We start from the raw sequence: 57671 nt of genomic DNA, 5'->3' as shown, positions 1-57671 counted from the left end.
AACGATGCAAAATTATGCCCGCTCATTAGCGACCTTAACTGGCGGTTCGGGCGCGGTGGCGGTGTTATTAACCGATGGCAGCATCCCCTTAAAAGGCGAGCGTCAGCACCAACTGCTGGGCGCAAGTCATCTGTCGGCACCCGAGCATCACAATTTGTGTCAGTGGGGCTTGCAAGAAGCGGGCACGCAACTGTACCGCGAATTTATGCGCACCGATGGTGTGGCCCTATTGAAAGAGGGGGTCGAGTTGGCACGACATACTTGGAGCCATTTCCTTGAGCAGCGTAACTGGCTGGTGGAGCAGGTCGACAAGGTGATTTGTCACCAAGTGGGCGCCTCTAACCGTAAACAGGTACTCAGTGCGCTTAATATTCCGCAAGAGAAAGAGTTTCCCACCTACCAATTTTTGGGCAACATGGGCACTGTCTCGTTGCCGGTCACCGCTGCCATGGCGCATGATCAAGGCTTTTTGCGTAAAGGCGATCAGGTGAGTTTTCTTGGCATAGGCAGTGGTCTAAATTGCATGATGCTTGGGCTTAAGTGGTAATTGACCACTGATTGTCCCCATAGTGTTGTCTCAATCAAACAGATTATCTCGATAGCGGCGCATCGGTCGTTATCGAGGACAAAAATGGTATATAGGAAAGATCATGCTCGATACGCTATTTCCCTTTAAGCGCAACTATTTCGATATCAATGGTAACAAGCTGCATTACGTCAACGAGGGCCAAGGCGAGCCGGTGGTGATGGTGCACGGTAACCCAAGCTGGTCATTCTATTATCGTAACTTGGTATCGGCCTTAAGCGATAACCATCAGTGTATTGTGCCGGATCATATTGGCTGTGGTTTGTCAGATAAGCCAGACGATAGCGCATACGATTACACCCTTGAGCAGCGTATCGATGATTTAGCAGCCTTATTAGATCACCTCAACGTTAAGCAAAATATTACCCTTATCGTGCACGATTGGGGCGGTATGATCGGCATGGGCTTTGCGGCGCGTCATCCTGAGCGGATTAAAAAATTAGTCATCCTCAACACTGGCGCGTTTCATCTGCCAGAGGCAAAACCCTTTCCGTGGGCCTTATCTATCTGCCGCAACACGCTGCTAGGCACGGTATTGGTGCGCGGTTTTAATGCTTTTTCATCGATTGCATCTTATGTTGGCGTTAAACGTCAGCCTATGCCAAAAGCGGTTCGCCAAGCATATGTTGCGCCGTTTAACTCTTGGGCCAATCGCATCTCGACGCTGCGTTTTGTGCAAGATATTCCGCTTAAGCCTGGTGATAGAAACTATCAGTTGGTGTCGGATATTGCCGCCGCCTTGCCACAGTTTGCCACACTGCCTGTGATGATCTGTTGGGGTCTGCAAGACTTTGTGTTCGATAAGCACTTCTTAGATGAGTGGCAACGGGTGTTTCCGGGTGCTCAAGTGCATGAATTTGCCGATTGTGGTCACTACATTTTAGAAGATGCCAGTGATGAGGTTGTCGCTCATGTTCGCCAGTTTATGGCGCACTAATGACACCGCCCGTTTGCAGTAGCCCAGCCGACAGCTTATCTGGTAGCTCATCTGTTAGCCCATTGCTGGCAAATGTCGTTGATAAACCACAATTAAATGCCGATGGTGCCAATCTGTGTCGCCATCTGCACAGCGCCGCCCAGCAAACCCCAACGCAACTGGCGGTGGCGGTGCAGCAGGCCCACGGCGGTTTGTTGACTAAAAAATTCAGCTATCAAGAGCTTAGCTTCGATGAACTCGATAAGCTCAGCTCGCGTATGGCATTTGCCCTCGAGCAATATGGCATCACTCGCGGCATGAAAGCCGTGTTAATGGTCACCCCCAGTATCGAATTTTTCACGCTCACCTTTGCCTTGTTTAAGGCGGGGATCATTCCTATTTTGGTTGATCCTGGCATGGGAGTAAAAAACCTTAAGCAGTGTTTTGCAGAATCTCAGCCCGATGCTTTTATTGGTATTCCTAAAGCGCACCTCGCTAGGCGCTTGTTTGGCTGGGGTAAACACAGCATAAAAAAACTCATCACCGTTGGCGGCAAGGGCTGGTGGGGCGGGGTGTCCTTGCCTCAACTCTTAAGCCAGGCGCCAGTGGATAAGCCTTATCCAATGGCGCAGCTGAGTCATGATGAGATGTGTGCCATCTTATTTACCAGTGGTAGCACTGGTACGCCAAAAGGGGTGGTCTATTCCCATCGCATGTTTGAGGCGCAAATTAGCGCGCTTAAACACGATTATCAGATAAGCCATGGCGAGCGTGATTTAGCCACTTTTCCGCTGTTTTCCCTCTTTGGCCCTGCGCTGGGCATGGCTTCTATTGTGCCCGATATGGATGCCAGTAAACCTATTACGGCCAATCCTAGCCATATCTTTGCCGCGCTCGAACGCTATCAATGCACTAACATGTTTGTTAATCCGGCGCTGATTGAACGTTTAGGTGAGGCGGGCACAGATAACCACGCGGTAACACTGCCTAGCCTAAGACGAGTGATCTCCGCCGGTGCACCTGCCACCATCGCTTCTATAAAACGCTTTAGTCAGCTACTCAATGATGATGTTGAGGTGCTTAACTCCTATGGCGCGACAGAATCCTTACCCATCAGTAAAATGGGCAGTCAGGCCCTATTTGCCACTACAGATATCACAGATAACGGCGGTGGGATCTGCGTAGGTGACGCCATAGAGGGAGTCGATATTGCCATCATTGGGATCGATAACGCGCCCATTGCTCAATGGGATGACAATTTGCGCTTACCTGCGGGTGAGATTGGTGAAATTGTGGTGTCAGGGCCTATGGTCAGTCGATGCTATTATCAGCGTGACAGCGCGACACTGCTGGCCAAAATAGCAGGCAATGACGATGTTATTTATCATCGTATGGGGGATTTGGGTTATCTCGATGCTGACGGGAAATTATGGATGTGCGGGCGCAAAGCGCACCGGGTCGAGGCGTTAGCGCCTGACAATGAGGGCAGCATCAAACGCTATTTCTCTATTCCCTGTGAGCGTATTTTTAATACGCATCCGAGCGTTAAACGCTCCGCCTTAGTGGGTATCGATATCGATGGTAACACCACGCCCCTGATCTGTTTAGAGCTGAAGCAAGGTTTAAGCTGCAGTTGCTCGGCGCAGCTGTATCACGAATTACGTGAGTTAGCCCAAACCCATGAGCAAACAAAAGGGATAACACGGTTTGCCATTCATGGGGGGTTCCCAGTCGATATTCGTCATAACGCTAAGATTTTTAGAGAAAAATTAGCACTATGGGCCCAAGCCACTTATAAAGAATAAGCAAAAATTGCCCCATTGATCTCGCCGCAAGGTAAAAGATAAATGAGTCTGACTGAGCAATGGCCGATAATTGACTGAAAAATGATGATGGCTACGGATAGCATGACAGCAGAGAGTATAACAGCAGGTAGCATGACAGCAGAGCACACCACAGCGCCAAGCCTGGCGCAGTTTCACCCACAAGAGCAAGCCGCCTTACAGCAATTAGCGCAGCATTCGCCGCGGGTGTTAGTCACTGGCGCTGGCGGTTTTTTAGGTAAGGCGATTTGTGAGCGGCTTGTCGCTGCTGGCATCAAGGTCAGTGGTTTGGCCCGTGGCACTTATCCAGAGCTAACCGCCATGGGCGTCAATATGCTCAAGGGTGACATTATTGATGCCAAACAGGTTTCTGATGCGCTGCAAGGTTGCGATTTGGTGTTTCATGTGGCCTCCAAAGCGGGCGTGTGGGGCGATAAATCCAGCTATTATCTGCCTAATGTGGTGGGCACCAACAACATTATTAACGCCTGCTTGGCGCATAATATTCCGCGCTTGGTGTATACCAGCACCCCCAGCGTCACTTTTGCCGGAGTCGATGAAGCATTTATCGATGAAACGCAGCCCTATGCCGCCAGTTACCTTAACTATTATGCTGAGTCCAAAGCCCGCGCCGAACAACAGGTGGTGGCGGCCAATGGCCAAGTGTTGGCCGATGGTAAGCTGTTAAAGACGGTATCGCTCAGGCCGCACCTTATTTGGGGGCCTGAAGATCCCCATTTAGTGCCACGCGTGATTGCGCGTGCTCGGGCCAAACGACTGAAATTGGTTGGCCGAGACGATAAACTTGTCGATACCATTTACATCGCCAATGCCGCCTATGGTCATCTATTGGCGGCGCTGGCCTTATATGACGACGCGCCATCTTGTGCGGGGCAATGTTATTTTTTAAGTAACGATGAGCCCATCACCATGGCGGCCATGTTAAATAAGATCTTAGCTTGTGCACACTTGCCTGCGGTTACCCAACGCGTGCCAGCTAATCTTGCCTATGGGGTGGGGGCACTGCTCGAAGGTGTCTATTGGCTGCTGGGTAAACAGCAAGAACCCATCATGACCCGTTTTGTCGCTAAGCAGTTGTCGACCAGCCACTATTTTGATATTGCGGCGGCCAAAAAGGATCTGGGTTATCAACCGCTGATCTCTATCGATGACGGTATGGTGTTATTAGCCTCTTGGTTGCAGCAACAAAAGTGACTTTAACTATCTGTCTAACGCCTTAATTTATACGCGCTAACTTATCCTCCCATATACGCACTAACAATGAGTACTTAATATAAGTAGTTAATATAAGTAGTTAATATAAGTAGTTAATATGAGATTCATTAATAGTGTTTGAGTTGTTGCGACTCACTCATCATGACTTAGCATGTGTGCACACAGCATCCTGCACACAGTATCCTGCACCGTTATCTATCTCCTACAAACCCCATCAACGCCCATGATGCCTACGCCAGAGTTTCACTGAATGGGTTTAGCCGAATAAAAAAGGGTTAATGCTGACAAAGCCAATATCGGTAAAGCAAATATAGGCCAGCTAGACTGACTCAAGTTAGCCTAGGTGAGGCGAACTTGAGTCAAATTTGGCAATGCCTTGAATAATCTAATACTTATCTACTAATACTCTTCTTATGTTTAATTGACTTCACCTTAGACTGCGCATAAAGTTGTAGCCAAAAAAATGTCGCCGCCAACATTTTGTTAACGCGGCCAATACGTTTAGGGTATCTCTTTTACATGGATGAGCAGATTTTTTATTTTGGTGATTGGCAGGTTATTCCCTCGGCCAACACCCTTCGCTGCGGTTCAGTGGTTAAACAACTTGAGCCTAAAGCCATGGACGTATTGCAGCTGCTCTGTCGCCATCAGGGGGAGGTGCTCAGTAGTGATGATATCGTGGCACAATGTTGGCCATCGGCCGATATCGGCGACAATCCGCTACACAAAATTATCAATCAACTGCGCCGCGCCTTAGGCGACAGTGCCACCCAGCCCACTTACATTGAAACCATACGTAAGCGCGGTTATCGCACGCTTGCCGAGGTGAGTTATCCTGTCGGCAGTGAGCAAGCAGCCAAAACCCAAGTCTGGCAAGGCGACTCTCCCTATCCCGGCCTCAAAGCCTTTGGGCCTGAACACGCTGGAGTGTTTTTTGGCCGCAGCGAGCAGGTCGCCACCTTGTTAGATCGCATTGCTCAGCAGATCCAGTATGGTCGTGGGTTCTGTTTAGTGCTTGGCCCCAGTGGCAGTGGTAAATCCTCTTTGATCAGCGCCGGTGTGATGCCCAACTTAATGAGCGAGCACGGTTATAACGGCCTTAACGTTAAGTCTTTTAGTCACTTAGATCTTGCTGATGTTACCAGTGGGCAATTGCTGATGGATTTAGCCAGTGTGATGCTCGATTGGGAGATCAACGATGTGCCGGTATTTGACGGCTCAAGCGCCCAAGCGTTAGCCCAGTTGCTGCAGACCGAGCCCAAAGCCGTGATTGAGCATTGTAACACTGCACTTCGAACCCATGCCGATCATCTGTCGATGCTGGCGCTGTTTATTGACCGCTTAGAAGTACTGCTCTCATCGCCACTGTTTAGTGATACAGAGAGACATCAATTTGTTGATTTAATCGAGCAACTTGCTAGCTCCGGTAGTGTATTAGTCGTCAGCGCCTGTCGTAACGATTTTTACCCCTTGTTGGTTGAGTACCCTAGTTTAATGGCGGGTAAATCTCGCGGCGCCCATTTTGATCTTGCGCCGCCGAGTCGCCAAGAGCTGTTACAGATGATCCGTCTGCCAGCGATTGCGGCCAATTTAACCTGGGAGTTTGATGAGCGCAGTGCCATGCCGCTCGATGAGCTTATCTGCTCCGATGCCGCTGGTAACCCTGACACCTTGCCTATGCTGCAATTTGTGTTGCAGTCGCTGTATTTGCAACGCAGCGAAGATAATCAATTAAGCGCCAGTGTCTACCGCCAACTTGGCGGTATCGATGGCGCGATTGGCAAACAAGCCGAAGAGACCATTTGCCAGTTAAGTGCGGCGCAGCAAGGCTGTTTACCCCGAGTCTTATCACTGCTAGTGACCTTAAAGGAAGATGAAAACAGCATTACCAGCCGCACTGCGCGCTGGTCACAGTTAAACAGTCAGGATGAACAGCAGCTAGTACAAGCGATGGTGGATAGCCGCTTGTTTGTCTCCCATCTGCAAAACGGTGAGCCCTGTTTTAGTGTTGCGCACGAGGCCTTGCTCAGGCGATGGCCTAGGATCACCGCATGGATAGAGGCGCACCATCATAGCTTAAGCATTAAAAGCCGCCTGTTTCATCTGTCGCAGCGCTGGCTGAGCGAAAACAAACAAAATGCCTACTTGCTCGCGGCGGGTAAACCGCTCAATGAGGCAGAGCAGCTTTGTGATAACCCGTTTTTTACCTTAGATAAACCAGAGCTGGCGTTTATTGCCGCCTCACGGCGGCGGGCCCAAGTTAGGCGCTGGACGGGGCGCGCGACGGTCGCACTCTTATGTCTGCTCACGTTTATCTCTATCTTAATGAGTGTTAAAAGTCACGATGCCGAGCAACAAGCCCAGCAAAAGCGCTTGGCTGCAGAAAACTTACTCGGGTTTATGGTGGGGGATTTTGCTGACAAGCTGCGCGGCATTGGCCGAATGGACCTGCTCGATGGGATCAGTAATAAAGCGCTGGAATATTTCAGTGACTTTTCGGTGGATGATGATGAGAAACACCTCAGTTTCGATGCCCGTTTTCAGCATGGTCAAACCTTAGAGGCGATGGGTGAGGTGGCTTATTCGCGTAATAAAGTCGATGAAGCCCGCAGCGCGCTGTTAGCGGCTCAAAACAAAATGGCGCCGCTGTTAAACTTGCAGCCCAATCATTTAGATTTACTCAAAGCCTTGGGGGCCAATGCCTTTTGGCTAGGGCAACTGCACTACGATAACAGCGATTGGCGTGCCACACAGCCTTGGTTTGAACAGTATCTCAATTATAGTCAGCGGATGTATCGAGTGGCGCCTGATAATGTAGACGCCATGATGGAGCTCTCCTACGCTCATAACTCGCTGGGCTCTGTGTATATGAAGCGAAAGGATTTTAGCCGCGCTACCGCCGCCTTTGAGCAATCACTGCAACTGAAGCTACAAGCGCTTGCGAGAGACCCAGATAGCAGCCAAATGATTGCCGATATTGCCGATACGCGCTCTTGGCTCGCCAGTGCGATGGTATCGGCGGGTGAGATTAGCCGCGCGATCGAGATCCATCAGCAGATCCAGCAAGAGCTCGAACAGCTCAACTTTGAAAATCAACCTTACTTATTAGATCGATTAACAGGGAGTTACAATAGGGCTGCGCGACTGCTTTTTTATCAAGGTTGGGTTCACGATGCGGTTAACAAGTCATCGTTAGCATTGAATACAATTGACAGTGCGTTAATTCAAGACCCCGATAATCATGTATGGAAAATCACGCGATATTTTTCTTTATTTCAACTGCTGGATTTGAGCGATCAATATTTTGACAGCGATAATGCCTTCAATATTGAGAGATTAGCGGTTTTGTTAACGGCTGATGAACAACTGGCTAGTTCACCCAGAAATAGGGAGGTGTGGGCCGCGTTTCAATACGCTGCGGCGCGGCACTTGTTTAATGTTGGCAAGCATGAACAAAGCCAGCGCTATATCGAGCCCGCTATTGCGTCCTATCAAGCGTTAACCAAAGAGTTTAGCCAAAATTCTGGCTATACCCTGAGATTGGCAGAAAGCCAGTTATTACAGGCGCAGCTATTACAAAAAAAGTTATCACAAAAAACACCTGTTAACCCAACACAGCACAGCGCAGAGATCACCGCACTGTGCGCTAAGGCCCACAGCCTGCTTAGCCCGATAGTGTTACTGGATAAAGATCCCCGTTACGGGATCCCGCTGGCTAAAGCGCTCGACTGCTTGGGCGAGTTAGACAACAGCAGCGAGCTAGTGCAGCGCCTCAGCAGCGCAGGCGTTGGCGGTATAACGTTTTAGTGCTTGGCTTTATTTATTCTGTCGTCAGCCAGTAGTTAACCTGTTGTTCAACCATTATTCGCTAATAGCACTGCTAACATAAGCGATTTAAATTGTTAATCAAGTTGTAAGCATTAGCTGTACGGGTAAAAATTGTAACAAAAGACAGTTAATTTATAGGTAGTGATGTCAATCATCATTTTTGTTCTAGTGCTTAGTTTCTAGTGCTTAGTTTCTAGTTTCTGGCGTAATATTAAAAGGAAATCAAATGTCTAAAGCAGCCGGTCAGGCCCATTATGTGAAAGTGAATGTCGATTTAGAAAACGGTGAACCCGTATTCAGTTATCGCCATTTTAACGGCGAGCCTTGTGAAGGCGATGTTACAGTGACTGAAGCGGGTACTATAACCTACCAGCTCAATGATAATACCGGCAAAGGCCTTAAATTCACCGGCGTGGGCTTTATTACGCCATTTGACGGTATTGTCGATGCGGTAACGATTAGCAGTGATGGCACCTTAATTCAAATGGTGGACCTAGATAACACCCCAGGCACCACCAAATTCCAGTTTGTGTTATCTAATGCCGCCAATACATTGCTAGTGTTAAGTCCAGATCCACAAGTTATAAACCATATTTAATATTACAGTGAGTCGCGCTGCATTGAGTTGCAGCGCTTTTTGAGCTTTCGCTCCCTCCCTTAATTTTCTTCATTGAAACCCTTGTTTTATTAATGTCTCGTTATGCGCGTGCATAGATTAAATGGCTTCACTGACTCGGTTTACATGAGGTCGGTTAACGTTGGGGCGAACAAATACATAATTAGCGACTCTTCATCTGTGTTGTCTATCGCTTATCTGAGTCGTTTATCTGAGTCGCTTATCTGAGTCGTTTATATTGGTTGTGCATATTGCTTATGTATATGTTGCTGCAGGTTGTTTGTATGGGTTATTTATCTGCATTGTTTATCTTGTTGAGCCAATAATCAGCCTCAATGAGGTACTTTTCTCGCTTGAGTTAATCTTCCGTCACCATTTAATATCAATCAAACCAATGGTTTGCGTGGGAAGAGTACCGAAAGGTTAATTTCACTTCGCTGCGGTAGTCTTTATCCCATAAGGTGAAAGCCGTGACTGCCTGCCAAGGTCGAGGGATAAGATATGCAAGCTGATAAATGCGTAAACATGATTGAGCAATACCGAGGTGATAGCTTGGAGGCACTCAAGAAACTGGATGATAGATGGGCTGCCTACCATGGCGATGCTGATGCTACAGCAGATAGTTCTTTATTAACTCACCGTGGGTGTGTTGATACCGATAGTGCGGCCATACTGGACTCACCTTTCAACGCAAATGTAGCCACGCTTAACTTACCCTCTACTAAGGTGCAGCCCGGACTGTTAACCACACTGGCCAGTGTTATTAACCATGTTAATGAAGCCATTTTTATCATTAATGAGCAAGGCGTGTTACAGATGCTCAATCCGATGGCTGCGACCTTATTTGGCGCATCAATAGAGGACTTAACGGAGCAACCTTGGAGTGATTTTTTGCAACCTGAGGTGAAAGAGCGCTATTTATCTCTACTAGCACAAGGGGCTAACGGCCAAGAAGCACTGGCGAATATGGGCACTAAGGAGATAGTGCTGCAGCGCGCCGATAGCTTGAGCTTAGATGTCGACTTATCCCTGTCTTATTTACCCGCTTCGCCAACGGGGCAGGGAGCACTGTACATGGGCGTGATGCACAATTTAACTCGCCATAAGGCGCAATACCAAGCCTTAAGGCTGCAGGCGCGCACCGATAAGTTAACTGGATTAGCCAATCGCCATGCGTTTGATGAAGAGATAGAGCGTTGCTGGGTCGATTGTAATAATGACCATCAGCCACTGAGCTTAGTGGTGATCGATGTTGATTATTTTAAGCTGTTTAATGACAGGTATGGTCATGTCAATGGTGATGCCTGCCTGAAGAAGATAGCGGCGGTGATTGATAGCGCATTACCCACCAGTCAATGCATGGCTGCGCGCTACGGTGGGGAGGAGTTTGCGCTTATTTTACCTAACTGTGATGCTACCGCTGCGCAGCTTTGCGCCCAACGCGTACAAACTGCCATTAATCATTTGTCATTTACCGACTTGGGGTTACATGGTTCGGTGCGTGTCAGTGTCAGTCAGGGGATTGCCGTGGAAACCTTAGGCCAATACCGCACCTCTAAAGCCCTGTTGTGCGCCGCCGATACCGCTCTGTACCGGGCCAAATCTGATGGTCGAAACCGTATTAATATCAGAGTCTGACGGCTCTCGATTACGCTGGCAAACTGGCAGGCTCAGCACTTAGCACTTAGTTTGAGCTTTTAGCCATTAGCCGTGACTGATAAATTGTGGCTGTACTTGCCCGTTAGCGCTTTGCTCACCCACCATTTTTGCCACCGATGTCATTGCATTGGTCAGCTGAGTGAGTTGCTGCTGATCAATGCAGTAAGGCGGCATAATGTAGATTAAGCGCCCAAAAGGGCGGATCCAGACACCTAAGTCAACAAACGCCTGCTGTAACTGGGCGGTATTCAATGGTTGTTGCATCTCTATCACCCCCACGGCCCCCAGCACTCTCACCGCGGCCACGCCAGGCAATGTGCTTGCCGGCGCTAATTCTGTCTGCATTTGCGCCTCAATTTGCGCCACCTGCTCAATCCACTCATTGCGGGCGATGAGATCTAAACTGGCACTGGCCGCAGCGCAGGCCAGTGGATTACCCATAAAGGTTGGCCCATGCATAAAGACCCCCGAGGGCGAGTCACTGATCCCTTGGGCAACATCGTCACTACAGAGCGTGGCAGCAAGGGAGATATAACCGCCTGTTAGGGCCTTACCCACACATAGGATATCGGCTTCAATAGCGGCATGCTCATAGGCAAACAACTTACCGGTGCGGCCAAAACCTGTGGCAATTTCATCTAAAATCAGCAGCACTTGGTATTCATCACACAGGGCTCTTAAGCCTTTGAGGTAATCGCTCGAATAAAAACGCATGCCGCCAGCCCCTTGCATGATGGGTTCGATAATCACCGCCGCAATGCTCTGGTGGTGTTCATCGAGTGCATCGCGCATCGAGCTCAGATCATCGTGTTGTAATGGCTCACCAAATGGGGTTTGCGGTGCATTAACAAACAGCTGTTGGGTGACCGCATTACCAAACATGGTGTGCATGCCGCCTTCGGGATCGCACACGCTCATGGCGGCAAACGTGTCACCGTGATAGCCATTTTTTACCGTTAAGATACGTTGCTTATTGGGCAGCTGCTGGCCTTGCCAATATTGCAGTGCCATTTTCATGGCAACTTCAACGGCAATCGAGCCAGAGTCGGCTAAAAACACCTTGGTTAAGTTATCACTGGTCAAATTGAGCAGCTTTTTACACACGTCGATGGCGCTGTGATGGGTGATCCCGCCAAACATAACATGGCTTAAGGTGTGCAGCTGCGCTTGCATCGCCTCAAGAATATAAGGGTGACTATAACCGTGGACACAGGCCCACCATGAGCTGGTGCCGTCGATCAGTTGCTGTCCATTGTCGAGGGTGAGTTCACAACCATCGGCTGACACTACGCCAAAGGTAGGCTGGGCGTGGGTCATAGAGGTATAAGGATGCCAGATGTGTTGTTTGTCAAAATCATAATCGATAGGGGGTGTCGCGGTCATAGCGTCTCCGTGGTTAATTGTTGACCATTAGTCAACTTGGCGCACTGGTTGGCGTTGACAGATTAAGACCTAAAGGTATGCTAAGCAACATAAATGTCGATGAATGGTATGACTTCATCGCGATCATATTCAGAGTAAGGGCCGCTATCCATGTCACAAATACCACTACGTCATGACTGGCAACGTGATGAAATAGAATCACTTTTTGCATTGCCGATGAACGACTTATTGTTTAAGGCCCACAGTATTCATCGTCAAGTGTACGATCCTAACGAAGTGCAGATCAGTCGTCTACTGTCAATTAAGACGGGGGCTTGCCCAGAAGACTGCAAATATTGTCCTCAGAGCGCCCGTTATGACACCGGACTTGAAAAAGAGCGGCTGATTGAAATTGATAAAGTCCTTACCGAGGCTCGCGCCGCGAAAGCCGCCGGTGCATCGCGTTTTTGTATGGGCGCTGCGTGGCGTAATCCCCATGAGCGCGATATGCCGTACCTTAAAGATATGGTGGCGGAAGTCAAAGCCATGGGTATGGAAACCTGCATGACGCTGGGGATGTTGTCGCCCTCGCAAGCGGAAGAACTGGCTGGGGCTGGGCTTGACTACTACAACCACAACTTAGACACCTCGCCAGAATATTATGGCGATATCATCACTACGCGTACCTATCAAGACAGATTAGACACCTTATCGAATGTGCGCGCCGCGGGCATGAAAGTGTGTTCTGGCGGTATTGTCGGCATGGGTGAGCAGGCGAGCGATCGCGCTGGCTTATTGCAGCAGTTGGCGAACATGGAGCAGCACCCTGACTCTGTCCCTATCAATATGTTAGTGAAAGTGGCGGGCACGCCATTTGAGAATTTGGACGATCTTGATCCGCTAGAGTTTGTGCGCACCATTGCCGTTGCGCGTATTATGATGCCTCACTCACGTGTGCGTCTGTCGGCTGGACGCGAGAGCATGAGCGATGAGCTACAAGCCATGTGTTTCTTTGCCGGCGCCAACTCGATTTTTTACGGTTGCAAATTACTCACCACCAGCAACCCTGAAGAAAACGACGATATGGCGCTATTTAAACGTTTAGGCTTGCACCCAGAACAGGGTAAAGCGGCAACCATTGAAGAAGAAAAAGCGGTATTTGCCAAGGCCGAAGCCATCAAAGCCAAGCAGACACAGCCTTTTTATGATGCGGCGGCGCTTTAATTTAATGTTGAACGTGTTAAGTGCCTTGTTGCTGATGTTGGCCATATGAGTGCAGCCACACCTAAGGTGAGTCGACTGAGCCAAAAAATCGATACCCAGATGGCGCGCGCCCGTCACGCAGGGTTACTGCGTCAGCGCCGCGCCTTGGCAATCGCTAAGGCGGGCGATAACACGCCAAATGAGTTTATGCTCGAGGGTGTCAGCTTTATTAATTTCAGCAGTAACGACTATTTAGGCCTGAGCCAAGCTTCTGTGCTGGTGGAGGCCATGAGCCAAGGTAGTCAATTATATGGCGTGGGAAGCGGTGCATCTCCTTTAGTCACAGGCTACAGTGAGGCGCATCGTCAACTTGAACAGGCCTTGTGTGAGGCCAGCGGACATGAAGCTGCCTTGCTATTTTGCTCGGGCTTTAGCGCCAATACTGCATTGATGAAAACCTTGTTTGACCGCCATGATACCGTGGTGGCCGATAAGTTGATCCATGCCTCACTTATCGATGGCTTACGCGATAGCGGTGCACATTTAAAGCGCTTTGCCCATAACGATATTGATGCGGCGGTTAAGCTTATTGCCACTCATCAGCCGCAAGCGGTGATCACCGAAAGTGTCTTTAGCATGGATGGTGACTGTGCGCCGTTGGGGGCGCTGTATCAAGCATGCCAACAGGCACAAAGTTGGCTTATCGTTGACGATGCCCACGGTTTTGGGGTGTTACCTGTGGCAAAGCAGCCGCGGGCGAGCGTTAGCAACTGCGACGTGCAGGTGGTCACTTTTGGCAAGGCGCTGGGGTGTCAGGGCGCGGCGATTTTAGGCTCGCAAGCGTGTATCGATTTTATGGTGGCCAATGCCCGCCATTACATCTATTCGACGGCGCTGTCTCCTGCTAATGCCTATGTTGCCTATCGCGCGGTCAAATGGCTTGGTGAGTCAACCAAGATCGCAGACACCTTGCACGGCATCATCGATGCCTTTAGGCGGCAATGTCAGCAAGCGGGGATCACGCTGAGCGACTCGGTTACGCCAATTCAACCCATAGTGATAGGCGAGCTTGAGCGCTTACAAGCGGTAACCGATGGGCTTAAAGCGCGAGGCATTTGGGTCGGGTCGATACGGCCGCCAACGGTGCCTAAAGGCAGTGCCCGCCTAAGAATTACCCTTAATGTGAATCACACTCAGGCGCAGCTTGACCACCTGATAGCCAGCTTGGTTGAAGTGCTATAACGCGCTAGCCAAACAATACTGCGCATGCGGTAATGCTAAGGTCTGTGTGGGTCAATCACCTTAATCCGAAATTTATAGCGCCTAAATTAAAAGCTTAAATATTTAACGCCTCAGTCATTAATAAAGTGGTACAACAAACATGCTTATCTCCTCTCTCTCTGCTGCCCATAACCTAGCAAGCATAATGGCTCAGCGCTGCCCTCTGGCGATGATGTTATGACACTGAATGTGAGTGCCGTCGATAAGATTGCCCAGCAGTTCTCCCACGCCGCGCAGCAATATCAGCAACATGATGTGCTGCAACGTATTACCGCCCAGGTACTGCAAGAGGCCATGCGCTCAACGTCGCGGCTGTTAGATATTGGCTGCGGCCCAGGCACCGATTTTTCATTTTTGGGGCCAATCAAGCAAGTGCTGGCTGTCGATATTGCACCAGGCATGTTGCAGCAGATGCGTACGCGCTACCCTGAGTATCTCAGTGTTTGCGGTGATGCTCAGTGTTTGCCTTTGCAAGATAACAGTGTTGATGCCATTTATTCGAATCTGGCGTTGCAATGGTGCGCCACATTCAATAGTGCAGTGCAAGAGATGGCCCGCGTGCTATCACCTAAGGGGGAGTGTTATTTGGCGATTGTTGTCGATGGCAGCTTGCAGCAACTTAAGCAGCTGGGGTTGAGGGTTAACCGTTTCCGGTCGGCAAAGGAGATCTTGGCCAGCTTTAACCATGAGCAGTGGCAGCTGCGGGAGCAACAGGTGATGCCTATCACGGTGCATTTTGATCACCTTAAACCTTTGCTCTATTCAATCAAAGGGGTTGGAGCGTCAGTGCGAGGCGAGGGCGATACTGGCCAAGCGCAGCCGCTTTTGCGCGGACGCCAAGATTGGCTGGCGCTCAATAGCCAAGCAGAGCAGATGCGCCAGAAAGCGGGATTACCGCTCACCTATCAAATTTTGTTTATTCGCGCCAAATTAAAGGGGTAATTTATGCAGTATTTTGTCGCAGGGACCGATACCGATTGTGGTAAAACATTGATCGCCTCAGCCTTGCTGTATCGGGCCAAGCAAACCGGTACGACTTTAGGGGTGAAACCTGTGGCGTCAGGATGTGAGTTAACCCCCGATGGGCTGCGTAACAGCGATGCATTGAGCTTAATGGCACAATCGACACTTAAGTTGGCGTACTCGCAGGTGAATCCATTTGCTTTTGCCCCTGCCATCGCGCCCCATATTGCGGCGTTGCAGTGTGGACAAAACCTTACTGCGACGGCCATTATCGACCACTTGGCGACGCTACCGTTCACCGATGTCGATTTTGCCATTGTCGAAGGCGCAGGAGGTTGGCGCTTACCCTTAAATCAAGAGGAGTTTTTATCTCAGGTGGTACAGCGTTTATCTTTGCCTGTGATTTTAGTGGTGGGGGTGAAGCTGGGCTGTTTAAACCATGCCTTACTCACACAGGAGGCGATGCTTGCCGATGGCGTGCAGATTGCCGGTTGGGTGGCTAATATGGTGGATCCGGCGATGAGCGTCGCGCAGCAGAATCTCGACAGCTTGCATCATCTTATGTCGAGCCCTTGCTTGGGTGTGGTGCCGTATTTCTCAGCACTCGATGAGCAAGCCAAAGTGAGTGAGGCGGCGCGCCATCTTTCGCTCGACATGCTTAATCAATAGGCTGCTGATAATCGCTATGCTTTCGAGCCAAGTTGTTGTTTCGCTTATTTGTTAATATTAATTAAGATTAATGCCTCATCTAATTATAAAGTGGGGTAATATTAATTTTGGCTTAATACTCTCACCCTAGACTGCGGCGACGGCAGTTGCGAGTGGTTGATGCTCGATAACACGCCGGAAATTATTTTTTTTACGTTTACCCCTTGATATCTGCTCTTTCGGACATATTATGTCAACAAGAGAATTAAAGATGGCACCAAGGGTGTCTTACCGGAGCAGGAGATTAAAATGAAGCGTATTTTCCTATTGATTGCAACAAACATGGCAATATTGCTGGTTGCATCAATTGTTATGTCCCTTTTAGGGGTGAATACCTCAACCATGGGCGGTTTGTTGGTCTTTGCCGCGATATTTGGTTTTGGTGGTGCGTTTATCAGCCTAGCTATCTCAAAATGGATGGCGAAGAAAACCATGGGCTGTGAAGTGATCACCACCCCAAGAGATCATACCGAACGTTGGTTGCTCGAAACCGTCGCGCGCCAAGCAAAGCAAGCGGGCATTAAGATGCCTGAAGTGGCGATTTATCAATCTCCAGAGTTGAATGCGTTTGCGACAGGTCCGAGCAAAGATAACGCGCTGGTTGCGGTCAGTAGTGGCTTGCTTTACGGCATGACACAAGATGAAATTGAGGGGGTGTTAGCCCACGAAGTGAGCCATGTGGCTAACGGCGATATGGTGACACTGACTTTAATCCAAGGTGTGGTGAATACCTTCGTTATTTTTGCTGCCCGTGTTGTAGCTGGCATTATCGATACTTTTGTGTCGAGCAACGATGAAGAGGGTGAAGGCCTAGGTATGTTCGCCTATATGGCGGTAGTGTTTGTACTCGATATGCTATTTGGTATTTTAGCGTCGATCATTGTGGCGTACTTCTCTCGTGTGCGTGAGTTTAAAGCCGACGAAGGCGGCGCACGCTTAGCCGGTAAGCATAAGATGATCGCGGCGTTAGATAGATTACGTCGTGGACCAGAAACCGGTGCGATGCCTGCGCAAATGGCCGCATTTGGTATCAATGGTAAAAAATCGATGGCTGAATTACTTATGAGCCATCCACCGCTTGAAAAACGTATCGCTGCTTTACAAGCGAAATAATGACTTACGTCATAGCATGCAATAACACTGCGTAGATATAACGGGAGCCTAAGGCTCCCGTTTTTTATGGGCTAATGTTGTAAATTGGCGAATACCACTATACTGGTTAAGGATTGTTCGCTTGTTGATGCCAAGTCGATTCCATTTTGCATAGGCTGGGTGTGACAAGTGTCACTTTTGTCGGCTCGTAGGGTGTTTGGGCTATAGATATTTGATTGAGTGCACATTTTTAGTCATAAGCTGTTGTTACTATCGCCGCCACATAAAGCGTTGCTAATTTGTAAAGTCTCGGCTAGCTTAGGCTTTGTCAAGTACAGACAAATTAGGACACAGGCAAGATGGGCCGTGATTAACAACAAATACCCACTATGCCAACCATAAAGAGGATATGATTGTGAGCAATAAAATATTAAGCGCATTATTTGGTGCAGGCTTAGCGGCATTGGCATTATCGCCAGCGGCAATGGCTGAACCACAAGAATTAGCAGAAATGCATGCTGAAATGGATGGCTGTGAAGCATGCCATGCAGACGGCGAGCCATCTGCTGATGGTGCATATGAGTTTGAGCAATGCCAAAGCTGCCATGGCACTTTAGCCGAAATGGACGCTGTGCATAAGCCACATGATGGTAATTTGGTGTGCGCTGACTGTCACGCGCCTCATTCATCGAATGTGGGTGACAAGCCAGGTTGTGATAGCTGCCACGATGATGGTCGCACCGCAGAATCAGCGTTGAAACAGTAATGTCATAACGCCTCAGTTTCGTTAAAAACACCAGCAATATAGCTGGTGTTTTTTTATCTATTTTTAACCTAGAAAATTGGTGTTACCGAGTGCATTAATTAAGAGGAGGGCACAGTTAGTCAAGGAAGAAGTCGTGACGAGATGATAGTTCACCCAGAGGTTTGCATAATGAGGCCGCGTTAGCCTAAAACAGACGATGACATGGGCCTTGATTAATTGGAATAATTGTTCAGCATTGTTGAGTTATTAGTTAGATTGGGTAAAATAAACGCAATTAAAGTCTCAAGTCCATTCCGATGTGGTCACAATGAGTTTTTTAACCCAATAATCAACTAATCCAATGCAACTGATTTCACTTTATGCGTAAAAGCTGGTCTAATCTTGCACATGTTCTATTATTACCCTTACTATTTACAAGCTTTAATGTGTAATAAGAGCAGGTCGGAACAATTAGGAAGTTATTATTTTGCGTTAAAGTTGTTATCATAAATATTGGTTGAATGGAATACGCCATTGGTTGGCGACATGGAGTGTACAGGATGTTCAAAGTAATCAAGTGGGTAGTGGTTTCACGTTCGCAATTGTTGAATGATTTACTTGAAACGCGTTGGCCACAACAATTTTTAGTCAAACTCGCTAAAGTGGCGCCAGAAAGTCTAGAGGCGACCATGAATGAAAGTAGTTATTCACTGGTGGTGATTGATTTAGCCACTGTGGATGTTCAGCGAGCCTACCAACTACAGAAACAGATAAAAAAGCGTCATTCGGCACGAGTTGTTTTTTTGCATTATCCTGAGCAGATTGATGCACGCTTTTTGATCTCTCCCATCACGGCGGCGGTATTCTTTCGTCATGCGAGTCTTGAACAGGTCGGCCAATCCTTAATCGATGTATTGAGGGGGCAGCGGATTATCCCTGCACAATTACTCTTGGCTGAGAATGATGCCGCGCTCGATGATGGGAGCGATAATTTAACCATCCGCGAGCGAGAAGTGCTGCAGGCATTGTTAAGCGGTAGCACCAATATCGATATTGCCAATCAGCTTTTTGTCAGTGAAAGTACTATTAAAACCCATCTTTATCGGGTGTTTCGTAAAATAGGCGTATCGAGTCGGGGGCAGGCTATCGCGTGGGCCCAGACTCACTTGCACGAAGTGCAGCAATAATATAACAGATACTTCTCTGGCCATCATTGCTGAGCGGCCAGAGCGTTTTTTGCCATTCCCCATTTCTTTTTACCTAAGTGTAATTACCATTTTCTGTGGCGATAGCGACTAATCTCTCTGTCTGCGCTGCTTACTCGATTTGTACCATCTTACTTGCTAGGATTTTAGCGTTAGAGTTAGCTATAATCAGTCGCATAAATAATAAGTGGTTGTTATAGATGCCGATCGCAAATCACTGATTTGTGGGTATACTGACAGACCCTAATAGAGAGAGGACGCGAAGATGGCCGAAGAAACAATTTTTAGTAAAATCATTCGACGAGAAATTGCTGCTGACATTTTATATCAAGATGAGCTAGTCACAGCATTTCGTGATATTCAACCTAAAGCCCCAACGCATATTTTAATCATCCCTAATCACCTGATTCCGACGATTAACGATGTAAAATCTTCCGATGAGAAAGCCCTAGGTCGGATGATAACCGTCGCCGCCAAACTCGCCACAGAAGCGGGTATTGCCGAAGATGGCTATCGATTAGTGATCAATTGTAATAAGCATGGTGGCCAAGAGGTTTTCCATATTCATATGCACCTGCTAGGTGGCCAATATTTAGGGCCATTAGTCACGCAACCGCTAAGCTAATGCCTGATTGAGCATCTCATGAAAACGAATCCAGAGTTTTTTCCCTTAACGGATTTAGCCAGCCGCTTTGTGGATCAATTAGTACAATGTCGTCGGCTAAAATTAGGTGTGTTAGAGGCCAGCGAACATCATGTACTAATTGAGTTGCCTTATAACAAAGCGTTAATCGGTTATCCCGAAACGGGCGTCATTCATGGTGGGGTGATCACCACACTCATGGATACCGCCAGTGGCACCGCTGTGGTGTGCAGTATTTTCGATAAATACAAATCATTAGAGCTGTCGCCGACCTTAGACTTGCGAGTGGATTATATGAAACCCGCCGAGCCCAATAAGAGTGTATATGGTTTTGCTGAGTGCTATAAACTCTCGTCTAGTGTGGCGTTTACTCGTGCAATAGCTTATCAAGACTCCATTGATGATCCGATTGCCCATGCGGTGGGATCATTCATGCGGATTAGTCCCGATATGGTTGGCGAACCCTTTAGGCGGGCGCTAATGGGAGAGGAATCATGAGCGAAACAGGGATCCCAAGCGGCCAATTAAATGTTAAAGATCTTGTCAAAAAGGCTAACGAGCTAAATGACTTTAGTCACTTACTCGAACATGTGCCTTATGCTCAGTTTATCGGCATGCAGGTGTCGCGCTTTGGCGATGAGTTGGTATTTCAACTGCCCGCTAAAGATGACAATATCGGTAATCCGACCTTGCCTGCATTGCATGGTGGTGTGATAGCTGGGTTTATGGAAATGTCGGCAATTTTGCAATTAATGGTATTTATGCAGGCGACCAAGGTGCCAAAGGTAGTTGATTTTTCAATTGATTACCTAAGAGCGGGTCATCTCAAAGACAGTTTTGCCGAATGTAAAATAACCCGTCAAGGCAGACGGGTTGCCAATGTGAGTATTAACTGTTGGCAAACCAATCGAAAAGCCCTTATTGCCACTGCAAGGGCGCATTTTCTGATTGAGTAATCATTAGGCTGAGTTAAGCATACGCCGAGGTCAATAGATCCTAAATTAAGCGAGGCGAGTATGAAAAAACGAATATTATTTACCGCGTTATTGATGTTAACGGCTTGCGCAAACCATACCGCAGGGGTGATGGCCAGCTCAACCGGCGAGGTGAGGGTCGACAACAACGCCTTTCATCGTCAAGTGACTGTCGATAATGTGCAGACGCGTTATGAGGGGGCGCAACTGACGGCTTCAGGCACCCTTACAAGCCAAGTGGCGACCGATGTTCGAGTACAATATAAATTCACTTGGTTTGATATTAATGGCTTCGCTATTGAAGATGAAGGCAGTAGTTGGAAGCCAGTCAAATTGCATGGCAAGCAGCAGTTACAGGTTCGTGCGGTCGCACCCAATAATATGGCAGTGCGCTGCCAGTTGTATGTGCGTGAGGCTTTTTCTAACTAAGATGTGCGTACGACGCTGCTCATCTAAGGTTAAGTTTGAGCATCGTTGTCGCTTGAGGCATGGATGCGATAAGAGTTATGGCTCACAGGTCTGATGACACGTCATTATCATTAAAAATGGCCTAAATTAACGTTAGAGATGTCAAAGACTTGTATTGTTGATGTATAATGTTCGGCGCCAAGGGGTGTTAGCAACTTACGATCGGTTTTGATATTGATCCCATAGTTGACTCACTGAGATGTCTATCGACAAACCCTTAGAACCTGATCCGGCTAATACCGGCGTAGGAATGGGCCACACTAACTGCATTATATGATCCATCTGATTTTATAATCTCACTGTGCTTTCTTTCTCGCTTATTTAACTGCCGGATCTCAAAAGTTTATTTGAGGTCCTATGTTTACAATTAAATCTTTATCTCCAATAGCGTTAGCGATCACTGCGGCGTTAACTCATTCAAGCCTTGCGGCAAACACGACTCCAATTGAAACCGATGAGATGGAAGTCATTGTCGTCACATCCGATTTTCGTCAATCAGCCCTAGATAAAATGCCGTCGAGCATCAGCGTCATCGATCAGCAACAGATCGAAGATGAAGGCGCGCAGCATTTTGAAGATCTGCTCAACTCTATTGCCAACTTTAATTGGTCTGGTGGTAGCTCACGGGCAAAATATTTTCAGATCCGCGGCGTGGGTGAGCAAGAAGAGTATCAAGGCGCGCCCAATTCATCAGTCGGTTATATCATCGATGATATCGATATGTCGGGCTTAGGCATGGTCGCCAGCATGTATGATCTGCAGCAGGTAGAAGTGCTCCGCGGCCCACAGGGCACACGCTATGGCGCCAATGCCTTAGCGGGCTTAATCTACCTTAAAAGCAACGATCCCACGGCGATGTTTGAACATGGCGCCGAAGTATCCTTAGGTGACGATCAGCTGCGTACTTTTAGTGGCTTTAGCTCGGGGCCTTTGACCGATTCTGGCACCTTGTTGTATCGGGTCTCGGTGCAGCAACATCAGCAAAACGGTTATCGCGATAATCTTTACACTGGTCATGATGACAGCAACAGCCGTGATGAGCTAAACACCCGCCTTAAGCTGCGCTGGTACGCCAGTGACTCTCTCACGGTTGATTTTAACCTGATGCACGCCAATTTTGATAACGGCTACGATGCTTGGACGTTAGACAGCAACGGTTTCGATACATTGACCGATGCTCCCGGTGTCGATAAACAGCGGACCACGGGCAGCTCACTTAAAATCACCTATTCGGGTTATGACACGTTTGAATTGGTGTCGTTAACATCAATGGCACAGACCGATACTCATCATGGGTACGATGGCGATTGGGCCAATCCCGATTATTGGCACGCAAGAGTGTGTGACGCGGCCCCGTGTGAGTATGATTATACTTGGGATAAAGTGGGCGATCGTCAAACGGTGTCACAAGAGTTTCGTCTCAGTTCGACCGATGCGGGAAAGCTGTTTAATGGCAGCACCGATTGGTTATTGGGCGTGTATGGTATGAAACTCGATGAAGATAATCACACCACAGAAGTGTACAACGGCTGGCCAGAAGCACTGGTTGCCGATTATAACGCCACTAATATGGCATTATTTGGTCAGCTTGATAGTGATTTGGGTGATGATTATGCCCTCTCAGTAGGGTTACGAGTCGAGCGCAGAGAAAGCGATTATCAAGACAGTGCAGGGGATGGTTTTGATCCTTCTGAGACCATGTGGGGCGGGCATCTTGCCTTGAGTAAGGCGCTGAGTGATGATCATCAAACTTATATCCGTATCGCTCGAGGCTATAAAGCCGGTGGCTTTAATATGTCTTTGCCTGCAGAGCTCAGTGATAAAAAAGAGTATCAGGCCGAAACCCTGTACAACTATGAGCTTGGATTAAAATCGACCTGGCTTGAGGGGGATGTCAGTACCAATGTCAGCGTGTTTTATATGGATCGCAGGGATCAACAGGTTGCAGCATCGCAACAAAATCCTGCAGAACCGCAAAAATTTATTCTGTATACCGAAAATGCCAGCAACTCCTATAACTATGGTGCGGAGTTTGAGGGACGTTGGTACACCAGCGATAACTTAACGCTCTACGCCACCTTAGGTTGGCTAGAGACGGCTTATGGCGATTACCAATATCAAAATAAGTATGGTGAACTTGTGGACTTAAGCGATCGTGAATTAGCCCACTCGCCAAACTTCACCCACAGCTTAGGTGCCACGTATCGTAGCGATAATGGTTGGTTTGCCAACCTGACGAGCAGCGGTAAGAGCGAGTTTTATTACTCGGACAGTAATGAATCTAAATCTGAGCCTTATACCATTTTTAACGCGCGTATCGGTTATGAAACCGAGGTATGGTCCGCCTATTTATGGGGTCGTAATCTGTTTGATGAGCAGTATGGTGTACGCGGTTTCTATTTTGGTAATGAACCCGATTTAGGCTGGGCCGATAAGCAGTACATTCGCTATGGCGATCCACGTCAGCTAGGCTTAACCCTTAAGGTCAAATTGATGTAATGCCCATCGCATCAAGGGGGAGGCTGCTGGCGATTCGGTGGCCTCAAACTCAAATTTATCAATAGGCTACAGTTTTTAACTAAGCCTGCTCAATGAGGATGAAGTAAAATGCAATCAACCACGATGAAATTAACCGCTGAAATCAGCATGTATCCGTTCAAAGAAAATTATATCGAACCTATACAGTGGTTTATCGATCGTCTCGACAGCTATGAGCATATTGAGCGTAAGACCAATGCCATGGCAACGCAAATTTGTGGCGATTATGCCGTAGTGATGAATATGTTGGCGATTGAGATGCAAGCGGCCCATGAAAAATGGGGCAAGGCGGTTTTTGTGGTGAAATTTATTGGTGGTGAACTGGACTTGTCTCACACCCAATGATCTTGCTTAAGGATCTGTATCAGTTCACGATAAGAGTATGATATTACAATGATTGACCTTTGGAACGACTTGCTGTCGACCGTTACTGACGCACTGGCGCAAGCCCATCAACTGACAGGGTGGGAGGGCGTTGCTGTCGTGCTAGCCATGGCGTATTTGATGCTGGCGATGCGTGGCAATATTTGGTGCTGGGCGGCGGCCTTTGTCAGTACCGCTATTTATACTGTACTGTTTTGGGAAGTCTCTTTGCTGATGGAGTCACTGCTCAATATCTACTATATGGCGATGGCGGGTTATGGCTATTGGTTGTGGACAAGGGGACGCGGTGGCGATAAAGGGGTCGATATTGTCAGTTGGTCCGTGTCTCGTCATTTACTCTTGATTGGCCTAACCGGTACCACTTCCTTACTGGTAGGCCACTTTATGGCGACACAGACTCAGGCGTCTTATCCTTATCTTGATGCCGCGACCACCTGTTTTGCTGTGATGACCACCTATTTAGTGGCTAAAAAAGTGCTGGAAAATTGGCTCTACTGGGTGGTTATTGATCTGGTATCCATTTATCTATACCTCAACAAGGGACTGCTACTGACCAGCATCTTATTTATCTTGTATGTTGGCATGGCGATCGGCGGTTATTTTATTTGGCGAGCTAGCATGCGCGAGCAATCGGAAGATCAGGCAAACCATTATGCGTATGAGTCTTAACTTGTGACCATGGCATCGCGCTTAGTGCATCCTTTGTTGCAACAATTGCCTGCTGAGCTCCATGCTGCACTGGTCGCCAAAGGCTGTAACCTTGCTCAGGCTGTGCATATTGAGCGCTTGTCTCACGGACTAAGCAATCAAAATTACCGTATTGCCACAAGAGAGCGTGAATTTGCACTGCGCATCAATAGCGATGCCAGTAATACACTTTGCAGCCGTCACAGTGAAGTGCAACTTTGGCGCAGCGCAGCCCAAGCATCGATTGCACCACAATTATATTATGTCTCTGATGATTATCGATATTATCTCAGTGAATTTATTTTAAACACTGTAGATTGGGGCCAGTTAATGAGCATCAATCATTGCGAGCCACAGCCTGTTAACCCAGTGTGTCAGACGGCCCATCAAAGCTTATTGTCCTTACTGCAGGGGTTAAAGGCATTGCCCGTGCCCGATAATGCTATCTCGGTCGCCCAGCAATGGCATGAGTATTTCGACAAGCTAAGCTTGCTCAGTGGGCAGATCGAGGGCTCACTTGGCCAGCGTCCAGCTTGGCTGACTCGCTTTGAGCTGCTAAAGCGTCATGAGCCACGAGTGCAGCAGTTACTCGATATCCTGGCAGGTTGCATGGTAGCGCCGCAATTTAGTCATCGTGATCTCAATCCATATAATTTGCTGCTTAGCGGCGACAGACTTTGGTGTATTGATTATGAATATGCCTGCAGCTCACACCCCTTGGTTGATTTGGCTAGCGTATTGGCGACCCATAAGTTGTCCGGCTGGCAGCGTCAATGGTTAATAGCTCATTATTTGCAAGACCATAGCAAACTCAATGGCGCAGCGTTTAATGCTGTGCCTGCTGCGATTGAGCTCTACTGGTATTTTGCGCTCTGTTGGGCGCTATTAATGCAGGGTGAGAGCCTAGTGAATGAGGTGAAAGTCGCTTTCACTGCAGATGTTAAGGTGCCTAACCTAACCGCCGACTACCTTGAATATTTTGACCAATTCCTGCAGTGCATCGCGGCTAAAGGCTGTTAGGGTGGGTGCTCAGTTTTAATCAGCTGCAGACGGTTGGCTCTATTTTATCGGACGGCGAAAGATAATCAGCTGGCTAAGGGTCTCTTTTATCAATGATGATAAAGGGGGGGGGGGGTTATGCAGGTTATTCGATTATACCAACAAGGGCTCAAAGGCATACAGCAGCTCGATGGATTAGTAGCGTTAGGGCTTCGTCTCTATTTGACCCCCGTATTGATGCAGGCTGGGTACAATAAGTTAACTCACTTTAGCGATACCGCGGCTTGGTTTGGCGACCCTAACTGGGGCTTAGGCTTGCCTATGCCCGAGCTGATGGTGGCGCTTGCGGCGGGAACCGAGTTTTTTGGCGCCATCTTGTTACTCTTTGGATTGGCTACCCGTCTGGTGACCATTCCACTGAGTATTACCATGCTAGTGGCTGCATTGAGTGTGCATTGGCAAAACGGTTGGTTGGCGATAGCCGATCCCAACTCTTGGTTAGCCAATGAGCAGGTGATCGCCTCTGGCGAGAAGTTACAAGCGGCTCAAGCGTTACTGCAACAATATGGTCATTATGAATGGTTAATATCATCAGGTAAATTGGTGGTGCTCAATAATGGAATTGAATTTGCCATCACCTATTTATTAATGTTGTTGGCGTTAATGGTGATAGGGGGCGGACGTTATACGAGTCTCGACCACCTGATAGCCAAACGCTACCAACGAATTTAATTGTCGCAGGGCAAGAGATAAGTCCTACTGTTTTGGTAGGATTTTTAGTGCAAATTTGCTACCCTCTGCTCGTTGATTTGCTCTATTACAGGATTATTTTGTGGACGCTCTCGAACTGTTATTAACACGTCAATCTTCACCTCGGTTAGTGGCTCCGGCTCCTGACGAATCTCAACTAAACACCATTTTAAGTGCCGCAGTGCGCGCCCCAGATCATGCGGGATTAAATCCTTGGGAGTTCATCATTGCCAGTGGTGAGGGGCTCGATCGGTTAGGTGCGCTGTTTGTTGATGCAACCGAAGCCGATGGCGGCGATGCAACCACAATGGATAAAGTGCGCAATATGCCACAACGTGCGCCAATGGTGATAACTGTGGTCGCTAAAGTGGTCGAGCATGCCAAAGTGCCCGCTTTAGAGCAGCACCTTGCGGTGGGCTGCGCCTGTATGGCGATGCAGCAAGCGGCATTTGCCTTAGGCTTAGGCGGTATTTGGCGTACTGGTGGATTGGCATTTAATCGTCATTTACATCAAGCGTTAGCACTGGATGATGAGGCACAAATTATCGGTTTCTTGTACCTGGGCACCCCAGCGGTAAAGGCCCCAATAAAACCGGCTAAATCGGCGCAAGATTTTGTGCGCTACTTGTAGCTGCCAGTTACTTATGCTGTTGTTCGACTTTGGTCGGGTTTACACCCAAGATGAAACTGGCACAGTGGGGGATGCCTGCCTCATACCCATGTACAGGTTTTCACCCTAAGTGATTATATTTGTGATTGTATTGCCCGCTAAATGATAGCGGGCATTTTTTTTGTTCGATACTGGGTTGTGCAGCGTAAGCATGGCTCACTGAGGTTGTACGTTGCCACTTTACGTTAATCATCTTCTAAATGGTGAGGCTCAGTCGCGGCAGATAAAGTGCTATCGACCCTCGGATATCCAGTAATGAACTTCGCTGCTTAATCGCCCTCATTGGCTTAGTCCATATATTGATGCTTGTTCAAACAAGGCGATTGTTGTTAACTTAACTGCTTATATTATGAAAGCGCAGGCAGTTTATGTTAAAGCTGATACGTTGGTGCAGTAAGAGAGCGGGTCATTAATAGATCATATTAAATGGATATTATGCTGGAGCTATTATGAAGCAAGGTGTGCGTGTAGGCTGGTTACAAGGTGAGCGGGTAGTATTAGAACCCATGACGCAGGCGCATGTTGCAGCGTTATCACTTGCTGTAAGCGATGGGGAATTATGGACATTATGGTATGCCAATGTACCGCATCCCGATGAGATGAACGCCTATGTAACACAGGCGATGGCAGACGAGCAACGCGGCGAAGCGTTAGCCTTTGCGGTGCGTGATACCCTGTCGGGTCACATCGTTGGTGCAACTCGCATCATGAACTGGGAGCAAGCCCATCGCCGGCTAGAGATAGGTCATACTTGGTATAGCAAAAGTGCACAGCGCAGTGGTATCAACACCGAAGCTAAATACTTGTTGCTTAAATATGCCTTTGAAACCTTAGCTGTTATGGCGGTGGAGTTTCGCACCCACTGGCATAATCAAGCCTCACGCGAGGCGATAGCGCGCCTAGGCGCTAAGCAAGATGGGGTGTTACGTAACCATCGCCTGCTTAAAGATGGTACGGTCAGAGACACCGTGGTCTATTCGATTATTGACAGTGAGTGGCCAGGGGTGCAGCGGCAGTTACGCCAACGCATGGCTCAAGCCTCATAATCATCAAGCACAAGCCTAGGATGGGTCACTTGGGTTTGTACCAGAACAAGATTTTTTAAGTTATAGTCTTGATATTGAGTGATATCTAAAGTAGAAATGACGCAATATATAAGCTTAATGCAAAGGAATCCCCATATGCGCTTTTACACTCCACTTTCTGCCGCGCTGCTTACTGTTTTTAGTTTGTCGGCCTCGGCAACCCAAGCTCCGGCCTCTGAAGCCGAAATCGCGTTTAATCAAGAGGTGCTGCAATGCGCTGCTTATTATCATATTGCATCCGATGCCATCAGCAATATGGATGCCCCACAAATGAAGCCAGTGGGCGAGCGGCTTAAACAGTCGGGGGAGGCGGCGTTGACACTGGCAAAACAGTATCAAAGTGAAGCGCAGGTCGAGCAATTATTGCAACAAGCCATTGCCAAGCAGCAGGCGAGTCTGCCCAACAATAAAAGTTTAGGTGGCCTGATGGGCCGTTATAAGACCCCTTGTCAAAACCTGCTGGCTAATCCGCAGCAGCGCCTCGATTATTGGATAATGGCCACCATGTGATCACTATTGCTATGAGCTATGGCTTTAATTTGTGAATTTTGAGCCAGCACCTATCAGCTTCTATAGGTGTAATTAGGATAAAAAGTAAACCAAAAGAGTGCAATAGCACTCTTTTTTGTTTGGTGTTGAAACTTCATTCGTACTGATACGGTCTAGTTAGCTATCGTCTATTTAGAATAGATCCTGTGGGTTGCTCGCGAATGCGGCCAACAGTGTTGTCGGAGAAGCTATGAATATCTACCTTTTGGTTGCAGCAGTATTGGCCTCAATTACCTGTGTTGGCCATTTTGTGATAGCCAAGCCGCAATTGTTATGTTCTAAGCTGCAAGCCGATTTTGATCCCACGACGATAACCCTGATGCACTGCGTATTTCACTATGTGTCGATATTTTTGGTGCTATCGACACTGGTGTTATTTGCCTGTGGTTTGCAATGGGTGCCAAGGATGCAAACCTATGCCTTAGCGTTGTTTATCAGCCTTAACTTTATGTTGTTTGCCATTTGGCAAATTTACATTGGATATTTTGCCGAAGCTAAGAGTGTACGCCGCGTTCAGTTTCACTGGGTATTTTTTATTATCATTAGTGTATTTACCCTGCTAGGTGTGTTTACTGGGTAAGCGCTAACCGCAAAAGGTGGCTGCTATTGAGCTGAATAACGTCAGAGTCTCTGCACAAATGTGTCTAAGTGTAATTGAGTGTAATATTATCTAAATTCAATTGCATAGTGCTGCGCTATTAAGGCACAGTGAACTATTAGCAATTTAGTCGACGGAACGGCTGCTGCGCTGTAAGCCTTAAGAGTGTGAGACTCACTAAATGATAAATGTGAAACAATTAGTTAAATCCTACCAAATGGGAGAGTTGCCGGTATTGGCATTACGTGGAGTCGATTTTTCCATTCAAGCCAATGAATTTGTCGCCATCATGGGGCCCTCTGGTTCTGGTAAATCGACTTTAATGAATATTATTGGCTGTCTCGATAAACCCACCAGTGGCTCTTACTGCTTAAATGGGCAAGAGGTGAGTCAACTCGATGATGACGCCTTATCTGCTGTGCGTAACAAAGAGATAGGCTTTGTGTTTCAAAGCTTTCATTTATTACCACGTCTCAGCGCATTACAAAACGTATTATTACCACTGCGCTTTGGTGAGCATGCCGACGATAGCACGGATTATGCCCAGCAATTATTGGCGCGAGTGGGCTTAAGCGAGCGTCAAGATCATCGCCCCAACCAATTATCAGGTGGGCAGCGTCAACGAGTTGCGATTGCCAGAGCCTTGGTTAATCGCCCCACCATTTTATTGGCCGATGAACCGACCGGTGCCTTAGACAGTAAAACGTCGGTTGAGATAATGGCGCTGTTTACCGAGCTCCACCAAGCGGGGCAAACCATCATTTTAGTGACTCATGAGGAGGAAGTCGCGGCTTATGCACAGCGGATCATCCGTATGCGCGATGGCGATATTGTCAGCATTGAACAGCGAGGTGAGCATGCCGCATAAGGTGTTTTTTGGCGGTTGCGCCACATTGGCTGCTTGCATGATAAGCTTGTGCAGCTGGGCCGACGATAGTCTCCCCTCATTACTGTTAACGGGCAAAATCAGCTCGGTTGATTCTCAAACCTTTACCGTACCTAAGGCCGGAGATGCTTGGCGCTATCAAATTCAGTGGATGCTGCCCGAAGGCACTTTAGCCCAGCCTGGGCAAAGTGTGGTGATTTTTGATAAAAGCCAATTGACCAATCAAATTGAGCAGCTAGAGGCCAGTTTATTGCGGGTCACGGCGCAAGAGCAAAGTACGGCAATCGAGTTAACGGGGGCGGTATTGCAAGCGCAGTTTGATCTTAAGCAGCGCCGACTGGAGGTGGAAAAAGCCCAGCTTGATGCCGAAGTGCCCTTAGCCTATCTGGCGGCTAAAGAGTACGCCGAAAACCAATTCAGTTTGATGCAGGCACGCAGCGAGCTTGAAAAGGCGCAGCAAGCCTTGACCGAGGCGCTCGATAAGCAAGATGCCAGCCGCCAACAGTTAGCCATAGATAAACGCAAAGCCCAGCTGGAGTTAAGCCAGGCGCTGCAAGGCATAGAGCAACTGGAATTAACCGCGCAATTTGCCGGCCCTATCTTATATGAGCGTCATCCCTGGACAGAAACCAAATATGGTGTGGGCGACACAGTGCAGATAGGCCGACAAGTGGCGACCATCCCAGCGCTAGATAAACTCGAAGTCGTGGCTTGGGTAAATGAGGTGGATGTTGACCGTCTAAGGCTTAAGCAAGCGGTTAGTCTGCAACTCGATGCCCATGTTGAAGTGACCTTCGATGGCACTATCGCCTCTATTGGTAAGCAAGCGATGTCTCAACCAGCTTGGGGGCAGAGCAAATGGTTTAAGGTCGGCATCGATTTCGCCAAAGAAAATGCCCAAATTGAGTTAGTGCCGGGCATGAGTGTGCTGGTGGTGACCAAGGAGTTTGCTGATGCGCAAGGGTAATATGATGCAGGTGTACTGTGCCTTATTCGTCGGTTGCATACTAGTAGGTTGCGGCCAACAGGCGTTGACCCACGTCGAACAAGGGATATTGATCCAGCAAGTAGAGGTGACAGGTGAACTGGTGTCTGCCGATACTGTGGCGATGATGCCCCCGGCGATCCGTCGTGTATGGCAATATCAAGTCAAACAGTTGGCTCCAGAGGGCAGCGAAGTGGCCAAAGGCGACGTGGTTGCCAGATTAGATACCTCTGAGTTAACCCAACGCTTGTCGGTCAGCGCGGCACAATTGGCGGCGACTAAGCAAGATATTGAAACCTCTAAACTGCGTAATGCCAAGCGACTCGAACAGTTGCGGCTCGATCTCGCCGAAGCCCAGATGAACCATGAAAAGGCGGAACGAAAATTTAAGCTATCCGATGAAACCGTAGCGTTAATCGAGAAAGAAAAATACCAGCGTGATGCCATTATTGCCAAAGATAGAGTGGCATTGATTAAGCAAAAAATGGCGTTAGAGTCCCAAGGTGCCGAGCAGCGTCAAGCCATGTTAGCCGGTGATGAGCAGAAGTTTGCCTCAGAAGTCGCGGCGTTAGAGAAGGGGATCGCGTCGATGACCCTAAAAGCGCCTCGTGCGGGCATGGTGGTGTATGGCAACGATCCACAAGGTAATAAAATTAAAGAGGGCCAGTCGGTCTTTGCCGGTGACGCCGTGTTATCTATTCCTGATTTATCCCATATGCAGGTCAACATGACAGTGCCTGAAGTCGAGGCGCAGCGAGTGAAACGTGGCCAGAAAATTAACATTCGTCTCGACGCCAACCCTGAGCGCGTGTTTAAGGGCAAAATCATTGAGTTGGGCGCAGTGTTTCGCAATAAGAATCAAGATGTGCCCATGGTGGTATTCGATGCCGTTGCCAGTATCGATGAGCCCGATAGCGAGCTGATGCGACCTGGCATGACGGCCAAGATCAGTATCGATATTGCTCAGGCGAGCCCCTCGTTATTAGTGGCAAAAGAAGCGGTGAGTTTTGAAGGCGGCCAAGCGTATGTACGCCAGCCTACCTGGCTGGGCGAACGTAAACAGCCCATTACTATTGGGGCTATGGGTGCCGAACGAATGGTTGTTAGCCAAGGTTTACGTGTCGGTGATGAGGTGTTACTGCCATGATTTTATTGCATTTTTTTGATTGTTGTCGTCTTATGACACCCAGCTTGGGCCAAGTTAAGCTGCGGTCATCTGTTTTGGTGAGCAGCGTACTTTGTAGCAGCCTACTGCTGCTTGGCTGCAGTCAACCCGAGCACGATGGGGTGTTAACCATGGAGGTTAAGCTGCGCGATTTTAATGTGCAGATCCCCGCGACCGGTGAGCTTGAGGCGAGCCACTCGACGGCGGTGACAGTGCCTTCAGGACTGCGTGGGCCGCAATCTCTGGCCTGGATTGCGGCCAACTTTAGTCGAGTCAAGGCGGGGGATGTGGTGGCACGCATGGATCCCACACGACAAGCCTATTTGCTCGAAATGGAAGCGTTTGATTTTAATAAGTTGGATCTCGATAAACAGATGCAGCAACAAAAAGATAAAACCGTAAGCCAAGAGCTGCAGGTGGGTACGCAGGTCACCAGTGAAGAGCGGGAGTTGGCCGAGCGTTTCTTCAGTGAAGATGAACGGGTCTACACTAAAATAGAGATCATCGAGCAGATGCGTAATCAAGATTATTTGGGCGCCAAGATGGACTATTTTGATTGGGGGTTGTCTCAGCATGATGCGCAGGCGCAAGCCGAGCAGCAGCTTATCGAGCTTAAGCAGCAGGGGCATAAAGCGAAAATTGATCGCTATGAAAATAACCTCAATCAGATGGAGATCATCGCGCCCCATGATGGCCTATTTGTGTATCAGTCTGGCTGGGACGGTGCCATGCCAGTGGTCGGTGACATGATGTGGTCAGGTTTTACCATAGGCACCTTGCCCGACACCTCAGTGATGCAAGCTAAGCTGTTTGTGCTTGAGTCTGAGGCGGCGGGTCTTTCGGTGGGGCAAGCAGCTCATGTGTATCTCGATGCTTACCCAGATAAACGTTTCAGCGGTAAGGTCAGTCAGCTCGATGCGTTAGCTAAACCCAAAGATAAAGACAGTCCAGTTAACTACTTTCAGTTTACCGTGAGCCTAGATGAGACCCTGCCGGCGATCATGCAACCGGGGCGACAGCTGAGCGCTAAAGTGGATGCGGTGTCACTCAATGAGGTATTGACAGTACCCAACCAAGCGCTATTTCAGAAAGAGGGCCGCTATTGGGTGTACCTCAAAACGGCAGAGGGGTTTATCGAGCAAGGGGTCGAGCCCGGACAACGCAGTATCGACATGACGCAAATACTCGGCGGACTTAACCAAGGTGATGTGATTGCCTTAACCACACCACCCAAAAGGAGCCGCTTATGAAGGTGATTAAGGGGTATGTTGAGGGCGTCATTCAAGCGTTTGACGAGATGCGCCATCATAAATTGCGCACCGCGTTAACCTTGCTGGGGATGATATTTGGTGTGGGTGCGGTGATTGCGATGCTCAGTGTTGGCGAAGGCGCCGAGCGTGAAGCCTTGCGGATGATTGAGTCCATGGGAGTGAACAACATCGTCATCAATGCACGGCCCGCCGATGGTGAGGCGCTAAAATCTATCCGTGAACACAGCATTGGCTTAAGCCTGCGCGATGTGTCCAGTGCGGCCACCACCTTGCCTTTTGTTAAAGATTGGAGCGCGCAAAAGCAGGTGAAAACCTTTAGTTTATTTAGCCAGCAAGGGCGCAGTGATGCCACTGTGGTTGGGGTGACGCCCAGCTACTTTAATTTAAGTGCGCTCAAGGTGGCCAAAGGCCGCAGCTTGACTCAAGCCGATCAGAGTCATTATCGTCAAGTCGCCGTGCTGGGGCCCGAAGCCGCGCGCAGTTTATTTCCGCAAGATAAACCCGTTGGCGGACTGATTAAAGTGAACCATCAATGGTTTGAGGTGGTCGGCGTGCTGTCTGAAGGCGAGGCGGTGCAGTCTAAAATTCAAGGGGTTAAACTTGGCGGCGAACGTAATCAAGTGTTTATTCCACTGGCCACGGCACTCAAGAAGATGAACGTTAAACCGTTAGAGGATGAACTCGACTCGATTAAGTTGGCCATTGCCGATGGGGTTGAGCCTTCACTAGCAGCCAAAAGTTTAGGTCATCTATTTGAGCGGCGTCACGGTGGTGAGAAAGATTATGAGATCGTGGTACCTGCCGATCTATTGGCCCAACATCAAAAAACGCAGCAAATATTCAATATTGTGATGGCATGCGTGGCGGGGATCTCTTTGCTGGTGGGTGGCATAGGGATCATGAACATCATGTTGGCAACGATCATGGAGCGTACCGCTGAAATTGGCTTATTGCGTGCATTAGGGGCGAGACGTAAAGATATCGCGCGTCAATTTTTAATTGAGAGTATCGCTATCTCTGCCACGGGGGGCGTGATAGGCATAGTGGTTGGCCTGCTATTAGCCTTAGTGATATCAGCCGCTGCGGGTTGGCCTGTGGCATGGTCTCCCTTTGCCGTGCTGCTGTCGCTTGGGGTGTGTATGACCATAGGGATAGGTTTTGGGCTTTATCCGGCGCAAAAAGCGGCGCGGTTAGATCCCATCGTGGCGTTGCAACGTGATTAAAGCGCAGTGGTGTTGCTGCGGGTTAAAATCGAGAGTTATGCTACTAGGTGACGCTTGCTTTAATCTGCAGTGTTGCAGTGTAAGCTTCAACTTACAATGTTAATCGGCGGCTTAAGTCGCTAATGCTGCCTGTTTATGTTGTGCACTATTAAGCTGATTCAATGCGCCTGCGAGTTCAGTTTGCCGCCCGTAAAGGAAGTGCTGGGCAATGTTGCTCAGTTTGGCAACGACTCGTCTCAATTGCTGTGGTTAATAGGGGCTTAGGTGCATCAGTTACCGGGCTGTCATCTACTGGCTTATCATCTACAAACAAGGCTTGTATATCAGTAAACCAGCCGCCGTTAGAACTGGGCTGGACATAGGTTGAAATATCCACAAAGGTTAGCCAAAAGGCATAAGCAACGATGGAGTAGATGGTAAAGCGGAACATGGAACTACCTTGGTATTTACTAAATTAGAGACCAACTATACGCATTAATTTTATACAAATAAACTGTCAATGTTTTGCCGCGAAACAGTCATCTTTGTTTTTAGTTAACTCGCTGTTTTTTTTAGTTCAAAGTAGGGCGTTTCATCTCGAGGTGCCAACTGAAAATATCAGTGTCAGATTATCGCTATAGCGTCAACATTTGAGTTGAGTGCTTAGGGGAGGGACAGCTGACGTTTATTATGCACTGTGATAAGCAAATAGCCGAAAACCACTCGTTTGATTTGCAAGCGAGGCACGCCTAAGCGCGGGATCCGCCAGATCTCGACCATCAGACGCTTATCATTTTAGCGATAGCCAGATGGGCCTAAACTTCAGCTGTTGGTGAGGTGTGCCCTTACTGTTTAAACGCTTTGTCACCGTGCTCTATCTTAGTGACGTTTTTTCCACATCATGATCCCAGCGACAATAATCACTAATGCCACAAATGGTAATATATCGTATATATGGTGGAACAGCCCAAAACCACTGTGTCCTCCGTGTGCCCACGCCGCTGCAGGTAATAAACTCACAAGTAGTAATAATGCTCTGTTCATGGTGATGCTCCATTGTTTCGTGTAACTTCTTAAGTGTAATAAGGGTTAATCTGATTCCAACGCTAACTGCATCAGCAACATCTCTTCACCGGCAACGATGCGGGTGTCAAAACTGTGGCATTGAGGGCAAATAACGGTACGCTCGGCCACTTCACTAGTGGTGTTACATTGCTGGCAACTGAGTACGATGGCTTGATGCTCTATGGTGAGCACGGCCTCTTTGGCCCGACCCTCTAGCTTAAAGGTGTCAAATGCGGTGGCTAATAAGGCGGGTTCAACGCCACTTAGCACACCAATTTTTATCACCACTTCGCTGATACGGGTGGCGTTATTGTCACTGGCATATTGCTCGCATTGCTCCAGCAGAGCGCCGACGATGGAATATTCGTGCATTAACAGATCCTAGGTAATAATTCGCCTTGGGGTAGGTCGAGATAACGAGTGCTGCCCCACGGCGTCGTTAAGATCACCTTGCCATGATGATTATCTTCCACTTGACCAATAATGGCAGCGGTTTGGCTATCACCATAGCGATTGATAATTTCAACCACCCCAGATGCGATGGTTTGTGGCACGGCCAAAATAAAGGTGCCTTCGTTGGCTAAATCATGGGGTTCAAAGCCATAGAGTTCACACAGACCTTTAACCTCATCACTGACGGGGATCTGTGACTCGGCCACACTAATGCCCACCTTCGATGCCTGCGCCCATTCATTGAGCACGGCTGCTAGGCCGCCACGGGTGGCATCGCGCATGGCATGGATGGTGATATTAGCGGCGATAAGCTGCTCGACCACAGGCCATAAGTTGGCGCAATCACTGCGTAAATCTGACTCTAGGTTAAGTCCTTCGCGGGCCATCAAAATGGCGGCGCCGTGTCGGCCAATGTCACCAGAGACAATGATGGCATCCCCTGGCTGCAGATGATTGACCGAAATATGGGGTTTGAGGATCCGCCCAACCCCGGAGGTGTTAATAAATAAGCCATCGGCGCAGCCTTTTGGCACCACTTTAGTGTCGCCGCACACTACGCGAGTGCCGCTTTTATGCAGCTCACTTGCCATGCTCGCAACAATCTGTTTGAGCGAGGCGATGGCAAATCCCTCCTCGATAATAAAGCTACAACTGAGATATTGTGGCTCTGCGCCCATCATCGCCAGATCGTTGACCGTGCCCGCCACGGCCAATTTGCCAATATCGCCGCCAGCAAAAAACAGTGGGCTCACGGTAAAAGAGTCGGTGGTAAAGGCGGTAGGCCCGTCTAAGTTGAGCACGGCAGCGTCTTCTTCACTGGCTAAAATTGGGTTAGCAAAGGCCTTAAAGAAGATAGACTTAATCAGGTTATTCATCTCTTTGCCGCCACCACCATGGCTAAGTTGCACGGCTTTTTCGGTGGGCAGCTTGATCTCTACAGACATGGATTAGACTCCGTTATAGCGATAATACGCGTTGCAAGCCCCCTCGGAGCTCACCATGCAACTGCCTAAAGGGGACTCGGGCGTACAGCCACGACCAAACACCTTGCAATCTTTGGGTTTGGCGATCCCCCGTAAAATATCACCACATTGACACGCTTTATGATCGTCAATGTCGGCGACATTAAGCTTTTCACTAAAAATACGTTCGGCGTCGCGGTGGGCGTATTCGGGCCGTAGCATCAATGCCGAGTTGGCCACAGGCCCAAGGCCACGCCAACGAAATTGCGGGCGTATCATAAGGTATTGATTGACTTTTTGCTGGGCATGCAAGTTACCATCTTCACTTACCGCGCGGCTGTATTGCACATCCAACTCGGCTGTACCGGCTAACTTTTGTTTGACGATACGTAAAATGGACTCCATCACATCCACGGGTTCAAATCCGGCGACCACCACGGGGGTGTGGTAGCGCTCAACCGCAGGGCGATACAATTTAGCACCACTTATCACGCTCACATGGGATGGGCCAATAAAGGCGTTCACTGTGGCTTTGGGATCGGCCATCACGGCATCGATGGCGGGGGGCACTAATACATGATTGATATGAAAAAGCAGGTTATTAACCCCTTGCTGCTCAGCTTGTTCTATCAGCACCGCGGTCATCGGAGTGGATGTTTCAAAGCCGATAGCAAAGAAGATCACCGTTTTTTCAGGGTTCTCTTTGGCGATGGTGAGGGTATCGAGAGGATCATAAATGGGGCGAATATCGCAGCCTTGTGCCCTAAATTGCGCCAAGCTACCTTTAGAGCCAGGTACGCGGATCATGTCGCCTAATGTCACTAAAATCACCTCGGGCTGGGAGGCTAAAATGGCGGCGTGGTCGATACGCTCTTTAGGCATAATACACACAGGGCACCCGGGCCCATGGACAAATTCAATATTGGCGGGTAATAGCTGATTGAGGCCATATTTCATTATGGTATGGGTATGGCCACCGCAGACCTCCATAATATTGATGTTCCCCGGATATTGGCTCGCTAAGGTTTGGATCTCTCGGGCCAAATTATGTATGGTCGTGGGATCTCTAAATCCTTGGTAAAGCTGGTTAAGCTCAATCATGCTCAGTGCTCCATCTTGTCGACTATCTCTCGATAGAGTGCCAAGCTTTGCTCGGCATCAACCTTATCGATTTTATTCATGACAAAACCGATATGGATCAGCACATAATCATCCATGGCTAACGGCTCACTCATTAAGTGGCTAGATACTTTGCGTTTAACCCCCATGGTTTCAACCGTTACCGCTTGCTCGTCTGGGTGAATCGCAACCACTTTTGAGGGGATTGATAAGCACATGCTTAGGCTCTCCTATGGTCATTGAGCCATTGTGCAAAAGCAAACATGTTGTCACTGTCTTTAACCGAGGTGATCATCACTTCGGCCTTTGGATTGAGTTTTTTCACTTGTGCCTTGGCTTCCTCAACATCAAAATCAAAATGGGGCAGCAGATCCGCTTTGGTGATTAAAACCAAATCGGCTTTACGGAACATCACCGGGTATTTTTCTACTTTATCATCGCCTTCCGGTACCGATACCAACACGATATTGAAGTGGGTGCCCACATCATAAGAGGCAGGGCAGACTAAGTTACCGACGTTTTCGACAAAGCATATATCCAGCGGATTAAGGTCCACATGATGCAAGGCACCATGCACCATAAAGGCATCGAGGTGGCAGGCTGAGCCGGTTTGAATTTGGTAAGCGGGGATCCCTTTGGCAATTAAACGGTCGGCATCGCGCGAGGTTTCTAAATCACCTTCAATCACGCCATAGTGGAGCGGGGTATACTCTTTTAAGTGTTCCAGCAAGGTGGTTTTGCCGCTACCTGGGCTGCTCATCAAATTGAATGCGGTTATCTGATGTGCCTCAAAATGTTGCCGATTGTGGGCGGCTTCATGATCGTTCTTATCGAGAATTTTGTGAATGACGGAGAGGGTCTTGCTGTCATTGAGTTGCGGGTTACTGTGCAACTCCTGATGGTCATGGCTGTGGCCGTGATGATGATCATGCTCGTGGTGATGAGCATGTTCTGCGCCACTGGCATGAGCCCGTTCGCGTTGAGTGATAGAGCAGCCGCAATCTTTACACATGATGAACTCCATTTAATCTAATGCTAATAAACATTTTGCCCTGTGACAGTATTAACTTCATTGATACGGGTCACTTTATTAACAAAATGTACGTATTTTTATCAATCTTGCCTTACTGCTTAGCAGCCGATCTTTGTCGATGGATCTCATGCCACAACTGCCCCAGCGCAATGCCGCCATCATTGACGGGCACCTGTTTGGGGCTGAGCACTTGCTGGTTGCGTTGTTTGAGCCGCCGCTGAGTGTGTTTGAGTAAGTAACGGTTTTGAAATACGCCGCCAGTGAGTACCACTGGTAAGTGGGCGTGTTCCCTGGCTAAGCTGTCGATGGCGTCGGCGAGGCAATCCATAAAAGCGCGGGCAATCAGTCCTTGCCACTGGGGGGCATTATCGCGCAGTGACATGGCATTAAGGATCTGTTGCCATAGGTGATCGGTTTGCCACACGCCCTCCACCAAGGGTAAGGTAAAGCGCAGCGGCGCTGGCTCACTGGCAACGCGATTGGCTGCCCCCTCCAGTAACATGCCGGCTTGGCCCTCAAATTGGGTGCGGGTCATTAACCCCAGTAAACAGGCGAGGGCATCGAATAGCCGACCAATCGAGCTGGTCTGATGGATGGCGACGTCCTTACGCCATAACTGATATAAATTTTGGATCAGCAGCGGTGACATCCCTTGTATGGCGGGCAAATTGAGCGCGGCGATCGCCTCGGGCGAATGTTGCTCAAACAGCAGGGCGAGCATGATCCGCCGCGGATCGTTAATCGCTTGCTCATGACCAATTAGCGCCATGGGCTGTAGGTGCGCGATGCGCCGATAACCCTTAACGTCGGCCAGCATCACTTCGCCACCCCATAACTGCTTATCATCCCCAAGGCCTGTGCCATCAAAGCTAAACCCCAGCACCTTACCTGTGTATTGCTGCGCCGCCATGACGCTGAGAATATGGGCGTAATGGTGCTGCACTTGGCTATGGTGACAAGCTTGCTCTGCGGCATAGTCTCGTGCCCAGCGTGTCGGCGCGTAGTCAGGGTGGCGGTCGCTCACCACATAGCGGGGCGTAAACTGATATAGGCGGCTAAACGTGGCCAAGGTATCGGTAAAATAGTGCTCAGCCTCTAGGCTAAATAGATCGCCGATATGTGGGCTTAACACCAGATTATGGCCAAAACCAAACGCTAGGCTATTTTTTTGCTGCGCGCCAACCGCCAAGGTATGCTCTTTAACGCTGTCCTGCCAGTGGAGCGTCAATGGCGCGTAACCCCGTGCTAGGCGGATCACTTGCAGCTCGTCATCTATCATCTGCACTACGCTGTCATCACAGCCATTTAAAATAGCGCGATCATGATCCAATATCGCATCGACCACGCCTGCCAGTTGGTTTTGAATACCAACGCTTTGGGTAATGATAGGCTCACCGCTGCGGTTGGCGCTGGTGGCCACTAGGGGCCGTTGCAACTGCGACAATAACAGGTGATGTAAGGGGGTGTAGGGCAAAAACAGCCCTAATCGGTCAATATCGGGGGCGACACCAGGGCTGAGCAAACTGGGGCTATCGATACGCTCTAGTAAGGTGATAGGCCGCTCGGCGCTGCACAGCAGTTGCCACTCTGCCTCACTTGCCTTGGCCAGGGTTTTGGCCATGTTAAGGTCACTGCACATCACGGCAAAGGGCTTGGCTGGACGCTGTTTTCGGTCGCGCAGGCGCATCACGGCCTGATGATTGCTGGCATCGCATACCAGATGAAATCCACCCAAACCTTTGATCGCGACAATATCCCCTTGTTGCAACAAGGCAACGCAGCGATCTAGCGCGGCATCCCTGTGGGCTATCGCTTGGCCATTGGGTGTGGTTAATGTCAGCTGCGGCCCGCAGTTAGGGCAACTGACAGGCTGAGCGTGGTAACGCCGGTTTAGCGGATCGCCATAAGCCTCGGCGCATTGCTCACACAGGCTAAATTTCGCCATCGAAGTATTGGGACGATCATAAGGTAACGCATTGATTAAGGTGTAACGCGGCCCGCAGTTGGTGCAATTGGTAAAGGGGTAGCGAAAGTGACGATTATGAGGATCTTTTATTTCATTGAGGCAATCTTCACAGCAGCTTTTGTCGGCTGATACCGCGACCTGCGCCCCCTCGCTAGCTTGACTTTGAATGATCTCAAAACCTTGACTATTAGGGATAGGCGCCATGGTCTCTTGAGTCACACTGTCGATGCGGGCGAGCGGAGGCGGCGTTTGAGTTAATGTCGCTATAAATTGCGCCAGCTGCGCGCTTGCCCCTTGCAGCTCAATAGTCACGCCCAGACTATGGTTAAAGGTTAAGCCGCTCAAGCCTAGTTCATGGGCAAGGCGGTAGACAAAGGGGCGAAATCCGACTCCTTGGACAATGCCTGTCACCAACAGTTTAACCCGATGCAGTGATGCCTGTGGCGCCGTTTGGGCTTGAGCCGAAGACCGTTGAGATGGGGTGATGGTCACGCTATTTTCGCCGTTTTTTCAACAATAAAGCACCGATAGCATGATTATTACCGTCGATAGCCAATTGCTGATTGCATTTTATCGGAAAGTTTTTACCGACGCGCAGCACCACGCGTTGGCACAATAGGGGATTACGCCACTCGCTTCCCGCCAGTGCCACCGAGCGAATGCCAATATTTTGGTCTAAATGTTCTATCCAGTTGGCGAGGTAATCGGCTAACGAGTCGTGCATGCCAAAGGCCAGTTTGCGAGTGTCTCTGTCGTCGGCGAGGCGAAAACTCATTACGGTGCCAAGCGTTTTGCACCAGTTGAGGCTGCGGTGCGCTTCCCCGCGGGTGAGCGGGTAGTCGATACGCGGTGAGTTTGCACCGCGGTGGGCTTGAGCCGCAGCCATCAGGGCATCACATAGATCATCGACCTGCATCGAGCGACTAGGCAGTCCCAACAAAATCGCGCCAATGGCCCACAGGCTTGTGAGGTTATCGCGCGGTGCAGACAATTTGAGGTCGAGCAACCTGAGGTAATCATCTGGGAATTGCTGTTTAAATTTTTCCAGCACCTTGCGCTGCGGGCTCTGCTCTAATTGATGATAAATGTCATAGCCAGTGTCTGGCAGGCTGGGCAAGGCGAAAAACAGTTCATTGTGCCGTTTAGCATCGAGCGTTTGAATCTGGCCGCCGTGTTGCTGGCTAAAGTAGATGATGGCGCTGTGTTTATCCACGCCATGTTCTAGATTCACACTGTGCAAGGCCGATAGCCCATATTCTTGGGGCGTTAAGCTGATTAAGGCCGCTTGCTGTTGTGGCGTCAGCGAGCCAGTAACGCGCTCGACCCGATATTGCTGTTTGTCATGGCGGGCGTAGTAGGCCTGCGCGCCGTTGTGCAGTAACACATCCTCATGCAGTGCCGGCGTGCTAAGGTTTAGGGTGACAGGCGCTTGAGCGCTGCAATCGATATCGACCCAGGCGCCGTCGATAAAGGCCAGTGGCTCGCTGTGGCGAGGATCGTCAATATAGAGCCAGTCAACGCCATGTCTTCGCAGATGCTCGGTTAAAATCACCAATAAGCGGTTATAAGCAAAGCAGAGATCATACAGGGGGGCGTCCAGCTTAGGGTGATTATCTATGGCTCTGGCCGTGATCAGTGGCTTTTCGATGCTCGACAGGGCAAGTACTTGGCGATCGGTTAAGTGAAACTGGGCATTAAGGGTATTGGGGTTACACACCAATAATGTGGGACGACCCGCCGCGCTCAGTGGGTTGAGGCTTAAGGTGACGGGGAGATCGCCTGTTAAGGTTAACGCTCCATGGGTGAGCAACTCCGTGCTCAGCGCCGCAATATCGGCGCCGGTGAGTCCTTGATAATGGGGATTGATGCTGCGCTCGCCGTGGCAACAGTCGCACACCAAGCCTAAATCGCCAAATTGGGGGGATTGGTTATCGCCAAATTGCGGTGTACATTGCTGGCAAAACTCCTGGGTAATGGCCCCGCCTTTCAGTGGGTGGCTGCTGCCACTTGGGCTATCGATTAAGGCGATACGCGAATCGGTTAGCCATACCGAGATTAAAAAGTCGTGTGCGATGGCATCGGCTAACGTTTCCAGTTGCGGTTGCTTACCCTCGGCTTCGATAAAATAACAGCCTTTTTGGTAACCTACCTTGATTGTTAGCTCAGCGTAATTTAGGTATTGATTACATAAGTGTGCGTACAGTGGCACCGGACGTGAGCAGGTAAATTCAAATCTGATTATTTTCATTTATGATGACACCGCGCTTGTAAGAATCGGGAATGAGCTTATCGATAGCAATGTTGTTGATGCGCGTCACGGTAAACCCCAGTGAGCGTAAATGGTTTAGCGTGGTCACCTCCATTAACGGCACCGCGGCGGCGACGCTAGCGGTAAGGCCGAGGGTCATCGGCTCGATAAGGGTCGGGGTGCAACCGAGTACAAAGGTTTTTGGACGATCGCCAACCATCTCCATCATGGTCAAGGTCTGCAGCATCTCCACTTCGTGGGCACTGCCTTGCCAGTCTATTTCGCTTGGGGCTTTGTCAAAATCAAAAAAGTAAACTTCGCCGGGGCCGACCCCATTGGCATTGACTGTGTCGACGACAATCAGATAATCATATTGGCAGATAATAGGAATAAGGCCTTGAGCCAAGGTTCCCCCATCCATGATATCGAGTTGATGGGTTGGATGGGTAAATTGGTAGTTCTCTTGTAGGTAATTAACGAAGTGTACGCCGATACCTTCATCGGCGTACAACACATTACCAATACCGAGTAGCAGTATTTTCATGACATCCTTGTTAATGCTTTTTCGGGTGATAATCGTATCCAGACACGATCGAGTCAACCGAGTTATGTTTAAATCGAATACCGGTCCACACCGCCATATAGACGTGGATCACCACAAAGATGACAAACACCCACGTGAAGTAGTGATGCCAAATACGCACTTGTGCTAAGCCACCCATCTGCGCGGTTATCCATGCGGCAGGCTCCCACATAAGGCCACCGAGCCCTAGATGATAGACATTAGCATAGAGAACCAGTCCTGTGATGCAGATTAACGCCGCAATGAGTGAAATCACTAAGTAGGTCACAAATTGCAATGGGCCATAAACGCCTTTTTTATCAAGGTGTCCCATCCACAGATAGGACTTGAGCTGCACAATCCAACTCTTGATACTGGTGACATCTTTAAAGGAGCGTCGTTCGATATCGCTCTTAGCAAAGAAGAACAGATAAGCTCGCACCACAGTGATGGCGCACAATACAAAGCCAAACACTATGTGAGCAAAACGTATCCAGCCTTGCACCAATACATCTGAGCTGCTGGGCGCAACCAAGAATGGCCAGGCGATGTAGAAGCCCGTGATGACAAGAACCAGTATGGCTAGCGCTCGCAACCAGTGAAAAATTCTGATCGCGGCGCTAAATATAAAGGCTCTCTCATAGGGTACAGTAGGTGTATCCATGAGTTGCTCCTTAGGTGTTAGCGTTGGCATCGAGTCGGAATTCACCCAAATCTTGGCCTTTGTAATCCATCACATGGACAGAACACGCCATACAAGGGTCAAACGAGTGAATAATACGGATCACTTCCAGCGGCTTAGTGGGATCTTCTAGTTGCAATCCGATGAGCGCCGCCTCATAGGGACCCATCTTACCTTCATTATCGACAGGGCCCGCGTTCCACGTGGTAGGCACGACGGCCTGATAATTTTCCACTAAGCCATTTTTAATGCGGATCCAGTGGCTGAGAGCCCCCCGCGGCGCCTCAATCATGGCGTGGCCGACATATTCACGGTCAGGATCCATCTCGGGCTTCACATAGGTGCTTTCATCCACTTGAATGTTTTGGATCAGGGCATCGAAAGTTTTTAAGCCCTCTTCGGCCACAATCAAGGTTTGTAGCATGCGCGCCGCGGTGCGACCAAGGGTGGTAAACAAGGCTTCAACTGGCAGGCCAGTTGCTTCGAGTAAGCCATTAACCGCCTTGACGACCACTTCGTTACCACGTGCGTAACTGACCAACAAACAAGCCAGTGGGCCGACTTCAACGGGTTCACCTTGATAGCGCGGTGATTTGACCCATGAGTATTTACCATCACCGTCGAGGGTGGGCAGTTTGCCATATACTGTGTCGCGTTCAACAAAGCCGGTGTAGTTAGGGATGGTGGTGCCATCATAAGGGTGTTGTGGCCCATCGGCGTCATACCATGCATGGCTGACATCTTCTTTAATCAAGTCGGGGTTGAGGTCGCTGACATTGGCTAAATCGCCATTCATGATCACCCCTTGGTCAAACAGGTATTCGCCATTAGCCAAGATAAAGTCATTGGTCGCCATGAAGTTTTTCACGTTGACTCCACCTAATACACTTGGCTCGTTACCAAAGGCGTCGGCTGCCATGACGATATCGGCGTGATAGGCACGGCGAATAAAGTCGGTTACAGTGGCGTGTTTTTGCTTCCACTCTTGTAGGCGAGCAGGGCTCAACATATCACGTACCGACGTTACGCCGCCGACCACTAAGGATTGTGGATGGGGTTGCTTACCACCGAAAATCGCCATCATCTCTGCCGCTACCCGCTGTACTTCAAGTGCTTTTAGGTAGTGCGATAGTGCGATTAGGTTTTGCTCTGGGGTAAACTTATAAGTGCGGTTGCCCCAATAAGCGTTGGCAAAGGGGCCAAGCTTACCGGTTTCGACAAAGCCTTTTACCCGCTCTTGTACTGCTCTAAGTTCACCTTCACCGGCCGCAATTGGTTTATCGGTATATTTGAGAGCCACTTGGGCAGCCGCGGCTGGATCGGCGCTTAAGGCCGAGACCACATCGACCCAGTCTAGCCCATGTAAGTGATAGAAATGGACAATATGATCATGCATAAACAGGGATGTCAGCATTAAAGAACGCAGGTATTTGGCATTCAGTGGAATGGTTAATCCAAGTGCATTTTCAACCGCTTCTGTGCCGCAGCGATAATGGGAATAGGTACAGACACCACAGATGCGCTGTACGATGAGGCCAACATCCATGGGGGTGCGCCCTTTGAGGATCACCTCAATACCGCGCCACAAGGTGGATGAGGACCAGGCCTTTTGAACAACATTATTTTCATCAACTTCAACTTCGACGCGTAAATGGCCTTCGATGCGAGTGATGGGGTCGATAACTACACGTTTGCTCATTTAACTAGTCCTCTTTCGAATTGGCAAATACGCTGGCAACTGCATGGGCGCCGATACCAATGGCTGTCGCCCCTAAAATAACGGCTCCGACTGTGTCGGCGGTGGCATCGAGTCCGTGAAGTAACTGCCTGCCTAGAGGCTTCTCAAAATCAGCCATATCATCCCAGAAGTTGGGCTCAGAACAGCCCATACAGCCATGACCAGCCAATACTGGCCAACTAGTGTGATGATTAAATCGCTCGGTAGGGCAGTTATTGTAGGTGTAGGGACCTTTACATCCCACCTTGTATAAACAGAAACCCTCTTTGGCTCCGCTGTCACCAAACTCTTCGACAAATTCACCGGCATCGAAACGGCCACGTCGTTCACAGTTATCATGTACCCGAGCGCCATAGGCCCACTTAGGTCGGTTAAACATATCTAGGGCCGGTAATTGACCAAACATGATGAAATACATCAGTGTACCGACAATGTTTTTCTCACTTGGCGGGCAACCACCTAAGTTAACCACTGTCTTATTGACCACTTGGTCAACCCCTTTTGCGCCCGTTGGATTAGGCGCTGCGGCCTGCACGCCACCAAAGGCTGCACAGGTTCCGACCGAGATAATGGCGGCGGCGCCTTCGGCGGCATGTTTAACAATGTGAAGTCCGGTATGACCTTTACAGCCTACGGTAAGGTAGGCGCCATTATTGGCCGTGGGTATCGCCCCTTCAACCGCTAGCAGGTAGTTGCCTTTATAGGCTTCTAAGGCATGCTCGAGGTTCTCTTCTGCTTGCCAGCCCGCTGCGGCCATTAAGGTTTCGTGGTATTCCAATGACACATGGTCAAAGATGAGTGAATCAAGGTTAGGGGTATCGGCGCGTACCAGTGATTCGGAGCAACCGGTACACTCTGCCATATGTAACCAAATCAGTGGCACTCTATCGGCTAGTTCGGCGGCTTCGGCAACTAAGGTGCTAAATGGAAGTGGTAAAGCCAACATTGCAGTTACTGCAGCGCTCCACTTCATGAAGTCTCGGCGTGAAATGCCATGCTCTTCCATTTTGCTTTGCAAAGAATGGGCATGACGGGGTGATAAGCTACGCAACATCTTGAGGCGCGCTTGACCCTGTTGGTATAAGGCGGCATGTGTGTCCATGGTTAACCCTTTGTTGTCATTCTGATGCTGAGGTGTGGTGTATCGATTCGATAACTAAGTTTAGGCCGCAATTTAGGTATATTTGTTGATATGTATCAAGCTTTTGAGATGTTGTGATCGAGTCGATACTTTTCAGTTAATTCGTATGAGGCAGATCATGCTTATTCTCATATTTGGGACAAAAAGTCCCATTTTTTAGTGCTTGTGTGAGCTAGCGCAGATCCGCGTGGCAACTTATGTTATCAGGTCGTCAGTCGTTGGTATTAGCTTGTAATGGTTGACACTTATGCGCACAGACAGGGTGTAATCATGGGCCGTATCAAGCATGGCGCTCTTAAAAGCCCTTTATTAAGCCGCCGTTACATTAAAAGTTAGGCAAAATTTTCGGTTGATATTGCTAACCTTATATACACTTACTATAAGCAATCACATGAATAACTGGACTGTTTTTGTTGATGATAAAAAGCGGGCTTGCTTAGATCTGCTGATTGTAAGTCAGGCATGAGTCGAGTTATGCAAAGTGATACGCCCTTAGTGACGCAGGCTAGCCATTAAGAGTGATTTATTAATTCATGGGATTGTTACTTAGTGCACACAACCTTAGGAGCTACACTATGGAGTCGATGAAAGTCGTTGATTATATGGACCGTCAACCCGTGTTATTACATCCGGATATGACACTAGCTGCGGCGGTAGAAAAGCTGCTTACACAAAAAAAACTCGGGGCAGCTGTGGTGGATCATGAGGGCAATTTAGTGGGCTTTTTGTCGCAACAAGATTGTTTAGCTGTGATGTTAAAAAGCTCGTACCACTGTGATTTAACAGCTAATGTTAGCGATTGCATGCGCAGTGACGTGTTAAGTGTCACCCAAGACACGCCAATCATTACCCTAGCGGAACAGATGTTACAGGCTAAACCCAAAATCTACCCAGTGGTAGAGCAGGGCAAAGTGGTCGGCATTGTCGATCGTAATGCTGTGCTCAAAGCGATAAACCAGTCGATGCAAGCCTGCTATCTTAAGCCTGCTTAGGCATTATGACTCCTTGCAGCTCGTCGCGTTACTTTAACGGTGCTTGAATTAAAGCAACGCGAGGCTGAGCCTGATCTCCTGCAGAAATGCACCATTTGCCATACCAATAGCGTGCGTTAATTGGTAGGATCGCAGCCTTGTTTTTTCTTTTATGGGTTTTGCATTTGAATTCGCCACTTCACCCCCTGTCTAATGCCTTCTTAAAGCAATGTTATCAAGCGGATGCCTCTAAAATTAGGCGTCGTCTTTTTCGCTTAAATAAGCAAGCCGATTCCGATAAGAAGCGGGATGAATTGGTCAAACTTGAAGCACAGGCGGTTGCCGCTTGGGATAAGGTTGAGCAACGCCGCAGTGGTCGTCCGCAAATAGACTATCCCGAGGCGCTGCCTATCTCGCAAAAACGTGACGAAATAGCGCGGGCAATCGCGGGTCATCAGGTGGTGATTGTCGCGGGTGAAACTGGCTCAGGTAAAACGACGCAGCTGCCTAAAATCTGTTTAGAACTGGGGCTGGGTTGTCGTGGCCTTATCGGCCATACGCAGCCGCGTCGTCTCGCGGCGCGCAGTGTGGCAAGCCGAGTCGCTGAAGAGCTCAACAGTCCATTAGGTGAAGTGGTGGGCTTTAAGGTACGTTTTGCCGATGCGATAAAACCCAGCTCGTACATTAAATTGATGACCGATGGTATTTTATTAGCTGAGCTAACGTCCGATAAATGGCTCGACCAATACGACACCATCATTATCGATGAGGCGCACGAGCGCAGCCTGAATATTGATTTTATTTTAGGTTACTTAAAAAATGTGCTGAAAAAGCGCACCGATCTCAAAGTGATCATCACCTCAGCCACCATAGATGTGGAGCGTTTTTCCCAGCATTTTGATAATGCGCCTGTGATTGAAGTCTCTGGGCGAACCTACCCGGTTGAGACCCGTTATCGTCCTTTAGTGCGCGATCAAGACGAAGATTTAGATTTAACCGAGGGGATTTTTGCCGCAACAGAAGAGCTGATGGCCGAAGGCCCCGGTGATATTTTGATCTTTATGAACGGGGAGCGCGAAATTCGTGATGTGGCCGATCAGCTCAATAAACGCCAGTATCGCGATACCGAGATCTTGCCCTTATACGCACGTCTCTCTTATGGTGAGCAGTCTAAGGTGTTTAAGAGCCACGTTGGCCGGCGTATCGTATTAGCAACCAACGTGGCCGAAACGTCGTTAACCGTGCCCGGCATTAAATACGTGATCGATCCCGGCACCGCCAGAATCAGTCGCTACAGTTACCGCACTAAGGTGCAACGTCTGCCCATTGAGCCCATCTCGCAGGCCAGCGCCAACCAACGCCTTGGCCGCTGTGGTCGTGTGGCGCCAGGTATCTGTATCCGTTTATATGATGAAACCGATTTTATTAATCGGCCCGAATTTACCGATCCCGAAATTTTACGCACCAACTTGGCGTCGGTTATTCTGCAGATGTTGGCCATTGGCCTTGGGGATATCGAAGGTTTTCCATTTATTCAGCCGCCAGATCCCCGTTACATCCGCGATGGTTTCTTGCTGCTCGAAGAACTGCAGTCGGTTAAAAAACACCAAGGTCAGCTGCAGCTGACGCCACTGGGGCGCCAATTGGCATCGATTCCGGTGGACCCCCGTTTAGCACGCATGGTCGTGCAGGCCAACGAGTATGGCTGTTTGCATGAGGTGCTGGTTATCGCCGCAGGCTTGTCGATACAAGATCCCCGTGAGCGACCGATGGACAAAAAGCAGGCGGCGGACGAAGCCCATCGTCGCTTTAATGACAAACATTCAGATTTTGTGGGCTGGGTTAACTTGTGGAATCATGTCAAAACCGAGCAAAAAACCTTATCAGCTAGCCAGTTCCGTAAGCTGTGTAAGCAGGAGTTTTTAGCTTACCTGCGAGTACGAGAGTGGCAAGACTTGTATGTTCAGCTGCGTCAAGCGGTGCATGATCTTAAATGGAAACTCAACAGCGAACCGGCCGAGTATCAACCCCTGCATCAAGCACTGTTAACCGGTTTGCTGAGCCATATCGGCTTTAAAGATAAAGACAACGAATATGTCGGCGCCCGTAACCGTAAGTTTTTTGTGTTTCCAGGCTCTCCTTTAGCCAAGAAAGGCCCTAAGTGGATCATGGCCGCCGAAATGACCGAAACCTCGCGCCTCTTTGCTCGCTGCTGCGCCAAAATTGAGCCTGAATGGATTGAACCCTTAGCTGGCCATTTAATTAAGAAAAGCTATGTTGAGCCCCATTTTGAGGCCAAGCAGGGCAGTGTCGTGGCCTTGGAAAATCAGCAGCTATATGGCCTGACCATAGTCAATCGTCGCCGGGTGCAATATGGGCCGATAGATCCCGTTGAAGCGCGTGAAATTTTTATTCGCAGCGCCTTAGCTGACGGAGAACTGCGTACCAATGAAGCGTTTTTCGTCAAAAATCGTCAGCTGCTGGAAGACATTGAGTCGTTAGAGCACAAGTCGCGTCGGCGCGATATTTTGGTCGATGAACAGGCTCTGGTGGATTTTTACCAGAGCCGCATTCCCGCTGGCATTTATAACGCGCCCAAATTACTCAGTTGGTGGAAGCAGGAGAAAAAGGTCAATCCCGATCTCTTAGACTTTGAACGTTCACAGCTGATGAAACGCAGCGATGAGCATATCTCGGCGTTGGATTTTCCCGACCATTGGCATCAAGGCAATTTAACCCTCTGCCTAAGTTACCATTTTGAACCTGCCGATGTTGATGATGGCGTCTCGGTGCATATTCCGGTGGCGTTATTAAATCAGATAGACAGTAACGGTTTTGACTGGCTGGTGCCGGGCTTGCGAGAAGAGAAGTGCATCGCGCTGATAAAGTCTTTGCCTAAAACCTTAAGGCGTAACTTTGTGCCCGCTCCCGATTATGCCAGAGCCTGCTTACAGGCGATGACATCGACCGAGCTGAGCCTGCTCGAGGCCATGTGCAAACAGTTACTGCGCATGAGCGGGGTGCGTGTCTCAATCGATGATTTTGATCTGTCGCAGTTACCTGCGCATTTGTTGATTAATTTTAAGGTCGAAGATGACCGCGGTAAGCTCATTGCCCAAGGCCGCAACCTAGAGGATCTCAAGACTCAGCTGCAAGGCCAAGTCAGCCAAGCGATTCGCAATGTGGCCGACACGGGTATTGAGCAGCAAGCGTTGACCGAGTGGAGTTTTGGCGATCTACCCAAGCAGTATCAGCAACGCAAAGGGAATTTTGAAGTCAAGGCGTTTCCAGCGCTGGTGGATGATAAAACCAGTGTCTCTATCGCCTTATTTGATGATGAAAATGAGGCCCAGCGCGCCCATCGCAGTGGCCTGCAGCGCTTGTTGCTGCTTAACATGCCGTCGCCTGTGAAGCACCTGCAACAAACCTTGCCCAATAAAGCCAAGTTGGCGATGTATTTTAATCCTTTCGGTCAGGTTAATGAGCTGATCGATGATATTTTATCGGCGGCAGTGCAGCAGTTACTGGACGAAAAAGGGCTGGATATTCGTAGCGCCGCGCAATTTGAACAGGCTAAAGAGTGGGTGCGCCAAGAGCTTAACCCCACAGCGGCCAAGATAGCCTTGCAGGTGGAAGAGATTTTAACCTTGTATCAAAAGGTGAAAAAACGCCTTAAGGGTAAAATTAGCTTCGATATCGCCTTCGCCATGAGTGATATTCAAGCGCAGCTCGACAAGTTGGTTTACAAGGGGTTTGTTGAGCAGTGCGGTTGGCAACGATTAAGCGATTTAGTTCGTTATATCAAAGCGATAGATAATCGTCTCGACAAGCTGCCGGTCGACCCTAATCGTGACCGCTTGCACCTGCAAAGCATTAATAATGTGCAGCAATTACTCGAGCAACAACTGGCTAAGGTACCGCGAACTGCGGCTATTCCTCAGGCGCTGCAAGATGCCCGCTGGATGATAGAAGAGTACCGAGTGTCCTGTTTTGCTCAGGTGCTGGGCACTGCCTATCCCATTTCAGAGAAGCGGATTATTAATCGTATTAACGAAGCGTAAAATAGACAAGAGTCGATAAAAGCACCTTTTAAAGGTGCTTTTTTTTTGCTTATAAATAATTCCAAAGCTGGGGTGAAAGCGTTGGAGGAGCCTGGATTGCTGGTGGTTTGCCATCAATTGTCTGCTTCTGTCGCCAATTCATATTGAGGTCTAGACTAGGGTGTGTTCACTTATTAACCAAAACGAAACCTGAAATAGATGATCTAGTTATTATTTCAAGATAAAAGGTGATCTATATCAAAGATGCTTATGGTTTACCGCTTTGGAGGTATACATAGTGATATGCAATTGTTGTTAGCTTGTTAGTGGTGGGTTTCGTGAGACATTGTCTTAATAAATTGAATTATGTTTGCGTCACTGGGTTTTATTAGCGTCGACATGGTTCGTTGGAGGATGTATGGGTTCCTTATCTAAGGATGAGAAAAGCTTAGAACTTAAAATATTTATTTTTATCACAGTGTTCCTTGCTCCGTTGTTATCTGTGTTACTGGTTTCTGGATTAGGGTTTGCGATTTGGTTTAGCCAGATATTGACCGGACCACCAGGTGCAGGCTGATTCAGTATATAAAAACAATCAATGGGAGAGGGTATCGATGGACAAAGAACTGCATGTTACAAGCTTGGTGGTTCAAGTCAAACCTAGGCAAATGTTCAACGTTAGGCAAGCCATTTTAACAATGGAGAAAACCGAGTTATCTGTTAATGATGAGACCAAGCTGGTGGTGGTTTTAGAGGGAGAGACTCAACAAGAATTACTGGCAAATATTGCAGCCATTAATGGCATTGAGGGCGTCCTGTCGGCAGCGATGGTTTACCATCAAAGTGAAGTGCTTAAAGAGGATGAAAAATGAAGATGAATAGACGCGAATTTATGAAGGCCAATGCGGCGATGACCGCAGCAACCGTTGCCGGATTAGCACTGCCGACAGCAGCCAGTAATTTAATCACGAGTTCAGAACAGACCAAACTCGAATGGAACAAGGCACCCTGTCGTTTTTGTGGGACGGGCTGCTCTGTCATCGTGGGGACGCGCGATGGCAAGGTGGTTGCGACGCATGGTGATGCCAAAAGTGAAGTCAATCGCGGATTGAACTGCATTAAAGGATATTTTCTATCGAAAATCATGTACGGCAAAGATAGATTACAGGTCCCTATGCTACGTATGACGAATGGTCAATATGACAAACACGGTGAATTTACCCCAGTAAGCTGGGATACCGCATTCGACACCATGGCAGAAAAATGGAAGAAAACCATTAAAGAGAAAGGGCCGACTGCTGTGGGTATGTTTGGCTCTGGTCAGTGGACCGTGTGGGAAGGCTATGCCGCCTCTAAGTTGATGAAAGCCGGTTTCGGTTCAAACAATATTGATCCCAATGCCCGCCACTGTATGGCATCTGCCGTAGGTGGCTTTATGCGTACCTTTGGCATCGATGAACCTATGGGCTGTTACGACGACATGGAGGCTGCCGATGCTTTCGTGTTGTGGGGGTCTAATATGGCTGAGATGCATCCTATTTTGTGGACTCGAGTGACAGACCGTCGCTTAAGTGCGCCTCATGTAAAAGTCGCGGTATTATCCACATTCGAACACCGCTCTTTCGATTTAGCCGATCTGCCCATTGTATTTACACCGCAAACTGACTTGGCGATGCTTAACTTTATTGCCAACTATATTATTCAAAACGATAAGGTCAATTGGGATTTCGTCAATAAGCATGTCAATTTCCGCAAAGGTGAAACTGACATTGGCTATGGATTACGTGCTAGCCATCCATTACAACAAAAGGCCAAAAACGTCAAAACAGCGGGTGACTCGACGCCCATAGATTTCGAGGCATTCAAAGCTTTTGTGGCCGATTATGATGTGGTCTCTGTCAGCAAACTCTCTGGCGTACCCGAGCATAAACTGATCGAACTGGCGGAGTTGTATGCCGATCCAGATAGAAAAGTAACCTCTTTCTGGACCATGGGCTTTAACCAACATACTCGTGGGGTGTGGTGTAACAATCTGATTTATAACATTCATTTATTAGTCGGCAAAATCTCAACACCTGGGAATAGTCCTTTTTCACTCACAGGGCAGCCTTCTGCCTGTGGGACAGCGCGAGAGGTGGGAACATTTTCGCATCGCCTACCGGCCGATCTAGTGGTGAATAATCCTGAACATAGAAAAATAGCCGAAACAATTTGGCGCATTCCCGACGGCATTATTCCACCTAAGCCGGGTTATCATGCGGTGGAGCAGAACCGTCGCCTCAAGGACGGTGACTTGAATGTTTATTGGGTACAAGTCAATAACAATATGCAGGCGGGCCCCAACATCAATGAGGAAGGCTTACCAGGTTATCGCAACCCCGAAAACTTCATTGTGGTATCTGATGCTTATCCGACGGTGACCACTCAGGCAGCAGATCTTATCTTACCGACGGCGATGTGGGTTGAGAAAGAGGGCGCGTATGGTAACGCAGAGCGCCGTACCCAGTTTTGGCATCAGATGGTAAGCGCCCCAGGTGAATCGCATTCTGATTTATGGCAACTGGTGGAGTTTTCTAAACGCTTTACCACCGACGAAGTGTGGCCTGAGGCGGTATTAGCTCAAAACCCTCAATACAAGGGCAAGACGCTGTTTGAAGTGCTGTACCAAAACGGTAATGTTGACAAGTTTCCATTGGAACAGGTTGACCCTAAGTACCTCAATGACGAAGCGGCGCATTTTGGTTTTTATCTCCAGAAAGGTCTCTTCGAAGAGTACGCCACTTTTGGTCGCGGACATGGGCATGATTTAGCCGATTTCGATACATACCATCAAGTCCACGGCCTACGTTGGCCTGTGGTCAATGGGCAAGAGACGAAGTGGCGTTTTCGTGAAGGCAGTGATCCTTATGTCAAGGTAGGAAGTGGCTTTGAGTTTTATGGTAAACCAGATGGTAAGGCAGTGATTTTCGCCTTACCCTATGAACCCGCCGCAGAGTCTCCCGATGAAGAGTATGACATCTGGTTATCGACAGGGCGAGTACTGGAACATTGGCATTCAGGTTCAATGACTCAACGTGTCCCGGAGTTGTATCGTGCCTTTCCTGATGCGGTCTGTTTTATGCACCCTGACGATGCTAAAAAACGCGGTTTGCGCCGTGGTGATGAAGTGAAAGTGATTTCACGCCGTGGTGAAATTAAGACCCGTGTTGAAACACGTGGCCGTAATAAGCCCCCGATTGGATTAGTGTTTGTCCCTTGGTTCGATGCCAGTCAGTTGATTAATAAAGTGACTCTCGATGCGACAGATCCATTATCAAAGCAGACTGACTTTAAAAAGTGTGCCGTTAAAGTGGTTAAAGCATAGGGGAAACATCATGAAATCAGCAAAAAAAGTAACCTTAATCGCAATGGTTGGTGTAAGTGTGGTGATGTCGCCGGGCGTCCATGCGGCCAGTGTACCGGATGAAAAAGTTGCCACATTACGTCAGGCGCCGATTAACGTGGAACCCACGCCGCCAGCAATGCAAAGAGTAAGCAATACTGACATTAAACAAGTGCGTAATTATCCGATGCAACCACCGGTGATCCCGCACAAGATTGATGGTTATCAACTCGACTTGAAAGTGAACAAGTGTATGTCATGCCATGCGCGCAAGCGCACGGGGGAATCACAAGCGCCGATGGTGAGCGTGACTCACTATATGGACAGGGAAAATAATTTTTTAGCCACCTTGTCCCCAAGGCGGTATTTCTGTACCCAATGTCATGTGCCTCAACTTGAAGCTAAGTTGCTAGTCGAAAATGACTTTGTCGATATGGATCACTTGATTGCCCCTAAAACAAAAGCAGAGCACTAGGAGCCGAGATGATAGCTAAATTACACGCTAGCCTAAAAAAGGTGTGGGCAGTGTTAAGGAAGCCAAGTGTGCATTACAGCTTAGGTTTTCTGACCATAGGTGGCTTTGTTGCAGGGGTTATATTTTGGGGGGGCTTTAACACAGTACTGGAAGCGACCAACCAAGAGGCTTTTTGCATCAGTTGCCATGAAATGGAAAATAATGTCTATGAAGAGTTAAAAACCACCATACACTTTACCAACCGCAGTGGGGTACGTGCCACTTGTCCTGATTGTCATGTACCACATAATTGGACCGATAAAATTGCCCGAAAAATGCAAGCATCGAAAGAGGTGTGGGGGAAGATATTTGGCACTATTAATACCCGTGAAAAATTTGAGGGAAAACGCCGCGAGTTAGCTGAGCATGAATGGGAAAGATTAAAAGCCAATGACTCTTTAGAATGTCGTAACTGTCATAACTTCGATTATATGGATTTTACTCGCCAATCGCCTCGAGCGGCGCAGATGCACTCAACCTCTCTGGCCAGTGGTGAAAAAACCTGTATCGATTGTCACAAGGGCATCGCCCATCACTTACCGGATATGCGAGGTGTCCAAGGGTTCTAATCCGTAAACTGTCTCCACCCAAAACGCCAGCCTTCATCTCGCTGGCGTTTTTATAGGGTGCAAGTAGGGTTTAGCGTAGCTGCTGGCGGCGATTAAGGGCAATAAGTTTATCTAGAATGCGCTCACCATCCATACGAATACCATTGTGT

54 protein-coding genes and 1 riboswitch (2 of these 55 only partly in view) are annotated in these 57671 nt (G+C 48.8%); of the genes, 39 read left to right on the top strand and 15 right to left on the bottom strand.

Annotated features, from left to right (window positions below):
* The 7 genes from DVO77_RS01240 to DVO77_RS01210 form a co-directional block, all read left to right on the top strand.
* Window positions 1–547: the 3' portion of a 3-oxoacyl-ACP synthase III gene (locus tag DVO77_RS01240; RefSeq protein ID WP_119976980.1), read on the top strand. It extends 503 nt beyond the left edge of the window; 547 of the gene's 1050 nt are visible here — the last part of the coding sequence; its start codon lies off the left edge, out of view; its stop codon occupies window positions 545–547.
* Between the two features lie 103 nt (window positions 548–650).
* A complete protein-coding gene (locus tag DVO77_RS01235) occupies window positions 651–1523 on the top strand; it encodes an alpha/beta fold hydrolase (protein WP_119976979.1) in 873 nt (290 codons plus the stop codon).
* A complete protein-coding gene (gene oleC / locus DVO77_RS01230; protein ID WP_119976978.1) occupies window positions 1523–3307 on the top strand; it encodes an olefin beta-lactone synthetase in 1785 nt (594 codons plus the stop codon). Before DVO77_RS01235 ends, oleC begins: the two co-directional genes overlap by 1 nt.
* A gap of 132 nt (window positions 3308–3439) precedes the next feature.
* Complete coding sequence (gene oleD, locus DVO77_RS01225) at window positions 3440–4540, top strand: 2-alkyl-3-oxoalkanoate reductase (protein WP_119977089.1); 1101 nt, start codon at window positions 3440–3442, stop codon at window positions 4538–4540.
* A gap of 540 nt (window positions 4541–5080) precedes the next feature.
* Window positions 5081–8368 carry an nSTAND1 domain-containing NTPase gene (locus tag DVO77_RS01220; RefSeq protein ID WP_119976977.1) on the top strand — a complete coding sequence of 1096 codons (3288 nt, stop codon included), beginning with the start codon at window positions 5081–5083 and terminating at the stop codon, window positions 8366–8368.
* Window positions 8369–8615: 247 nt separating this feature from the next.
* Window positions 8616–8987, top strand: coding sequence for a DP-EP family protein (locus DVO77_RS01215; protein WP_119976976.1), 372 nt, complete (start codon window positions 8616–8618; stop codon window positions 8985–8987).
* Between the two features lie 519 nt (window positions 8988–9506).
* Complete coding sequence (locus DVO77_RS01210) at window positions 9507–10643, top strand: GGDEF domain-containing protein (RefSeq protein WP_249038080.1); 1137 nt, start codon at window positions 9507–9509, stop codon at window positions 10641–10643.
* A 66-nt stretch (window positions 10644–10709) separates the two neighbouring features.
* On the opposite strand, the gene bioA is transcribed toward DVO77_RS01210, so the two are convergent.
* Window positions 10710–12047, bottom strand: coding sequence for an adenosylmethionine--8-amino-7-oxononanoate transaminase (bioA, locus tag DVO77_RS01205; protein WP_119976975.1), 1338 nt, complete (start codon window positions 12045–12047; stop codon window positions 10710–10712).
* 150 nt (window positions 12048–12197) lie between these two features.
* Between bioA and bioB the strand changes: the two genes are divergently transcribed.
* From bioB to DVO77_RS01080, 25 genes are all read left to right on the top strand, one after another.
* Window positions 12198–13250 (top strand): biotin synthase BioB, encoded by a 1053-nt coding sequence (bioB, locus tag DVO77_RS01200; RefSeq protein ID WP_119976974.1) that lies wholly within the window; start codon window positions 12198–12200, stop codon window positions 13248–13250.
* A gap of 45 nt (window positions 13251–13295) precedes the next feature.
* Window positions 13296–14471 (top strand): 8-amino-7-oxononanoate synthase, encoded by a 1176-nt coding sequence (locus DVO77_RS01195; protein WP_249038079.1) that lies wholly within the window; start codon window positions 13296–13298, stop codon window positions 14469–14471.
* Window positions 14472–14687: 216 nt separating this feature from the next.
* Window positions 14688–15452 carry a methyltransferase domain-containing protein gene (locus DVO77_RS01190; protein WP_119976973.1) on the top strand — a complete coding sequence of 255 codons (765 nt, stop codon included), beginning with the start codon at window positions 14688–14690 and terminating at the stop codon, window positions 15450–15452.
* Between the two features lie 3 nt (window positions 15453–15455).
* On the top strand, window positions 15456–16142 hold the full coding sequence (bioD, locus tag DVO77_RS01185) for a dethiobiotin synthase (RefSeq protein WP_119976972.1): 687 nt from the start codon (window positions 15456–15458) through the stop codon (window positions 16140–16142).
* Between the two features lie 288 nt (window positions 16143–16430).
* A complete protein-coding gene (htpX, locus tag DVO77_RS01180; RefSeq protein ID WP_119976971.1) occupies window positions 16431–17294 on the top strand; it encodes a protease HtpX in 864 nt (287 codons plus the stop codon).
* Between the two features lie 394 nt (window positions 17295–17688).
* Window positions 17689–18039: a tetraheme c-type cytochrome CctA gene (gene cctA, locus DVO77_RS01175; RefSeq protein WP_110458188.1), complete on the top strand. Its 351-nt coding sequence runs from the start codon at window positions 17689–17691 to the stop codon at window positions 18037–18039.
* Between the two features lie 539 nt (window positions 18040–18578).
* On the top strand, window positions 18579–19205 hold the full coding sequence (locus tag DVO77_RS01170) for a LuxR C-terminal-related transcriptional regulator (protein WP_119976970.1): 627 nt from the start codon (window positions 18579–18581) through the stop codon (window positions 19203–19205).
* A 283-nt stretch (window positions 19206–19488) separates the two neighbouring features.
* A complete protein-coding gene (gene hinT, locus DVO77_RS01165) occupies window positions 19489–19848 on the top strand; it encodes a purine nucleoside phosphoramidase (protein ID WP_110458119.1) in 360 nt (119 codons plus the stop codon).
* Window positions 19849–19866: 18 nt separating this feature from the next.
* Window positions 19867–20364 (top strand): PaaI family thioesterase, encoded by a 498-nt coding sequence (locus tag DVO77_RS01160; protein WP_110458118.1) that lies wholly within the window; start codon window positions 19867–19869, stop codon window positions 20362–20364.
* Complete coding sequence (locus DVO77_RS01155; RefSeq protein WP_119976969.1) at window positions 20361–20822, top strand: PaaI family thioesterase; 462 nt, start codon at window positions 20361–20363, stop codon at window positions 20820–20822. Before DVO77_RS01160 ends, DVO77_RS01155 begins: the two co-directional genes overlap by 4 nt.
* Before the next feature lie 60 nt (window positions 20823–20882).
* Complete coding sequence (locus DVO77_RS01150; RefSeq protein WP_110458116.1) at window positions 20883–21269, top strand: YcfL family putative periplasmic lipoprotein; 387 nt, start codon at window positions 20883–20885, stop codon at window positions 21267–21269.
* A 170-nt stretch (window positions 21270–21439) separates the two neighbouring features.
* A riboswitch (TPP riboswitch) is annotated at window positions 21440–21576 on the top strand.
* Between the two features lie 89 nt (window positions 21577–21665).
* Window positions 21666–23807, top strand: coding sequence for a TonB-dependent receptor (locus DVO77_RS01145; protein ID WP_119976968.1), 2142 nt, complete (start codon window positions 21666–21668; stop codon window positions 23805–23807).
* A 123-nt stretch (window positions 23808–23930) separates the two neighbouring features.
* Window positions 23931–24191, top strand: a complete 261-nt coding sequence (locus tag DVO77_RS01140) for a hypothetical protein (RefSeq protein ID WP_119977086.1) — start codon at window positions 23931–23933, stop codon at window positions 24189–24191.
* A 48-nt stretch (window positions 24192–24239) separates the two neighbouring features.
* Window positions 24240–24899: a nicotinamide riboside transporter PnuC gene (gene pnuC / locus DVO77_RS01135; RefSeq protein WP_119976967.1), complete on the top strand. Its 660-nt coding sequence runs from the start codon at window positions 24240–24242 to the stop codon at window positions 24897–24899.
* A 9-nt stretch (window positions 24900–24908) separates the two neighbouring features.
* Window positions 24909–25937 carry a phosphotransferase gene (locus tag DVO77_RS01130; RefSeq protein ID WP_249038086.1) on the top strand — a complete coding sequence of 343 codons (1029 nt, stop codon included), beginning with the start codon at window positions 24909–24911 and terminating at the stop codon, window positions 25935–25937.
* A gap of 117 nt (window positions 25938–26054) precedes the next feature.
* Window positions 26055–26648 (top strand): HvfX family Cu-binding RiPP maturation protein, encoded by a 594-nt coding sequence (locus tag DVO77_RS01125; RefSeq protein WP_110458112.1) that lies wholly within the window; start codon window positions 26055–26057, stop codon window positions 26646–26648.
* A 100-nt stretch (window positions 26649–26748) separates the two neighbouring features.
* Window positions 26749–27297 carry an NAD(P)H nitroreductase gene (locus DVO77_RS01120; protein ID WP_119976965.1) on the top strand — a complete coding sequence of 183 codons (549 nt, stop codon included), beginning with the start codon at window positions 26749–26751 and terminating at the stop codon, window positions 27295–27297.
* Between the two features lie 488 nt (window positions 27298–27785).
* Window positions 27786–28382: a GNAT family N-acetyltransferase gene (locus tag DVO77_RS01115; RefSeq protein WP_119976964.1), complete on the top strand. Its 597-nt coding sequence runs from the start codon at window positions 27786–27788 to the stop codon at window positions 28380–28382.
* Window positions 28383–28517: 135 nt separating this feature from the next.
* The gene (locus DVO77_RS01110) at window positions 28518–28931 is read left to right on the top strand and encodes a hypothetical protein (RefSeq protein ID WP_110458109.1); all 414 of its coding nucleotides are present in this window, start codon (window positions 28518–28520) and stop codon (window positions 28929–28931) included.
* A 229-nt stretch (window positions 28932–29160) separates the two neighbouring features.
* Window positions 29161–29550 carry a hypothetical protein gene (locus DVO77_RS01105; RefSeq protein ID WP_119976963.1) on the top strand — a complete coding sequence of 130 codons (390 nt, stop codon included), beginning with the start codon at window positions 29161–29163 and terminating at the stop codon, window positions 29548–29550.
* 199 nt (window positions 29551–29749) lie between these two features.
* Window positions 29750–30436, top strand: a complete 687-nt coding sequence (locus tag DVO77_RS01100) for an ABC transporter ATP-binding protein (RefSeq protein WP_119976962.1) — start codon at window positions 29750–29752, stop codon at window positions 30434–30436.
* On the top strand, window positions 30363–31421 hold the full coding sequence (locus tag DVO77_RS01095) for an HlyD family secretion protein (RefSeq protein ID WP_308444015.1): 1059 nt from the start codon (window positions 30363–30365) through the stop codon (window positions 31419–31421). The genes DVO77_RS01100 and DVO77_RS01095 overlap by 74 nt, the downstream gene beginning before the upstream one ends.
* Window positions 31408–32586 carry an efflux RND transporter periplasmic adaptor subunit gene (locus DVO77_RS01090; protein WP_249038078.1) on the top strand — a complete coding sequence of 393 codons (1179 nt, stop codon included), beginning with the start codon at window positions 31408–31410 and terminating at the stop codon, window positions 32584–32586. Before DVO77_RS01095 ends, DVO77_RS01090 begins: the two co-directional genes overlap by 14 nt.
* Window positions 32587–32618: 32 nt before the next feature.
* The gene (locus tag DVO77_RS01085) at window positions 32619–33854 is read left to right on the top strand and encodes an efflux RND transporter periplasmic adaptor subunit (protein WP_119977084.1); all 1236 of its coding nucleotides are present in this window, start codon (window positions 32619–32621) and stop codon (window positions 33852–33854) included.
* On the top strand, window positions 33851–35098 hold the full coding sequence (locus tag DVO77_RS01080; RefSeq protein ID WP_119976961.1) for an ABC transporter permease: 1248 nt from the start codon (window positions 33851–33853) through the stop codon (window positions 35096–35098). The genes DVO77_RS01085 and DVO77_RS01080 overlap by 4 nt, the downstream gene beginning before the upstream one ends.
* Before the next feature lie 175 nt (window positions 35099–35273).
* Here DVO77_RS01080 and DVO77_RS01075 read toward each other — a convergent pair whose 3' ends face one another.
* The 13 genes from DVO77_RS01075 to hyaA form a co-directional block, all read right to left on the bottom strand.
* Window positions 35274–35528, bottom strand: coding sequence for a hypothetical protein (locus DVO77_RS01075; RefSeq protein WP_119976960.1), 255 nt, complete (start codon window positions 35526–35528; stop codon window positions 35274–35276).
* Window positions 35529–35956: 428 nt separating this feature from the next.
* Complete coding sequence (locus DVO77_RS18965) at window positions 35957–36121, bottom strand: hypothetical protein (RefSeq protein WP_162924120.1); 165 nt, start codon at window positions 36119–36121, stop codon at window positions 35957–35959.
* 45 nt (window positions 36122–36166) lie between these two features.
* A complete protein-coding gene (locus tag DVO77_RS01070; RefSeq protein WP_110458103.1) occupies window positions 36167–36514 on the bottom strand; it encodes a hydrogenase maturation nickel metallochaperone HypA/HybF in 348 nt (115 codons plus the stop codon).
* On the bottom strand, window positions 36514–37539 hold the full coding sequence (gene hypE, locus DVO77_RS01065; RefSeq protein WP_119976959.1) for a hydrogenase expression/formation protein HypE: 1026 nt from the start codon (window positions 37537–37539) through the stop codon (window positions 36514–36516). The genes DVO77_RS01070 and hypE overlap by 1 nt, the downstream gene beginning before the upstream one ends.
* A gap of 3 nt (window positions 37540–37542) precedes the next feature.
* Window positions 37543–38658 (bottom strand): hydrogenase formation protein HypD, encoded by a 1116-nt coding sequence (gene hypD / locus DVO77_RS01060; protein WP_119976958.1) that lies wholly within the window; start codon window positions 38656–38658, stop codon window positions 37543–37545.
* Between the two features lie 2 nt (window positions 38659–38660).
* Entirely contained in the window at window positions 38661–38894 is a 234-nt protein-coding gene (locus DVO77_RS01055; RefSeq protein ID WP_119976957.1) for a HypC/HybG/HupF family hydrogenase formation chaperone, read from the bottom strand.
* A gap of 2 nt (window positions 38895–38896) precedes the next feature.
* Window positions 38897–39688 carry a hydrogenase nickel incorporation protein HypB gene (gene hypB, locus DVO77_RS01050; protein WP_119976956.1) on the bottom strand — a complete coding sequence of 264 codons (792 nt, stop codon included), beginning with the start codon at window positions 39686–39688 and terminating at the stop codon, window positions 38897–38899.
* 112 nt (window positions 39689–39800) lie between these two features.
* On the bottom strand, window positions 39801–42167 hold the full coding sequence (gene hypF / locus DVO77_RS01045; protein ID WP_249038077.1) for a carbamoyltransferase HypF: 2367 nt from the start codon (window positions 42165–42167) through the stop codon (window positions 39801–39803).
* A 1-nt stretch (window position 42168) separates the two neighbouring features.
* Complete coding sequence (locus DVO77_RS01040; protein WP_119976955.1) at window positions 42169–43923, bottom strand: Kae1-like domain-containing protein; 1755 nt, start codon at window positions 43921–43923, stop codon at window positions 42169–42171.
* Window positions 43904–44467, bottom strand: a complete 564-nt coding sequence (locus tag DVO77_RS01035) for a HyaD/HybD family hydrogenase maturation endopeptidase (RefSeq protein WP_110458097.1) — start codon at window positions 44465–44467, stop codon at window positions 43904–43906. Before DVO77_RS01035 ends, DVO77_RS01040 begins: the two co-directional genes overlap by 20 nt.
* A gap of 10 nt (window positions 44468–44477) precedes the next feature.
* A complete protein-coding gene (gene cybH, locus DVO77_RS01030) occupies window positions 44478–45149 on the bottom strand; it encodes a Ni/Fe-hydrogenase, b-type cytochrome subunit (RefSeq protein ID WP_110458096.1) in 672 nt (223 codons plus the stop codon).
* A 10-nt stretch (window positions 45150–45159) separates the two neighbouring features.
* The gene (hyaB, locus tag DVO77_RS01025; RefSeq protein ID WP_110458095.1) at window positions 45160–46866 is read right to left on the bottom strand and encodes a nickel-dependent hydrogenase large subunit; all 1707 of its coding nucleotides are present in this window, start codon (window positions 46864–46866) and stop codon (window positions 45160–45162) included.
* A gap of 4 nt (window positions 46867–46870) precedes the next feature.
* Window positions 46871–48007 carry a nickel-dependent hydrogenase small subunit gene (gene hyaA, locus DVO77_RS01020; RefSeq protein ID WP_110458094.1) on the bottom strand — a complete coding sequence of 379 codons (1137 nt, stop codon included), beginning with the start codon at window positions 48005–48007 and terminating at the stop codon, window positions 46871–46873.
* 614 nt (window positions 48008–48621) lie between these two features.
* Between hyaA and DVO77_RS01015 the strand changes: the two genes are divergently transcribed.
* The 7 genes from DVO77_RS01015 (at window position 48622) to DVO77_RS00985 (ending at window position 57522) form a co-directional block, all read left to right on the top strand.
* Window positions 48622–49038 carry a CBS domain-containing protein gene (locus DVO77_RS01015; RefSeq protein ID WP_110458093.1) on the top strand — a complete coding sequence of 139 codons (417 nt, stop codon included), beginning with the start codon at window positions 48622–48624 and terminating at the stop codon, window positions 49036–49038.
* A 164-nt stretch (window positions 49039–49202) separates the two neighbouring features.
* Window positions 49203–53078 carry an ATP-dependent RNA helicase HrpA gene (gene hrpA, locus DVO77_RS01010; RefSeq protein WP_211328741.1) on the top strand — a complete coding sequence of 1292 codons (3876 nt, stop codon included), beginning with the start codon at window positions 49203–49205 and terminating at the stop codon, window positions 53076–53078.
* Window positions 53079–53475: 397 nt separating this feature from the next.
* Complete coding sequence (locus DVO77_RS01005) at window positions 53476–53634, top strand: nitrate reductase (RefSeq protein ID WP_110458092.1); 159 nt, start codon at window positions 53476–53478, stop codon at window positions 53632–53634.
* Between the two features lie 37 nt (window positions 53635–53671).
* Window positions 53672–53929 (top strand): chaperone NapD, encoded by a 258-nt coding sequence (locus DVO77_RS01000; RefSeq protein ID WP_110458091.1) that lies wholly within the window; start codon window positions 53672–53674, stop codon window positions 53927–53929.
* Between the two features lie 2 nt (window positions 53930–53931).
* The gene (gene napA, locus DVO77_RS00995; RefSeq protein ID WP_110458182.1) at window positions 53932–56421 is read left to right on the top strand and encodes a nitrate reductase catalytic subunit NapA; all 2490 of its coding nucleotides are present in this window, start codon (window positions 53932–53934) and stop codon (window positions 56419–56421) included.
* Between the two features lie 64 nt (window positions 56422–56485).
* A complete protein-coding gene (locus tag DVO77_RS00990; RefSeq protein WP_373317375.1) occupies window positions 56486–56914 on the top strand; it encodes a nitrate reductase cytochrome c-type subunit in 429 nt (142 codons plus the stop codon).
* A gap of 8 nt (window positions 56915–56922) precedes the next feature.
* Window positions 56923–57522 carry a cytochrome c3 family protein gene (locus tag DVO77_RS00985; protein WP_110458089.1) on the top strand — a complete coding sequence of 200 codons (600 nt, stop codon included), beginning with the start codon at window positions 56923–56925 and terminating at the stop codon, window positions 57520–57522.
* A 70-nt stretch (window positions 57523–57592) separates the two neighbouring features.
* On the opposite strand, the gene DVO77_RS00980 is transcribed toward DVO77_RS00985, so the two are convergent.
* Window positions 57593–57671, bottom strand: partial view of an alpha/beta fold hydrolase gene (locus DVO77_RS00980; RefSeq protein ID WP_119976953.1) — the 3' end only. 1211 nt of this gene lie beyond the right edge of the window; 79 of the gene's 1290 nt are visible here — the last part of the coding sequence; its start codon lies beyond the right edge, outside the window; its stop codon occupies window positions 57593–57595.

This window comes from Shewanella algidipiscicola, from assembly GCF_003605125.1.
Classification (GTDB): domain Bacteria; phylum Pseudomonadota; class Gammaproteobacteria; order Enterobacterales; family Shewanellaceae; genus Shewanella; species Shewanella algidipiscicola.
The sequence above is the reverse complement of the archived record's forward strand: the minus strand, read 5'-3'. Positions and strand labels throughout refer to the sequence as shown.

Excerpts from the sequence above, each read along its gene's own strand:
- DVO77_RS01235 (WP_119976979.1), top strand. The coding sequence starts at position 651 with ATGCTCGATACGCTATTTCCCTTTAAGCGCAACTATTTCGATATCAAT.
- oleC (WP_119976978.1), top strand. The coding sequence starts at position 1,523 with ATGACACCGCCCGTTTGCAGTAGCCCAGCCGACAGCTTATCTGGTAGC.
- oleD (WP_119977089.1), top strand. The coding sequence starts at position 3,440 with ATGACAGCAGAGCACACCACAGCGCCAAGCCTGGCGCAGTTTCACCCA.
- DVO77_RS01220 (WP_119976977.1), top strand. The coding sequence starts at position 5,081 with ATGGATGAGCAGATTTTTTATTTTGGTGATTGGCAGGTTATTCCCTCG.
- DVO77_RS01215 (WP_119976976.1), top strand. The coding sequence starts at position 8,616 with ATGTCTAAAGCAGCCGGTCAGGCCCATTATGTGAAAGTGAATGTCGAT.
- DVO77_RS01210 (WP_249038080.1), top strand. The coding sequence starts at position 9,507 with ATGCAAGCTGATAAATGCGTAAACATGATTGAGCAATACCGAGGTGAT.
- bioA (WP_119976975.1), bottom strand. The coding sequence starts at position 12,047 with ATGACCGCGACACCCCCTATCGATTATGATTTTGACAAACAACACATC.
- bioB (WP_119976974.1), top strand. The coding sequence starts at position 12,198 with ATGTCACAAATACCACTACGTCATGACTGGCAACGTGATGAAATAGAA.
- DVO77_RS01195 (WP_249038079.1), top strand. The coding sequence starts at position 13,296 with ATGAGTGCAGCCACACCTAAGGTGAGTCGACTGAGCCAAAAAATCGAT.
- DVO77_RS01190 (WP_119976973.1), top strand. The coding sequence starts at position 14,688 with ATGACACTGAATGTGAGTGCCGTCGATAAGATTGCCCAGCAGTTCTCC.
- bioD (WP_119976972.1), top strand. The coding sequence starts at position 15,456 with ATGCAGTATTTTGTCGCAGGGACCGATACCGATTGTGGTAAAACATTG.
- htpX (WP_119976971.1), top strand. The coding sequence starts at position 16,431 with ATGAAGCGTATTTTCCTATTGATTGCAACAAACATGGCAATATTGCTG.
- DVO77_RS01170 (WP_119976970.1), top strand. The coding sequence starts at position 18,579 with ATGTTCAAAGTAATCAAGTGGGTAGTGGTTTCACGTTCGCAATTGTTG.
- hinT (WP_110458119.1), top strand. The coding sequence starts at position 19,489 with ATGGCCGAAGAAACAATTTTTAGTAAAATCATTCGACGAGAAATTGCT.
- DVO77_RS01160 (WP_110458118.1), top strand. The coding sequence starts at position 19,867 with ATGAAAACGAATCCAGAGTTTTTTCCCTTAACGGATTTAGCCAGCCGC.
- DVO77_RS01155 (WP_119976969.1), top strand. The coding sequence starts at position 20,361 with ATGAGCGAAACAGGGATCCCAAGCGGCCAATTAAATGTTAAAGATCTT.
- DVO77_RS01150 (WP_110458116.1), top strand. The coding sequence starts at position 20,883 with ATGAAAAAACGAATATTATTTACCGCGTTATTGATGTTAACGGCTTGC.
- DVO77_RS01145 (WP_119976968.1), top strand. The coding sequence starts at position 21,666 with ATGTTTACAATTAAATCTTTATCTCCAATAGCGTTAGCGATCACTGCG.
- DVO77_RS01140 (WP_119977086.1), top strand. The coding sequence starts at position 23,931 with ATGAAATTAACCGCTGAAATCAGCATGTATCCGTTCAAAGAAAATTAT.
- pnuC (WP_119976967.1), top strand. The coding sequence starts at position 24,240 with ATGATTGACCTTTGGAACGACTTGCTGTCGACCGTTACTGACGCACTG.
- DVO77_RS01130 (WP_249038086.1), top strand. The coding sequence starts at position 24,909 with ATGGCATCGCGCTTAGTGCATCCTTTGTTGCAACAATTGCCTGCTGAG.
- DVO77_RS01125 (WP_110458112.1), top strand. The coding sequence starts at position 26,055 with ATGCAGGTTATTCGATTATACCAACAAGGGCTCAAAGGCATACAGCAG.
- DVO77_RS01115 (WP_119976964.1), top strand. The coding sequence starts at position 27,786 with ATGAAGCAAGGTGTGCGTGTAGGCTGGTTACAAGGTGAGCGGGTAGTA.
- DVO77_RS01110 (WP_110458109.1), top strand. The coding sequence starts at position 28,518 with ATGCGCTTTTACACTCCACTTTCTGCCGCGCTGCTTACTGTTTTTAGT.
- DVO77_RS01105 (WP_119976963.1), top strand. The coding sequence starts at position 29,161 with ATGAATATCTACCTTTTGGTTGCAGCAGTATTGGCCTCAATTACCTGT.
- DVO77_RS01100 (WP_119976962.1), top strand. The coding sequence starts at position 29,750 with ATGATAAATGTGAAACAATTAGTTAAATCCTACCAAATGGGAGAGTTG.
- DVO77_RS01095 (WP_308444015.1), top strand. The coding sequence starts at position 30,363 with ATGCACAGCGGATCATCCGTATGCGCGATGGCGATATTGTCAGCATTG.
- DVO77_RS01090 (WP_249038078.1), top strand. The coding sequence starts at position 31,408 with ATGCGCAAGGGTAATATGATGCAGGTGTACTGTGCCTTATTCGTCGGT.
- DVO77_RS01085 (WP_119977084.1), top strand. The coding sequence starts at position 32,619 with ATGACACCCAGCTTGGGCCAAGTTAAGCTGCGGTCATCTGTTTTGGTG.
- DVO77_RS01080 (WP_119976961.1), top strand. The coding sequence starts at position 33,851 with ATGAAGGTGATTAAGGGGTATGTTGAGGGCGTCATTCAAGCGTTTGAC.
- DVO77_RS01075 (WP_119976960.1), bottom strand. The coding sequence starts at position 35,528 with ATGTTCCGCTTTACCATCTACTCCATCGTTGCTTATGCCTTTTGGCTA.
- DVO77_RS18965 (WP_162924120.1), bottom strand. The coding sequence starts at position 36,121 with ATGAACAGAGCATTATTACTACTTGTGAGTTTATTACCTGCAGCGGCG.
- DVO77_RS01070 (WP_110458103.1), bottom strand. The coding sequence starts at position 36,514 with ATGCACGAATATTCCATCGTCGGCGCTCTGCTGGAGCAATGCGAGCAA.
- hypE (WP_119976959.1), bottom strand. The coding sequence starts at position 37,539 with ATGTCTGTAGAGATCAAGCTGCCCACCGAAAAAGCCGTGCAACTTAGC.
- hypD (WP_119976958.1), bottom strand. The coding sequence starts at position 38,658 with ATGATTGAGCTTAACCAGCTTTACCAAGGATTTAGAGATCCCACGACC.
- DVO77_RS01055 (WP_119976957.1), bottom strand. The coding sequence starts at position 38,894 with ATGTGCTTATCAATCCCCTCAAAAGTGGTTGCGATTCACCCAGACGAG.
- hypB (WP_119976956.1), bottom strand. The coding sequence starts at position 39,688 with ATGTGTAAAGATTGCGGCTGCTCTATCACTCAACGCGAACGGGCTCAT.
- DVO77_RS01040 (WP_119976955.1), bottom strand. The coding sequence starts at position 43,923 with ATGAAAATAATCAGATTTGAATTTACCTGCTCACGTCCGGTGCCACTG.
- DVO77_RS01035 (WP_110458097.1), bottom strand. The coding sequence starts at position 44,467 with ATGAAAATACTGCTACTCGGTATTGGTAATGTGTTGTACGCCGATGAA.
- cybH (WP_110458096.1), bottom strand. The coding sequence starts at position 45,149 with ATGGATACACCTACTGTACCCTATGAGAGAGCCTTTATATTTAGCGCC.
- hyaB (WP_110458095.1), bottom strand. The coding sequence starts at position 46,866 with ATGAGCAAACGTGTAGTTATCGACCCCATCACTCGCATCGAAGGCCAT.
- hyaA (WP_110458094.1), bottom strand. The coding sequence starts at position 48,007 with ATGGACACACATGCCGCCTTATACCAACAGGGTCAAGCGCGCCTCAAG.
- DVO77_RS01015 (WP_110458093.1), top strand. The coding sequence starts at position 48,622 with ATGGAGTCGATGAAAGTCGTTGATTATATGGACCGTCAACCCGTGTTA.
- DVO77_RS01005 (WP_110458092.1), top strand. The coding sequence starts at position 53,476 with ATGGGTTCCTTATCTAAGGATGAGAAAAGCTTAGAACTTAAAATATTT.
- DVO77_RS01000 (WP_110458091.1), top strand. The coding sequence starts at position 53,672 with ATGGACAAAGAACTGCATGTTACAAGCTTGGTGGTTCAAGTCAAACCT.
- napA (WP_110458182.1), top strand. The coding sequence starts at position 53,932 with ATGAATAGACGCGAATTTATGAAGGCCAATGCGGCGATGACCGCAGCA.
- DVO77_RS00990 (WP_373317375.1), top strand. The coding sequence starts at position 56,486 with ATGTCGCCGGGCGTCCATGCGGCCAGTGTACCGGATGAAAAAGTTGCC.
- DVO77_RS00985 (WP_110458089.1), top strand. The coding sequence starts at position 56,923 with ATGATAGCTAAATTACACGCTAGCCTAAAAAAGGTGTGGGCAGTGTTA.